53 protein-coding genes (1 of these 53 running past the window's edge) are annotated in these 56,573 nt (G+C 62.9%); 18 read left to right on the plus strand and 35 right to left on the minus strand.

Annotated elements, in window-relative coordinates; all coding sequences use genetic code 11:
* Positions 1 to 162: 162 nt before the first annotated feature.
* Positions 163 to 507, minus strand: a complete 345-nt coding sequence (locus NKI15_RS26060) for a RidA family protein (protein ID WP_023672906.1) — start codon at positions 505 to 507, stop codon at positions 163 to 165.
* A gap of 207 nt (positions 508 to 714) precedes the next feature.
* Here NKI15_RS26060 and NKI15_RS26065 point away from each other — a divergent pair, with 207 nt between their 5' ends.
* The gene (locus NKI15_RS26065; RefSeq protein ID WP_352515429.1) at positions 715 to 1,053 is read left to right on the plus strand and encodes a protein tyrosine phosphatase family protein; all 339 of its coding nucleotides are present in this window, start codon (positions 715 to 717) and stop codon (positions 1,051 to 1,053) included.
* Positions 1,054 to 1,277: 224 nt separating this feature from the next.
* Here the strand turns inward: NKI15_RS26065 and NKI15_RS26070 are convergent, their stop codons facing one another.
* The gene (locus NKI15_RS26070) at positions 1,278 to 1,745 is read right to left on the minus strand and encodes an Lrp/AsnC family transcriptional regulator (RefSeq protein WP_023689628.1); all 468 of its coding nucleotides are present in this window, start codon (positions 1,743 to 1,745) and stop codon (positions 1,278 to 1,280) included.
* 139 nt (positions 1,746 to 1,884) lie between these two features.
* On the opposite strand from NKI15_RS26070, the gene hppD reads away from it, so the two are divergent.
* Together hppD and NKI15_RS26080 are read left to right on the plus strand one after the other, a co-directional pair.
* Entirely contained in the window at positions 1,885 to 3,000 is a 1,116-nt protein-coding gene (gene hppD / locus NKI15_RS26075) for a 4-hydroxyphenylpyruvate dioxygenase (protein ID WP_352887363.1), read from the plus strand.
* A gap of 3 nt (positions 3,001 to 3,003) precedes the next feature.
* Positions 3,004 to 3,228 (plus strand): type II toxin-antitoxin system Phd/YefM family antitoxin, encoded by a 225-nt coding sequence (locus NKI15_RS26080; protein WP_023702307.1) that lies wholly within the window; start codon positions 3,004 to 3,006, stop codon positions 3,226 to 3,228.
* Positions 3,229 to 3,231: 3 nt separating this feature from the next.
* Here NKI15_RS26080 and NKI15_RS26085 read toward each other — a convergent pair whose 3' ends face one another.
* Genes NKI15_RS26085 through hmgA form a run of 5 tightly spaced genes read right to left on the minus strand, consistent with a single transcriptional unit; the run spans position 3,232 to position 7,295 of the window.
* On the minus strand, positions 3,232 to 3,768 hold the full coding sequence (locus NKI15_RS26085) for a DinB family protein (RefSeq protein WP_023821156.1): 537 nt from the start codon (positions 3,766 to 3,768) through the stop codon (positions 3,232 to 3,234).
* Positions 3,765 to 4,061, minus strand: a complete 297-nt coding sequence (locus NKI15_RS26090) for a hypothetical protein (RefSeq protein ID WP_023821157.1) — start codon at positions 4,059 to 4,061, stop codon at positions 3,765 to 3,767. The genes NKI15_RS26085 and NKI15_RS26090 overlap by 4 nt, the downstream gene beginning before the upstream one ends.
* A gap of 12 nt (positions 4,062 to 4,073) precedes the next feature.
* Complete coding sequence (locus tag NKI15_RS26095) at positions 4,074 to 5,087, minus strand: fumarylacetoacetate hydrolase family protein (RefSeq protein ID WP_023694416.1); 1,014 nt, start codon at positions 5,085 to 5,087, stop codon at positions 4,074 to 4,076.
* Positions 5,084 to 5,971, minus strand: a complete 888-nt coding sequence (locus NKI15_RS26100; protein WP_352515428.1) for an MBL fold metallo-hydrolase — start codon at positions 5,969 to 5,971, stop codon at positions 5,084 to 5,086. Before NKI15_RS26100 ends, NKI15_RS26095 begins: the two co-directional genes overlap by 4 nt.
* A gap of 10 nt (positions 5,972 to 5,981) precedes the next feature.
* Positions 5,982 to 7,295 carry a homogentisate 1,2-dioxygenase gene (gene hmgA / locus NKI15_RS26105; RefSeq protein WP_023689622.1) on the minus strand — a complete coding sequence of 438 codons (1,314 nt, stop codon included), beginning with the start codon at positions 7,293 to 7,295 and terminating at the stop codon, positions 5,982 to 5,984.
* A 118-nt stretch (positions 7,296 to 7,413) separates the two neighbouring features.
* On the opposite strand from hmgA, the gene NKI15_RS26110 reads away from it, so the two are divergent.
* Entirely contained in the window at positions 7,414 to 7,848 is a 435-nt protein-coding gene (locus tag NKI15_RS26110; protein ID WP_031203942.1) for a MarR family winged helix-turn-helix transcriptional regulator, read from the plus strand.
* A 224-nt stretch (positions 7,849 to 8,072) separates the two neighbouring features.
* Here the strand turns inward: NKI15_RS26110 and tdh are convergent, their stop codons facing one another.
* Together tdh and NKI15_RS26120 are read right to left on the minus strand one after the other, a co-directional pair.
* Entirely contained in the window at positions 8,073 to 9,107 is a 1,035-nt protein-coding gene (tdh, locus tag NKI15_RS26115; RefSeq protein WP_023689619.1) for an L-threonine 3-dehydrogenase, read from the minus strand.
* Between the two features lie 44 nt (positions 9,108 to 9,151).
* A complete protein-coding gene (locus NKI15_RS26120; RefSeq protein WP_352887369.1) occupies positions 9,152 to 10,339 on the minus strand; it encodes a glycine C-acetyltransferase in 1,188 nt (395 codons plus the stop codon).
* A gap of 309 nt (positions 10,340 to 10,648) precedes the next feature.
* On the opposite strand from NKI15_RS26120, the gene NKI15_RS26125 reads away from it, so the two are divergent.
* Complete coding sequence (locus NKI15_RS26125; protein WP_023672920.1) at positions 10,649 to 12,715, plus strand: putative bifunctional diguanylate cyclase/phosphodiesterase; 2,067 nt, start codon at positions 10,649 to 10,651, stop codon at positions 12,713 to 12,715.
* Between the two features lie 21 nt (positions 12,716 to 12,736).
* On the opposite strand, the gene NKI15_RS26130 is transcribed toward NKI15_RS26125, so the two are convergent.
* Positions 12,737 to 13,141: a MarR family winged helix-turn-helix transcriptional regulator gene (locus NKI15_RS26130; RefSeq protein ID WP_023672921.1), complete on the minus strand. Its 405-nt coding sequence runs from the start codon at positions 13,139 to 13,141 to the stop codon at positions 12,737 to 12,739.
* A 192-nt stretch (positions 13,142 to 13,333) separates the two neighbouring features.
* On the opposite strand from NKI15_RS26130, the gene NKI15_RS26135 reads away from it, so the two are divergent.
* Positions 13,334 to 13,741 (plus strand): hypothetical protein, encoded by a 408-nt coding sequence (locus tag NKI15_RS26135; RefSeq protein WP_023682929.1) that lies wholly within the window; start codon positions 13,334 to 13,336, stop codon positions 13,739 to 13,741.
* 220 nt (positions 13,742 to 13,961) lie between these two features.
* On the opposite strand, the gene NKI15_RS26140 is transcribed toward NKI15_RS26135, so the two are convergent.
* Positions 13,962 to 16,007, minus strand: coding sequence for an oxidoreductase (locus NKI15_RS26140; protein WP_023739254.1), 2,046 nt, complete (start codon positions 16,005 to 16,007; stop codon positions 13,962 to 13,964).
* A 140-nt stretch (positions 16,008 to 16,147) separates the two neighbouring features.
* Here NKI15_RS26140 and queF point away from each other — a divergent pair, with 140 nt between their 5' ends.
* On the plus strand, positions 16,148 to 16,609 hold the full coding sequence (queF, locus tag NKI15_RS26145) for a preQ(1) synthase (protein WP_023713074.1): 462 nt from the start codon (positions 16,148 to 16,150) through the stop codon (positions 16,607 to 16,609).
* A gap of 219 nt (positions 16,610 to 16,828) precedes the next feature.
* Here the strand turns inward: queF and NKI15_RS26150 are convergent, their stop codons facing one another.
* The 4 genes from NKI15_RS26150 to NKI15_RS26165 form a co-directional block, all read right to left on the minus strand.
* Positions 16,829 to 17,440: a hypothetical protein gene (locus NKI15_RS26150; protein ID WP_352515426.1), complete on the minus strand. Its 612-nt coding sequence runs from the start codon at positions 17,438 to 17,440 to the stop codon at positions 16,829 to 16,831.
* Between the two features lie 4 nt (positions 17,441 to 17,444).
* A complete protein-coding gene (locus tag NKI15_RS26155) occupies positions 17,445 to 17,924 on the minus strand; it encodes a DUF3828 domain-containing protein (protein WP_352515425.1) in 480 nt (159 codons plus the stop codon).
* 92 nt (positions 17,925 to 18,016) lie between these two features.
* On the minus strand, positions 18,017 to 19,666 hold the full coding sequence (locus NKI15_RS26160) for an ABC transporter substrate-binding protein (protein ID WP_023682934.1): 1,650 nt from the start codon (positions 19,664 to 19,666) through the stop codon (positions 18,017 to 18,019).
* Between the two features lie 61 nt (positions 19,667 to 19,727).
* Positions 19,728 to 21,278 carry a trimethylamine methyltransferase family protein gene (locus tag NKI15_RS26165; protein ID WP_023816270.1) on the minus strand — a complete coding sequence of 517 codons (1,551 nt, stop codon included), beginning with the start codon at positions 21,276 to 21,278 and terminating at the stop codon, positions 19,728 to 19,730.
* 89 nt (positions 21,279 to 21,367) lie between these two features.
* Between NKI15_RS26165 and NKI15_RS26170 the strand changes: the two genes are divergently transcribed.
* Positions 21,368 to 22,270, plus strand: coding sequence for a LysR substrate-binding domain-containing protein (locus NKI15_RS26170; protein WP_023671586.1), 903 nt, complete (start codon positions 21,368 to 21,370; stop codon positions 22,268 to 22,270).
* 275 nt (positions 22,271 to 22,545) lie between these two features.
* Complete coding sequence (gene mutL / locus NKI15_RS26175) at positions 22,546 to 24,399, plus strand: DNA mismatch repair endonuclease MutL (protein ID WP_352514943.1); 1,854 nt, start codon at positions 22,546 to 22,548, stop codon at positions 24,397 to 24,399.
* Between the two features lie 25 nt (positions 24,400 to 24,424).
* Here the strand turns inward: mutL and NKI15_RS26180 are convergent, their stop codons facing one another.
* Both NKI15_RS26180 and NKI15_RS26185 read right to left on the minus strand, forming a co-directional pair.
* Positions 24,425 to 25,216, minus strand: a complete 792-nt coding sequence (locus tag NKI15_RS26180) for a hypothetical protein (RefSeq protein WP_156933766.1) — start codon at positions 25,214 to 25,216, stop codon at positions 24,425 to 24,427.
* An 80-nt stretch (positions 25,217 to 25,296) separates the two neighbouring features.
* Positions 25,297 to 26,190 carry a DMT family transporter gene (locus tag NKI15_RS26185; protein ID WP_352514942.1) on the minus strand — a complete coding sequence of 298 codons (894 nt, stop codon included), beginning with the start codon at positions 26,188 to 26,190 and terminating at the stop codon, positions 25,297 to 25,299.
* Between the two features lie 113 nt (positions 26,191 to 26,303).
* Here NKI15_RS26185 and NKI15_RS26190 point away from each other — a divergent pair, with 113 nt between their 5' ends.
* Positions 26,304 to 27,209, plus strand: coding sequence for a LysR substrate-binding domain-containing protein (locus tag NKI15_RS26190; RefSeq protein ID WP_352514946.1), 906 nt, complete (start codon positions 26,304 to 26,306; stop codon positions 27,207 to 27,209).
* A 17-nt stretch (positions 27,210 to 27,226) separates the two neighbouring features.
* On the opposite strand, the gene NKI15_RS26195 is transcribed toward NKI15_RS26190, so the two are convergent.
* Entirely contained in the window at positions 27,227 to 27,832 is a 606-nt protein-coding gene (locus NKI15_RS26195) for a hypothetical protein (protein ID WP_352514941.1), read from the minus strand.
* Positions 27,833 to 27,944: 112 nt separating this feature from the next.
* On the opposite strand from NKI15_RS26195, the gene NKI15_RS26200 reads away from it, so the two are divergent.
* A complete protein-coding gene (locus tag NKI15_RS26200) occupies positions 27,945 to 28,178 on the plus strand; it encodes a DUF2093 domain-containing protein (protein WP_023694434.1) in 234 nt (77 codons plus the stop codon).
* A 60-nt stretch (positions 28,179 to 28,238) separates the two neighbouring features.
* Here NKI15_RS26200 and NKI15_RS32005 read toward each other — a convergent pair whose 3' ends face one another.
* From NKI15_RS32005 to epmA, 8 genes are all read right to left on the minus strand, one after another.
* Complete coding sequence (locus tag NKI15_RS32005) at positions 28,239 to 28,736, minus strand: PM0630 family protein (RefSeq protein WP_502898715.1); 498 nt, start codon at positions 28,734 to 28,736, stop codon at positions 28,239 to 28,241.
* Between the two features lie 75 nt (positions 28,737 to 28,811).
* Complete coding sequence (lpxK, locus tag NKI15_RS26205) at positions 28,812 to 29,840, minus strand: tetraacyldisaccharide 4'-kinase (protein WP_023734236.1); 1,029 nt, start codon at positions 29,838 to 29,840, stop codon at positions 28,812 to 28,814.
* Entirely contained in the window at positions 29,841 to 31,157 is a 1,317-nt protein-coding gene (gene waaA / locus NKI15_RS26210; RefSeq protein WP_023671577.1) for a lipid IV(A) 3-deoxy-D-manno-octulosonic acid transferase, read from the minus strand.
* Positions 31,154 to 31,942, minus strand: a complete 789-nt coding sequence (locus tag NKI15_RS26215; RefSeq protein WP_023682942.1) for a lysophospholipid acyltransferase family protein — start codon at positions 31,940 to 31,942, stop codon at positions 31,154 to 31,156. The genes waaA and NKI15_RS26215 overlap by 4 nt, the downstream gene beginning before the upstream one ends.
* Before the next feature lie 5 nt (positions 31,943 to 31,947).
* Positions 31,948 to 32,193: a DUF4170 domain-containing protein gene (locus NKI15_RS26220; protein ID WP_023682943.1), complete on the minus strand. Its 246-nt coding sequence runs from the start codon at positions 32,191 to 32,193 to the stop codon at positions 31,948 to 31,950.
* A 68-nt stretch (positions 32,194 to 32,261) separates the two neighbouring features.
* Positions 32,262 to 33,068 carry a 3'(2'),5'-bisphosphate nucleotidase CysQ gene (locus NKI15_RS26225; protein ID WP_352514940.1) on the minus strand — a complete coding sequence of 269 codons (807 nt, stop codon included), beginning with the start codon at positions 33,066 to 33,068 and terminating at the stop codon, positions 32,262 to 32,264.
* Positions 33,055 to 34,398 (minus strand): TldD/PmbA family protein, encoded by a 1,344-nt coding sequence (locus NKI15_RS26230; RefSeq protein ID WP_023709712.1) that lies wholly within the window; start codon positions 34,396 to 34,398, stop codon positions 33,055 to 33,057. Before NKI15_RS26230 ends, NKI15_RS26225 begins: the two co-directional genes overlap by 14 nt.
* Positions 34,399 to 34,595: 197 nt before the next feature.
* Positions 34,596 to 35,642, minus strand: coding sequence for an EF-P lysine aminoacylase EpmA (epmA, locus tag NKI15_RS26235; protein WP_023700603.1), 1,047 nt, complete (start codon positions 35,640 to 35,642; stop codon positions 34,596 to 34,598).
* A gap of 129 nt (positions 35,643 to 35,771) precedes the next feature.
* On the opposite strand from epmA, the gene efp reads away from it, so the two are divergent.
* The 3 genes from efp (at position 35,772) to NKI15_RS26250 (ending at position 38,700) form a co-directional block, all read left to right on the plus strand.
* Positions 35,772 to 36,341 (plus strand): elongation factor P, encoded by a 570-nt coding sequence (efp, locus tag NKI15_RS26240; RefSeq protein WP_023682947.1) that lies wholly within the window; start codon positions 35,772 to 35,774, stop codon positions 36,339 to 36,341.
* Between the two features lie 71 nt (positions 36,342 to 36,412).
* On the plus strand, positions 36,413 to 37,873 hold the full coding sequence (locus NKI15_RS26245) for a phospholipase D-like domain-containing protein (protein ID WP_023705755.1): 1,461 nt from the start codon (positions 36,413 to 36,415) through the stop codon (positions 37,871 to 37,873).
* A gap of 26 nt (positions 37,874 to 37,899) precedes the next feature.
* Positions 37,900 to 38,700, plus strand: coding sequence for an endonuclease/exonuclease/phosphatase family protein (locus tag NKI15_RS26250; protein WP_023671569.1), 801 nt, complete (start codon positions 37,900 to 37,902; stop codon positions 38,698 to 38,700).
* 1 nt (position 38,701) lies between these two features.
* Here the strand turns inward: NKI15_RS26250 and NKI15_RS26255 are convergent, their stop codons facing one another.
* From NKI15_RS26255 to NKI15_RS26295, 9 genes are all read right to left on the minus strand, one after another.
* Entirely contained in the window at positions 38,702 to 40,669 is a 1,968-nt protein-coding gene (locus NKI15_RS26255; protein WP_023705754.1) for a glycoside hydrolase family 127 protein, read from the minus strand.
* 38 nt (positions 40,670 to 40,707) lie between these two features.
* Positions 40,708 to 41,565, minus strand: a complete 858-nt coding sequence (locus NKI15_RS26260) for a carbohydrate ABC transporter permease (protein WP_352514939.1) — start codon at positions 41,563 to 41,565, stop codon at positions 40,708 to 40,710.
* Positions 41,565 to 42,485 carry a carbohydrate ABC transporter permease gene (locus tag NKI15_RS26265; RefSeq protein ID WP_352514938.1) on the minus strand — a complete coding sequence of 307 codons (921 nt, stop codon included), beginning with the start codon at positions 42,483 to 42,485 and terminating at the stop codon, positions 41,565 to 41,567. Before NKI15_RS26265 ends, NKI15_RS26260 begins: the two co-directional genes overlap by 1 nt.
* Positions 42,486 to 42,815: 330 nt before the next feature.
* Positions 42,816 to 44,048 carry an ABC transporter substrate-binding protein gene (locus NKI15_RS26270; protein WP_502898717.1) on the minus strand — a complete coding sequence of 411 codons (1,233 nt, stop codon included), beginning with the start codon at positions 44,046 to 44,048 and terminating at the stop codon, positions 42,816 to 42,818.
* Between the two features lie 127 nt (positions 44,049 to 44,175).
* Positions 44,176 to 45,231 carry a LacI family DNA-binding transcriptional regulator gene (locus NKI15_RS26275; protein WP_352514936.1) on the minus strand — a complete coding sequence of 352 codons (1,056 nt, stop codon included), beginning with the start codon at positions 45,229 to 45,231 and terminating at the stop codon, positions 44,176 to 44,178.
* 235 nt (positions 45,232 to 45,466) lie between these two features.
* Complete coding sequence (locus NKI15_RS26280) at positions 45,467 to 47,383, minus strand: hypothetical protein (RefSeq protein WP_352514935.1); 1,917 nt, start codon at positions 47,381 to 47,383, stop codon at positions 45,467 to 45,469.
* A complete protein-coding gene (locus NKI15_RS26285; RefSeq protein WP_352514934.1) occupies positions 47,373 to 51,947 on the minus strand; it encodes an HTH domain-containing protein in 4,575 nt (1,524 codons plus the stop codon). Before NKI15_RS26285 ends, NKI15_RS26280 begins: the two co-directional genes overlap by 11 nt.
* 198 nt (positions 51,948 to 52,145) lie before the next feature.
* On the minus strand, positions 52,146 to 52,493 hold the full coding sequence (locus tag NKI15_RS26290; protein WP_352514933.1) for a hypothetical protein: 348 nt from the start codon (positions 52,491 to 52,493) through the stop codon (positions 52,146 to 52,148).
* 11 nt (positions 52,494 to 52,504) lie between these two features.
* Positions 52,505 to 53,398 (minus strand): LysR family transcriptional regulator, encoded by an 894-nt coding sequence (locus NKI15_RS26295; RefSeq protein ID WP_352497285.1) that lies wholly within the window; start codon positions 53,396 to 53,398, stop codon positions 52,505 to 52,507.
* 141 nt (positions 53,399 to 53,539) lie between these two features.
* On the opposite strand from NKI15_RS26295, the gene NKI15_RS26300 reads away from it, so the two are divergent.
* The 4 genes in view from NKI15_RS26300 to NKI15_RS26315 are tightly spaced (at most 25 nt apart) and all read left to right on the plus strand, a layout consistent with a single transcriptional unit that may run on beyond the window.
* The gene (locus NKI15_RS26300; RefSeq protein WP_352514932.1) at positions 53,540 to 54,730 is read left to right on the plus strand and encodes an MFS transporter; all 1,191 of its coding nucleotides are present in this window, start codon (positions 53,540 to 53,542) and stop codon (positions 54,728 to 54,730) included.
* Entirely contained in the window at positions 54,727 to 55,197 is a 471-nt protein-coding gene (locus tag NKI15_RS26305) for a cyclophilin-like fold protein (protein ID WP_502898716.1), read from the plus strand. The genes NKI15_RS26300 and NKI15_RS26305 overlap by 4 nt, the downstream gene beginning before the upstream one ends.
* A 13-nt stretch (positions 55,198 to 55,210) precedes the next feature.
* Positions 55,211 to 55,612, plus strand: a complete 402-nt coding sequence (locus NKI15_RS26310) for a (R)-mandelonitrile lyase (RefSeq protein ID WP_352514944.1) — start codon at positions 55,211 to 55,213, stop codon at positions 55,610 to 55,612.
* 25 nt (positions 55,613 to 55,637) lie between these two features.
* A protein-coding gene (locus NKI15_RS26315) for a zinc-dependent alcohol dehydrogenase family protein (protein WP_023724824.1) crosses the window boundary here: on the plus strand, positions 55,638 to 56,573 show its 5' portion. 81 nt of this gene lie beyond the right edge of the window; the window shows 936 of its 1,017 coding nt (coding positions 1-936); it begins with the start codon at positions 55,638 to 55,640; its stop codon lies beyond the right edge, outside the window.

Raw genomic sequence — 56,573 nt, forward strand, 5'->3', positions numbered from 1 at the left:
CCCACCCCCCACACCAACCCCCTGCTCTCGGCCCCACCCGTCCTTTGGTAAACCCCCCCCGGGGGCGGGGGGGGGCGTGGGGGGGGGGGGGGGGTCGGCGCCAGCCCCCCACCCGGACCTTCGGTCCGACCTCCCCACAAGGGGGAGGTAGAAGGCTGCACTTTAAATCGCCGCCGTAACGATAATCTCGACAGTGTATTCCGGCCCTGCAAGCTTGGCCTCACCCGTGGCGCGGGCGGGCGTGTTGCCTTGCGGGACCCACTTGTCCCATTCCTTGTTCATCTCGGCGAAGGTGCCCATATCGGCCAGCCAGATGATCGCCTGCAGGATCTTGGTCTTGTCGGTGCCGGCCTTGGCCAGCAGTTCGTCGATAGATGCGAGGATCGACCTCGTCTGTTCGCCAACGCTGGCGCCGGGCGTTCCGACCTGGCCGGCGAGATAGACGGTGTTGCCGTGGATGACGATCTGGCTCATGCGCGGGCCAACATCGATGCGACGAATGCTCATGGGATGGTTCCTTCGTTTGTCGGTGCGCCTGTTTAGAGTCGCTGCCGCCTCCGGGCAAGGCCAACAGCGCGAAACCTCTTGAGCCTGGGTTGGATCTTGGGCCGCAAATGTCTATCTGCGCCGAGGGATTTCTTTCCGGCGCGGATTGCCGGCCTCGTGTGAGAGTGGCAAGACTTCGCGCCAAACCAGGTTGAGAGGATGAGAGCCATGGAATATCGAGAAATCAGCGAGGACTATTCGGTCTCGGGCCAGATCCAGCCCGAAGATGCCGCCGCCATCAAGGAAGCCGGTTTCAAGAGCGTGATCTGCAACCGACCGGATGACGAGCAGCCCGACCAGCCTTCGGCCGACAGCGTCAAGGCGGCGGTCGAAGCCGCGGGGCTGGCCTTCCGCTACATCCCGGTAATCAGCGGCCAGATCACAGCCGAGAATGTCGAAGATCAGGCCGAAGCGCTCGAAGCGCTCGAAGTCCCGGTGTTTGCCTATTGCCGCTCCGGCGCGCGCTGCACCAATCTCTACGGGCTGATTAAGCAGTCCAAGGGGTGAGCATCTGAGGCGCTGGCGATCCCTCACACCCCCCTCTGTCCTGCCGGACATCATCTCCCCCGCAAGGGGGGAGATCGGATGTCGCCTTCGCTTTTCGCCAATCGCCGACGTTGCAGGATGAGCGCTATCGACAAAGCTGCTGATCTCCCTCCTTGCGGGAGAGATGGCCGGCAGGCCAGAAGGGGGTGCTGTCCCGCCGACGTATCAACTGAAACTCTCTCAAACTAGATCGGCAGCGCCCCGGTCTCCTTCAGCGTCTCCAGCACGATCGCGGTCTTTACATGCTGCACGGAGTCGTGCGGCAACAGCACGCCGTTGACGAATTCCGACAGCGATTTCAGATCGGGGGTCACCACTTTCAAGATGTAGTCCATCTCACCGGTCAGCGCGTGCGCCTCCTGCACTTCCGGCAGCCGCGCCAGCAATTCGCCGAAGCGCCGCGCATTGTCGCGGTTGTGGGTGGCCAATGTCACCGAGATGACATTGACCAGCGAGAAGCCGAGCTTGTCGCGGTCGAGCACCGCCCGGTAGCCCTTGATATAGCCGTCCTCTTCCAACCGCTGGCGGCGGCGCGAGCATTGGGAGGCGGAGAGGTTCACCCGCTCCGACAGGTCGTTGTTGGTCAGCCGCGCATCGCCCTGCAGAAGTGCCATTATCTTGCGATCGAACTGATCGATGCGCGTCTCATTCATGATCTTTGGCCCGTTTGTGCACAATTCACGCACGATCTGATCATTTCAAGCGTTTGAATGCAAGCACCGTGCGGCCGCTCCGCGCTATCATGCGTCATCTCGTGGTCCGATGCGGCCACCATCCGTTTGGAGGAATGCCATGGGTCCCTTCCCGCACCACGCCCCGCCCGCAAAGATCAGCAAGGAAAACCCCGCCGGCACCGACGGTTTCGAGTTCGTCGAGTTCGCGCATGCGGAGCCGCAGAAGCTAGCCGAACTGTTCACCCGCATGGGCTATGTCGCGGTGGCCAAGCACCGCACGAAGGACATCACCGTCTGGCGCCAGGGCGACATCAACTATGTCGTCAATGCCGAGCCGGGTTCGCATGCGATGAAATTCGTCGACAATCACGGCCCCTGCGCCGCCTCGATGGCCTGGCGCGTGGTCGATGCAAAGCATGCGTTCGAGCATGCGGTATCGAAAGGCGCCACGCCCTACGACGGCAACGACAAGGCGCTCGACGTGCCGGCCATTGTCGGCATTGGCGGCTCACTGCTCTATTTCATCGAAGCCTATGGCAAGAAGGGCTCGGCCTATGATGCCGAGTTCGAGTGGCTGGGCGAACGCGACCCGCGGCCCCAAGGCGTCGGCTTCTATTTCCTCGACCACCTCACCCACAATGTCTATCGCGGCCAGATGGACAAATGGTGGGACTTTTATCGCGAATTGTTCGGCTTCAAGCAGATCCATTTCTTCGACATCGACGGCAAGATCACCGGCCTCGTCAGCCGCGCCATCACCTCGCCCTGCGGCAAGATCCGTATCCCGCTGAACGAGTCCAAGGACGACACCAGCCAGATCGCCGAGTATCTGAAGAAGTACAATGGCGAAGGCATCCAGCATATCGCTGTCGGCACCGACGACATCTACGCCGCCACCGACAAGCTTGCCGACAACGGGCTGAAGTTCATGCCCGGTCCGCCGGAGACCTACTACGACATGTCGTACAACAGGGTGAACGGGCATGACGAGCCGATCGAGCGGATGAAGAAGCACGGCATCCTGATCGACGGCGAAGGCGTGGTCGACGGCGGCATGACCAAGATCCTGCTGCAGATATTCTCCAAAACCGTGATCGGCCCGATCTTCTTCGAATTCATCCAGAGGAAGGGCGACGAAGGTTTTGGCGAAGGCAATTTCCGCGCGCTGTTCGAGTCGATCGAGCAGGACCAGATCAAGCGCGGCGTGATCAAGGTCGATGGCAAGGCGGCGTGAACCGTGAACGTCTCCATAACCGAAGCAAAGGCCAAACTATCGGAACTCGTCGGCCGCGCGGAAGCCGGCGAGGAGATAGTCATCACTCGTCACGGCAAGATCGCGGCGCGGCTCGTGGCACCAGTTCGAGAAGACTTGTTGTCGCGCATAGGTGCCCTGAAGGGCAAGATTTGGATTTCTGACGATTTCGACAAACTCGGCCCTGAATGGAACGAGTACACCAGATAAAGGTCAGAGGCCCAGCCGCTCGACCTCTTCCTTCCTCACCTTCAAATCATAATCGAGCAAAAACTCGTCCAGCTGCGGCGGCGCGACCGAGCTGCCCGAGAGCATCGCGTGAACCTGGCCGCGATGGTGGATGTCGTGGAGGAAGACATGGGCGAGAATGTCGCCGATCTTTTCGGGGATCATGCCGTCCTCGCGCCGGTCCGTGATGACCTGACGGTCGAGATCCGCCTCCGACAGCTTCTCGCAAAAGGCGATTAGGCGTCGATCTGCTGCGACCTGGGCGGCAAACAGCGCCTGCGGCACATCGAACGGCACGTAGTCGTCATAAGCGGCCGCACCGACGCCGCCTTCTTCGAGAAAATCGAGATAGAGTTGATCGACCGCGAGGATGTGGTTGAGCGTCGCCTTGATCGACGGGAAGAAGCTTGTGCGCTCGGCTTCGAATTCGCCGGGCTTTAGCTGCAGCACGGCGCGATAGAGCCGGTCGTTCGACCAGAGATTGTTGCCGGCCATGCGGCTGAAATGCTCGAGCAGGGTCACGCGTTCATTCGTCTGATCAGGCCAATGCCAGCCGCCATCACCGCGAAGCCGGCGACAACGATCAGCAGCAGCCGGTTCATGCGCCGCCGCATCGCCTGCGTCTCCTCGTCCCGCGCCACATTGGTGTTGGTGATGGTGCGGAACATCATCGCCTTGCGCGGGTAGCCACTGCGGTTGGTCAGATCGGGCGAGCGCGCCTCGATGCGGTAGCTCAGCCGGATCGCCTGGATGAAGACCACCAGAATGGCCAGCGCCCAGACGCCGGCCAGCAGGTAGAACGCCTCTCCCGTCACTATTGCCCCCTCTTATGCCTGGGACTTCTCGACCTTCTGCTCGATGGCGCCGAAGATCGAGTTTCCGCTTTTATTCTTCATCTCGATACGCACTGTATCGCCAAAGCGCAGGAACGGCGTCTTGGGCTCGCCAGACTCAATGGTCTCGATCATGCGCAGTTCAGCGATGCAGGAATAGCCGGCGCCGCCGGCCGCCACCGGTTTGCCCGGCCCGCCATCCAGCTTGTTGGAGACGGTGCCGGAGCCGATGATGGTGCCGGCAACCAGCGGCCGTGTCTTTGCGGCATGGGCAATCAGCGCCGGGAAGTCGAAGGTCATGTCGACGCCGGCATTGGCACGGCCGAACGGCTTGCCGTTGACGTCGGCGAGCAGAGGCAGGTTGACCTTGCCGCCATCCCAGGCGTCGCCGAGTTCGTCCGGCGTCACCGCCACCGGCGAAAAAGCCGAGGACGGCTTCGACTGGAAGAAGCCAAACCCCTTGGCGAGCTCGGGTCCGGTGAGCGCGCGCAGCGTCACATCATTGACCAGCATGACCAGCCGGATCGCAGCGCGCGCCTGGTCGAGGCTGGCGCCCATCGGCACATCGTCGACGACGACGGCGACCTCCGCCTCCATGTCGATGCCGAAGGCTTCGTCCGCCGCGCGGATCGGCTCGCGCGGCGCGATAAAGGAATCCGAGCCACCCTGGTAGATCAGCGGATCGGTCCAGAAGCTTGCCGGCATCTCGGCGCCGCGGGCTTTGCGCACCAGCTCGACATGGTTCACATAGGCAGAGCCATCGGCCCATTGATAGGCGCGCGGCAGCGGCGAATGGGCGTCATGCTCATGGAAGCGTGCCGACGGCACCGCATTGTTCTCCAGCGATTCGGCGATCGTCGCCAGGTGCGGCGAAATCCGCTGCCAGTCGTCGAGTGCCGCCTGCAGCGTGCGCGCCAGGAACGAGGCGTCGGTGAAGCGCGTCAGGTCGCGCGAGACGACGACAAGCTTTCCGTCGCGCGTCCCGTCCCTCAATGTGGCAAGCTTCATGCGGTTTCCTCTCCTGATGCGGCTTTGGCGCCGTCTAAGTTCACAACAAGGCGGTCGTGGGCAATCGTCAAGTCACCCACCCACGATTTCCTGACAGCAGCCTCCCAGTCGGCCTCGCCGATCTCGGGATCGTCGGCCGGAATGAGGTGGTTGAGCACCAGCCTCTTCACCCCGGCATCGCTGGCGATGCGGCCTGCCTGCTCGGCAAATGAGTGGCTGGCAAGCAGATGCTCTTTCAGCCGCGCGCCATTGCCGGTCCTGGCGACCAGCCGCTCGATGCCCTCGTCCAGCATGGCTTCATGGACGAGGATGTCGGCATTTTTGGCGAAGCCGGCGAGCGGCGGGAAGAAGGCGGTGTCGGATGAGAAGACGACGCTTTTACCGCCTTGCTCGAACCGCAGCGCGAAACAGTCGGTTACCGGTGGATGGTCGACGCGCAGTGCCGAGACCTTCAGGCCGCGTTGTGCGAAAACCTGGCCTTCGCCGAATTCAACGATCGAAACCAGTTCGCGGATGTCCGGCCTGCCTTCGTCGACGATTCGGATCTCGATGTCGAACTCCATCGCCTGGCAGAAGCGCCGCCAGTAATGGCCGGTGCCGGGCGGTCCGAACAACGTCACCGGACTGGCCAGACCGGCGGTCCAGGCGGTGTGGAGCAGCGCCCCCAGTTCCAGCACATGATCGGAATGCAGATGGGTGACGAAGATCAGGTCGAGCGCCTTCAGGCTGACGCCGGCATCGACCAGGCCACGCGTGACACCCAGCCCGCAATCGACGACGATGGTCCGCCCGCCAAGCTCCAGCAGCGACGAACTCGGCCACGGCCCGCCCGACCGCAATGCCGGGCCGCCTTTCGAGCCGAGAAGCACCAGCCGGTCGCTCATCGAGCTGATCTCAAGACCAGTCGCCCTCCGGCGTGCCGTTGAAGCGCTTCTTCAGGTCGGTCCAGCAGTCAATGTAATTGTCCTGCCTTGTTTCAAGCTCGGCGCCGTAGCGGGTCAGCATTTGCGGGAATCGGGTCTCGAACATGAAGGCCATCGTGTTGTCGAGCTTGACCGGTTTCAGCTCGGAGCGCGAGGCCTTTTCGAAGCCAGGTGCGTCGGGGCCGTGGGCCAGCATCAGATTGTGCAGGCTGATGCCGCCGGGCACGAAGCCTTCTTCCTTGGCGTCGTACTGGCCATGGATCAGGCCCATGAACTCGCTCATGATGTTGCGGTGGTACCAGGGCGGCCGGAACGTGTCTTCCGCCACCAGCCAGCGCGGCGGGAAGATGACGAAGTCGATATTGGCGGTGCCCTCCTCGCCGCTCGGCGCCGTCAGCACGGTGAAGATCGACGGATCGGGATGGTCGAACAGGATGGCGCCGACCGGCGAAAACGTCGCCAGATCATATTTGTAGGGCGCATAGTTGCCGTGCCAGGCGACGACGTCGAGCGGCGAATGGCCGATCTCGGTGACGTTGAAATTGCCGCACCATTTCACCGTCAGCCGGCACGGCGTCTCCTTCTCCTCGAACCAGGCGCTGGGCGTCTTGAAGTCGCGTGGGTTGGCCAGGCAGTTGGCGCCGATCGGGCCGCGGTCGGGCAGCGTCAGCTTGGCGCCGTAATTCTCGCAGACATAGCCGCGCACTTCCTTGTCGGCGAGCTCGACCTTGAACACCAGACCGCGCGGCAGCACGGCGATCTCGCCGGGCCGAAGCTCGATGACGCCCATCTCGGTGACAAAGCGCAAGGCGCCGACCTGGGGGACAATCAGCAACTCGCCGTCGGCGTTGAAGAAATGGTCGTCGACCATCGAGCGGTTGGCGACATAGACATGCGCCGCCATGCCGCTTTGGCCCAGCACGTCGCCGGCGGTGGTGATGGTGCGCATCCCTTGAATGAAATCGGTCGGCTCCTTCGGCATCGGCACCGGGTTCCAGCGATACTGCCCGAGCGCCAGTTCGTGGTCGCCGACATTGGGTGCTGTCTTCCACAAGGGATAGCTCGCTGCCTTGAAGCGGCCGGTGTGTTTTACGCTCGGCCGGATGCGGTAGAGCCAGGAACGCTCATTGGTGCCGCGCGGCGCGGTGAAGGGCGAGCCCGATAGCTGTTCGGCATAGAGCCCGTAAGCCGGCCGTTGCGGCGAGTTCCGCCCCTGCGGCAGCGAGCCGGGTAGCGTCTCGGTTTCGAAGTCGTTGCCGAAGCCCGGCATGTAGGAAAAGGTCATCCGATCCTCCCTGACCCCGGCCCCGCGATGCGCTGCTTGCCGGCGATGTTGACCAAACTGGTTTCATTTGTAACCATCGAAAATGTAACTATCAACCGCGAACGCATCCACGGTGCAGATGGAAATCCTCGAACTCGAAAGCTTCCTGCCCTATCGGCTCTACCGGCTGGCCGACGCCGTCAGCCGCGAATTTTCAAAAATCTACCGCGACCGCCACGGCCTGACGCGGCCGGAATGGCGCACTCTTTCGGGGTTGGGCCAGCGCGGCACGATGACGGCGACAGCGCTTGGCGAGCAGTCGGCCATGCACAAGACCAAGGTGTCGCGCGCGGTGGCCGAGCTTGAGCGGCGGCGCTGGCTGGTACGCACAACCGACGAGAATGATCGACGTGTAGAGCATCTGGCGCTGACGAAGGCGGGGCTGGCGGCCTATGGCGAAATGGTGCCGCTGGCGAAGGCGTTTGAACGGGAGTTGCTGGAGAGGCTGAGCACAGAGGAGCGGACAGCGATTGTGAGCGGCGTGGCGGCGCTGGAGGGAGCGTTGGGTGAATAAAGAATCTGCTCCGCCGTGATCCTTCACACCCCCCTCTGTCCTGCCGGACATCTCCCCCGCAAGGGGGGAGATCAGATGTCGCGAAGGCTTTCGCCAATCTCCAATGTTGCAGAGGTTGGCGAGCCGTCAAAGCTGCCAATCTCCCTCCTTGCGGGGGAGATGGCCGGCAGGACAGAGGGGGGTGCTGTCCCGCCGGCTTCTCCAGCTAGAACGTGCCTCTGCGCCTACCAATCCATCACCACCTTACCCGAACTGCCGCTCCTCATCGCATCAAACCCCACCTGAAAATCATCAATCCCGATGCGGTGCGTGATCAGACCCGATACATCCAGCGGCCCCTGCACCAAGGCGATCATCTTGTACCAAGTCTCGAACATCTCGCGGCCGTAGATGCCCTTCAAGTGCAGCATCTTGAAGATGACCTTGTTCCAGTCGATCTCGAAGCCGGTCGGCGCGATGCCGAGAATGGCGATCTTGCCGCCATTGTTCATGGTGTCGATCATGTCGCGGAAGGCGGGCGCGGCGCCCGACATTTCCAGGCCGACATCAAAACCTTCGGTCATGCCGAGCGCCGGCATGACATCCCTAAGCTTTTCCTTCGAGGCGTCGACGACATGCTGGACGCCGAGCTTTTTGGCCAGCGCCAGCCGCACCGGGTTGATGTCGGTGATGACCACTTTTCGCGCGCCCACACATTGCGCCACCAGCGCGCCCATGATGCCGATCGGTCCGGCTCCGGTGACCAGCACGTCTTCGCCGACGAGATCGAAGGACAGGGCGGTGTGGACGGCATTGCCGAGCGGATCGAAGATCGCGGCGATTTCGTCGGGCACATCGTCGGGGATCGGCACGACATTGTGCTGCGGGATCGCCAGATATTCGCCGAAGGCGCCGGGACGGTTGACGCCGACGCCGAGCGTGTTGCGGCAGAGGTGCCCTCGCCCGGCGCGGCAATTGCGGCAATGGCCGCAGACGATATGGCCTTCGCCCGAAACACGCTGGCCGACCTTGTATTCGGTGACCGCAGCGCCGAAATCAGCCACCGTGCCGACGAATTCATGGCCGGTCACCATCGGCACCGGCACGGTCTTCTGCGCCCACTGGTCCCAATTGTAGATGTGGACGTCGGTGCCGCAGATCGCCGTCTTCTTGACCTTGATCAGCACGTCGTTGGGGCCGATCTCCGGCACCGGTACCTCTTCCATCCAGATGCCCGGTTCGGCCTTGGCCTTCACCAGCGCCTTCATCATGTTCGACATGCTTTTGTCCCTTGAATCCCTTGATCCGGAATCGCTTTTGGCGATCAGGAAATGACGCCCAGTTCCTTGCCGACTGCGGCGAATGCCGCCACGGCGCGGTCGATGTCGGCGGCGTAATGCGCCGCCGACATCTGCGTGCGGATGCGCGCCTGGCCTTTCGGCACCACCGGGAACGAAAAACCGATGACATAGATGCCGCGCTTCAGCATACGCGCCGCCATTTCCTGCGCCAGGCTGGCATCGCCCAGCATCACCGGGATGATCGGGTGATCGGCGCCGGCCAACGTGAAGCCGAGCTTGCCCATCTCGGACCGGAAGCGCGCCGCATTGGCATAGAGGCGCTGGCGCAGGGCGTCGCCATTTCGGATCAGCTCGAACACCTTGATCGAGGCGCCGGCGATCGCCGGCATCAGCGTGTTGGAGAAGAGATAGGGCCGCGAGCGCTGGCGCAGCCAGTCGACCACCTGGCTTTTGCCCGAGGTGTAGCCGCCCGAGGCGCCGCCCAGCGCCTTGCCGAGCGTGCCGGTGATGATGTCCACCCTGCCCTCGACGCCGCAATGCTCGGCCGAGCCGCGGCCGTTTTTGCCGACGAAGCCGACGGCATGGCTGTCGTCGACCATCACCATGGCGTCGTATTTGTCGGCGAGGTCGCAGACGCCTTTCAGATTGGCGATGATGCCGTCCATAGAAAACACGCCGTCGGTGGCGATCAGCCGGAAGCGGCAGTCTTTCGCCTCCTTCAGCCGGGCTTCGAGATCGGCCATCTCGTTGTTGGCGTAGCGGAAACGCTTGGCCTTCGACAGTCGCACGCCGTCGATGATCGAGGCATGGTTCAGCGCATCGGAAATGATCGCATCCTCCTCGCCGAGCAGTGTCTCGAACAGGCCGCCATTGGCGTCGAAGCAGGAGCCGTAAAGGATGGTGTCGTCCATGCCGAGGAATGATGAAATCGTTGCTTCAAGCTGCTTGTGCTCTTCCTGCGTGCCGCAGATGAAACGCACCGAAGCCATGCCGTAGCCGTAGCGGTCCAGCGCGCCTTTGGCTGCATCGCGCAATTCTGAGCTGTCGGCGAGGCCGAGATAGTTGTTGGCGCAGAAGTTCAGCACCTTGTCGCCGCCGACTTCGATCTCAGCCGACTGGGTCGAGGTGATCACCCGCTCGGATTTGTAGAGCCCGGCGGATTTCAGCCCTTGCAGTTCGTTGTCGATATGGGAGAGGAATGCCGCGCTCATGATCAGGTCCTGTTGAGATTGGCGCGACTGTCGCGCTACGCGCACTAAAAATCCACCGCAAAAGCGACCGCTTCGGTGGCGCGGCTGCCTCAACCCTGGCGCGATCCGATCGCATGGCCAGCATGCTAGAGTAGCAGGCACGCGAATACGGCCATGCCGCGAAAGAACATGATAACCATCTCGGCAGCTTTCGTTTACTGCGGAAGCAGCAGTTCCGCCGGCTTCCAAACCTGTTAACCCTTTCAAGGCAATGGTGTTCTTGCCACGAATCGGTGGCAGAAATCCGTCGACCGAGGGGTCACCTAGAATATGTCGCAGCAGCCGGCGCAAACCGTCTCGGGCAAACTCATCCTGCTGATCAAGAGCGGCTACTGGCTGGCGCTGCTGATCATCGCCGCCATGGTGATGGCCTCCTTCATCCTGCTGCAGCAGATGATGGCGGCGCAACAGCACAACCATACTCTGCTCGACATCGTCAGCACCCAGAAGGCGCTGTCGCAGCGCATTGTCTTTTTGACCAGCGCAACCGGCTCCGCCGCGCGTGACAAGCAGCCGGCCCTGGTTGCCGCGCTGAAACAGGCGACCGCCGAGTTCGAGACGAACTACGACCTGCTGCTCAAACAGACGGGAGCCGACCCACTGTCGCCAGCATTGTCCGATCCAAAGTCGATCGAGAGCGTCCTTTACGGCAAGCCGTTCCACCTCGACTATTTCTCGGTCGGGCTGGTCGCCAATGGCGAAAGGCTGATCTCGTCCTTCGAATCCCAGCTCTCCGGCAATGCCGCCTACAAGGGCGGCGGCGAGCGCGTCAATCTCGATGCTTCCGTCGCCAATGCGACGCTGTCGGGTTATGCCGCGCTCGGCCAACGCATCGCCGCATTCGCAGACGAGCGGTCGGAAAAGCTCCTCGATCTCCATCGCACCTTGTTCTACGCCACCATCGGCGTCATCGTCCTGGTGGCGCTTTTCATCTTCCGGCCGATGTCGAAGGCGATCCTGCGCAAGACGCACGAGCTTGTCGATGCCCGCAACTCGATGGCCTTCATCGCCGTACATGACGGGCTGACCGGCCTGCACAACCGCACCTTCCTGACCGACCACTTCGAAACGCTGATCAAGGGCGCGCATCGCCGGCGCGAGAGGCTGGCGGTCATCCAGCTCGACCTCGACCGGTTCAAGCAGATCAACGACACACTCGGCCACGCCGCCGGCGACTATGTGCTGGTCGTCACCGCGCAGCGCATGCGCGATTCCTGCCGTGCGTCGGATCTCTGCGCGCGCCTTGGCGGCGACGAATTCGTGATGATCCTCAATGGCGCCGGCGGCCCCGAGGACATCAACATGCTGGCCCGGCGCATCCTGGAGGAGATCAACGAGCCGATTACCTTCCAGGGCACGACCATCCTTCCAGGGGCCAGCGCCGGCATTGCCGTCTATCCCATCGACGCCGACAATGCCGAGGATCTGCTCGTCCACGCCGACCTCGCGCTCTATTCCGCCAAAAAGCTCGGCGGCGGCAGCTTCTCGTTCTTCTCCGAGGAACTCAGGCGCGAGCTAGACTACCGCAAGCAGCTCGAGCACGACATCAAGGTCGCGATTTCGGAGAACGCCTTCCAAGTCTATTTCCAGCCGCAGGTGTCGCTGAGCAACGGCGCCATCAGCGGCATCGAGGCGCTGGTGCGCTGGAAGCATGCCGAGCGCGGCATGATTGCGCCGGGCGAGTTCATTCCGGTCGCCGAAAAATGCGGCTTCATGCCCGAGATCGGCCGCATCGTCTTTACCAAGGCGATCGAGCAAGCAGCCGAATGGGATCGCGCCGGCATCGCTTTCGGCCGGCTTGCCGTCAACGTGTCCGGCACCGAGCTGCGCGAACCCGACTTCGACCGCTTCCTGTTCGCGACGCTGGAAAAGGCCGGCCTTGCTCCGCAGAAACTGTCGCTGGAAATCGTCGAATCCGTCATTCTCGACGACGAGAAGACGGGCATCGCGGCGAAGCTGCGCCACATCCGCGCTGCCGGCGTCCATCTTGAGCTCGACGATTTCGGCACCGGCTATGCCTCGCTCAGCCACGTCAATCCCAACGAGATCGACCGGCTGAAGATCGACCGCCGCTTCGTCCAGAACATCAACGAGAATGGCGACAACACCAAGATCGTGCGCGCCATCACCGAGCTGGCGCGCGGTCTCGGCATTTCGATCGTCGCCGAGGGCGCGGAAACCGAAGCCGAGCTCGATTCGCTGATGGCAATCGGCTGCGATCAGGTGCAGGGCTATTCCATCGCCTTCCCGATGCCGCAGGACAAAGCGCGCGAATGGCTGCTGGCGCGCAGCCCGAAGAAAGCCAAGCTGAAGGTGCTTCAGGGCAATTTAGCCTAGACTATTGCCCACCGGTGCCGGTCATTTGGCCGGCGCGACATTCGCCCGCAATGCCGCCAGCACCTCGGCGAACTCCGCCAGCCTGTCGTCCGGCAATCCCGCGCGCAGCCGCTTGTCGAAGATGAGAGCCGCCGCCCGCAGCTTCAGGAACATCGTTTCGCCCGCCTGCGTCAGCTCGACCAGATGAACCCGGCGGTTGTCCGGATCGCGGCGGCGCGTCAGCAAGCCTTGCGCCTCCATGGCGTTGAGATGGTGGGTGAGCGTGGCGCCCTGGATGCCGATCATGCCGGCAAGTTCGCGTTGGTTGGCAAGCTCGCTCGACTTGACCGAAAGCAAGGTCAGCCACACCGGCAGCGTGCCCCCGGCCTCGACCAAAGCGGCGTCAAATGCCTGCGCCACCAGCTTGGAGGTGCGCGCGAGATTCATGCCGATTGGCGGACGGTCAAAGGGAGTCATGCGCCGACAGTAGAACAAGGCGCCGAGCGATGGAACGCGGCATTATACATTGACATCGAACCATTTGATACCTAACTATCATGGGTGTCGATCTACCGAGTTCGTATCATCCTGCATTCGACAGGGATCCGAGGACGGGCGGCGGGCAAGGAGGAAGCGGTCATGCAATATGTCTACATCGTCGTTATCGGCCTTCACGTCATGGCCGGTGTGTTCTGGGCCGGCACCACCATCACGCTTGCCCGCGACCCCGAGATCAGGGCGGAGCGCTTTATCGGACCGCAAATGGGCTCGGCCGGCATGGTGTTCGTGACCGGCGCCCTGCTCTGGTATTTCTTCCACGGCGCCTATTTCGGCTCGATGGAAATGGTGCTGGCGCTAGGCATCCTGGCCGCCTTCGCCGCTGCCGGCGTTCTCAGCGTCGTCGTCCGCAAGACCAGCCGGCAGCTTGCCGGCGCGGACGTCGCAACGGAAGCGGCGCTGCGCACCAAAATGGCCCGCGGCGAGCGCATCGCCGCCTGGCTGCTGGTGCTCACCGTGCTTTGCATGGCGACCGCCAGGATGATTTGAGCCCTGCCGCGCGTCGCCTCCCGGTTGAAGACCATTCCGCATCGTGCGTCGCCTGGCTCTCGGCTGGTGGCGTACGCGGCGCGCAGTTCGGACGGATGTGCAAGGTGGCTCTCCGCACAGAGGTTTGGCTGCGCGCCACCCATCACTTTGATCGATCGAGATGCGCCCGCCGGAAGGGTGAGATCGAGCTTTGGAACAAGCCGTAGGCCGGCTTGTAGGCTCAAACCCGCAAGCCGAACCTGATGCCGTCATAGATGGCGGCATGGATGTTGCGCGAGGCGACTGCATCGCCGATGCGCAACAGCACGAAGCCGCCTTCGGGATTGCGTGAAGGAAAAATATCGCCGCCGCCGACCAGCCGCTCATAGTCGACCGCGCCACCATTCTTCGACAGCGGTTTCAGCTGGAGATAGAGATCGTCGAGCGGCGCCGTGCCGTGCTCGACCACCACCTGGTCGACCCGCCTCTCGCCGCGCCAGCCGTCGGCAAAGTCGGAGGCGAGTTCGGCGACCAGCTGGTTGCCCTCGCGCCGTACCGAGCGCAGCCTGGTGTTGATGGTGATGGTGACGCCCTTCTCCTGGAAGGCGCGCATATAGGGCACGTGGTTCATGCCGCCCATTTCGGGGGCGAAGAAGCGCTCCGGCGAAACCAGCTCCAGTTTTGACCCTGCATTGGCGATCAGCTCCGCCGCGCCCATGCCCTGGTGGCCACCATTGTCGTCGAAGAGCAGCACGTTCTCCGCCGCCTTGATGCTGCCGGCCATGATGTCCCAACTCGACGTGACGAGATTGTCGCCTGATGTCAGCGGCGGGTTCTGTGGCAGGCCGCCGGTGGCGATCACCACCACGTCGGGCGACAGCGCCAGCACTTCGTCCTGCTCGGCCCAGGTGTCGTAGCGGATCCCGACGCCGAGCCGGTCGAGTTCGGCCAGCCGCCAGTCGATGATGCCGATCAACTCCTTGCGGCGCGGGTTCTGCGTTGCCAGCCGAACCTGGCCGCCGGCCTGACCGGAGGCTTCAAGCACCGTGACATGATGGCCGCGTTCGGCCATCACGCGAGCTGCCTCGAGCCCGCCAGCGCCAGCGCCAACGACAACGACGTTCCGCCTGGGCCCTTCGGTCTTCAGGATGATATGCGGAATCTCGGCCTCGCGGCCGGTCGCCGCATTGTGGACACAGAGCGCCTCGCCGCCTTCATAGATACGATCGAGGCAATAGGTGGCGCCGACGCAAGGCCGGATCTCGTGCTCGCGGCCTTCCATGACCTTCTTGATGATGTGCGGATCGGCGATATGGGCGCGGGTCATGCCGACCATGTCGAGCTTGCCGGTGGCGATGGCATGGCGCGCCGTGGCGACATCGGAAATCCGCGCCGCATGGAAGGTCGGGAACTTCGTCGCCGCCCTCACCTCGCCGGCAAAATCGAGATGCGGCGAAGAGCGCATGCCGGCGACCGGGATGACCTTGGTTAGTGCCGCATCGCTCTCGATCGAGCCGCGAATAATGTTGAGGAAATCGACCTTGCCGGAACCGGCCAACCGCCGGGCGATCTCAACGCCCTCCTCCTTCGACAGGCCTTTGTCAAAATCCTCATCGGCGACCATACGGATGCCGACGACGAATTTTTCGCCGACCGCCGCCCGCACGGCATCCAGCACCATGTCGGTGAAGCGCAGCCGGTTGTCGAGCGAACCGCCGAACTCGTCGTCGCGATGGTTGGTGGCCGGCGACCAGAAGCCGTCCATCAGATGGCCGTAGGATTCGAACTCGATGCCGTCGAGGCCGGCGGCCTGGCAGCGCTGCGCAGCGGACGCATAGTCGGCGACGATACGCTCGATGTCCCAGTCCTCGATGGTTTTGGGGAACGCGCGGTGCGCCGGCTCACGCACCGGCGAAGCCGATAGCACCGGCAGCCAGTCGGCCTTGTTCCAGCCGGTGCGGCGACCAAGATGGGTGATCTGGATCATCACCTTGCAGTCATGCTCGTGGCAGGCGTCCGCCAGTTCGGCCAGCCACGGCACGATGCGGTCGTCATAGACATGCAGATTGCCAAAGGCGGCCGGGCTGTCGCGCGAGACGATGGCCGAGCCCGCCGTCATGGTCAGCGCCATGCCGCCCTTGGCCTTTTCGGCATGGTAGAGCCGGTAGCGCTGTTTCGGCATGCCGTCCTCTGAATAGGCCGGCTCGTGGCTGGTCGACATCACCCTGTTCTTCAGCGTCAGGTGTTTGAGCTGGTAAGGCTGGAGAAGCGGGTCGTTGCTGGTCATCATCTTCCTGCCATTCCAGTTTGTGTCGGAGCAGCGCGCGCTGCTCCAGTTCTTGTCTTGAGCATCGAATTTATCCGAAAATCGCTGCACACTTTTTGATCCGATGCTAATGAGCGCGGAAAATCCCCAGGAAAACCACGATGATCGATACCAAAACCCTCACCCAGCTCGGCGCCCACGTCGAGACGCCACAGAGCCCGGAGACCGCGGTCCTGGAGACCGTGCCGTTCCAGCGCGGCGACGGACCGCCGGCGATCGTGCGCTTCACCTGCCCGGAATTCACCTCGCTCTGCCCGGTAACCGGACAGCCGGATTTCGCTCATATCGTCATCGACTACGCACCCGATGCCACCCTTGTGGAATCGAAGTCGCTCAAACTGTTTTTGACTTCGTTTCGCAACCATGGCGCTTTCCATGAAGACTGCACGGTGATGATCGGCCGCCGCATTGTGGCGGCAACGAAGCCGCTGTGGTTGCGCATAGGCGGCTATTGGTATCCGCGCGGCGGCATTCCGATCGATGTCTTCTGGCAGACCGGCGCTCCGCCCGAAGGCGCCTGGTTGCCCGACACCGGCGTTGCCCCCTATCGCGGAAGGGGCTGAAGCTATTTTGCGGAACTTTAGCGGGACAGCGCCCCCCTCTGTCCTGCCGGACATCTCCCGCACACGGGGGGAGATTGGCCGCCACATAGGCTTTAGCTAATCTCAAATGATGCGGAGCGGGCGAGACGCTGGAACTGCTGATCTCCCCCCGTGTGGGGGAGATGTCCGGCAGGACAGAGGGGGGCGCGAAGGATCGCAGGCGCTGACCCTCAATCAACATTATTCGCACTGATACTGGCTGAGCGCCCATTCACCGGTCACCGAAAGCAGATCGGATATCTTCCAGTCGCCGTCGACTTTCCTGAATTTCCATTCAAGGCGATGCGGGTTGCCGGCGACGACGAAGGCGACAATGACCTTGGCCTGGTCGCCATTGATCGCTTCGAGTGTCTTCAGGCTCTTATCGATCTCGGTCTTGTCATAGTCGGCATTGTCGAGCGCCATGTTGGGGTCGAGACATTCTCCCTGCCCGGATGTGCGCAACGCGTCGCTCTTGTCGAGAACGGTTTTTGCCGGGTCGATGAAGTGGCTGCGCTGCGCCGGATCGATCTCCAGTCCCACCTGATCGTAAAATGGCCGCACCACCGCCGTCGGGGATCCCGGCAGAATGGGTGCGGCCGGTGGGGCGTCGGCCGGCGGCCACCCAACCGGCGGTGTCGCCGGTTCCACCGCTGTCCCGGGTGGATTTGCGGGCGGTGCTGCGCCGGCCGGTGCCGTCACGGCCGGCGCATTGGCTGGCGGCGGGCCCAACAGGCCTTGTGCTGCGGCTGCGCTCATACCCACCGACAGCACGCACATGGGCGACAGCGCCAAGGCAACACGGCGGAGCACGGGATCACTCCGGCGCTTTGTCGGGCATGCATTCCAGCGCGCTCAGCGTCCAGCTGCTGGTCTTGGAGGTGATGTCGGCGACCTTCCATTTGCCGTCGATTTTCTTCAGCGACCACACCATTTCGCGTTTGGAATCATCGCCTTCCGCAAAAAGGCTGAAGGTGGCGGTGACTTCGGCCGTATCGCCATTGACGGTCTCGGCCAGCTTCAATGTCTTGGCAATCGACTTCTGGTCGAAATCCTGGGCGTCGAGGCCGGGATCGAAGTCGAGGCAGGCGACTTCGTCGGGCTTGTTCTTCGTTGCCTGGTCGTTGAGATCGAACAGCTTGGTCACCGGCTCGGTGAAGCGGTCGCGGTACTTTGCGTCTCCCTCGAATTTCACTTCAGGCACATAAAAGAACTTCACCGCGTTGGAAGCCGGCCCGGCCAGCACTGTCGCTGGCAAGGCAATCGAAAAGACAGCGGCAAGCACTATCGGTTTCATGCAGGATCTCCGGACGTTTGGCGGCAAGGTGCAATACCAGACATCCTGCATATCGGTTTTTTTGCGGCTCATGAAGCCCCGGCTGCACCGTCTCAGCCATCAAGCCAGACGTTCTGCAGGTCCATCTCGAAGGTCTGGTGGACGCCGTAGTTCTTCACCTTCTTGTTCATGTGGCTGTAGAGCTTCTGCCAGAAGGGTTGAATGATGACGCCGGAATCCTGCAGGATCTGCTCGACATCCTTCATCACCTCACGCCGCTTCTCCACATCGATCAGCGACAGCGCCTGCTTCAGCTTGGCGTCGAAGTCCGGGTTGGAATAGGCCGATTCATTCCAGGCCTCGCCGGTGCGATAACCAAGCGCCAGGACCTGGACGCCAAGCGGGCGCATGTACCAGATGGTCATCGAATAGGGATATTTCGTCCAGTCGTTCCAGAAGGTCGAGCCCGGCAGCACCGTGCGCTTGACCTTGATGCCGGCGTCGCGCAGTTGGCCGGCAATCGCGTCGCCGGTGTTCTTCTGCCAATCGTCCTCGACGGTGATCAGCTCGTGCTCGAAATCGGCCTGCCCAGCGTCGGCCATCAGTTTCTTGGCGCCGGCCGCGTCGCGCGTCTTCTTGGGCAGTGCGAAATATTCAGGATGGATAGGGCTGACATGGTGGTTTTCACCGACCGTCCCTCGCCCGGCATAGCCGAGTTCCAGCACCGCATTGTTGTCGACCGCCATCTGCAGCGCGTTGCGCACCCGCTGGTCGTCATAGGGCTTGTGGGTAACGTTCGTGCGGGCAACCAGCGTGGTTGCCGTCGCAACCTCGGACTTCTCCAGCCCCATCTTATCCAGGATGTCGATGAAGTCGGCCGGCGTCTCGAAATTGAGGTCTATCTCGCCGGATTCGAAGGCGTTGATCGAAGCGTTGAAGTCGGTGCCGTAGTCGATGAACTCGACGCTGTCGAGCGGCGCTTCACCACCCCACCACTTGCCGTTTTCACGACGCTTGACCACCGCCTTCTGGCCGACATCGTAGGAGACCAGTTCGAACGGGCCCGTGCCGATCGGCTTCTTGACCGGATCGGCGCCTTCGGCGTCGAAATTGCGGTGGACGACGAGCGCGGGATAATCGGTGAGGTTCGGGATCAGCGAAATGTCGGGCGCGCTGAGCGTCAGCTTGACCGTATTGTCGTCGACCTTGGCGATCGCGCCTTCCCTGGCCTTGCCCGACTTTTCGTCGATCAGCCCGCCGACGCGAGCGGCCATGGAGTTGCCGGCGACCTTCTTCTCGCACCAGCGGGTAACATTGAAGACCACGTCATCGGCGTTGAAAGCATCGCCATTGTTCCAGGTGATGCCCTTGCGCACATGCAACGTGTATTCCGTGGCGTCGTCATTGATGTCCCAGCTTTCGAGCAGCACTGGCTCGAAGGTGAATTCCCTGGTGTAGCGGACCAGCGGCTCCAGCCAGCAGCGCGAGATGTTGGCGAGTTCCACCCAGTCATAGGTGCGCGGATCTTTTTGGGCCTTGACCGACATCGATATGTGCAGCGTGCCGCCCTTCTTCGGCTCCTCGGCAAAAGCCTGTCCCGGCGCGGCAAGGCCGATCATGCCGTAGGCCAGCGCCGTCGATGCGCCGAACGCACTTGCCAATGCAAGAAACTCGCGCCGGTCCATACGGCCAGCACGCGTCTCTTGCGCCATCGCCTCGATGGCCGTTGGCACGCGATCGCCATTGCTTTTGAAAAGTGTCATGTCTTTCTCCCTTGTGGTTCCCATCGGGTCTTCGCCCGTTATCAACTCATTCGTCGTTCTCTTAGCTAACGCTGTCGGGCAGCCTCTCTTCGCGCTGCGCGATAAAGTCCCTGAGGCCCTCGGCAATACCCTCATCGAGTTTCGGCTCTTCATAGTCGGCCAGCATGTTGCGGGCTTTCTCGCGGCCGCGCGTGTCGTGGTCCTTCGCCCCTCCAGCCTTCCATTGTTCGTAGGAGTTGAAATCCATGATGGTGGGCATGAAGAATGCCGACTCGTAATGATCGAGCGTGTGCTGGGTGCCGAGGAAATGGCCCTGCGGCCCGACCTCGCGGATCGCCGCCATGGCCTCCTTGAAGTCGTCGAACGGCAGGCCGCCGGCATATTTGTACCAGCCGACAAGCTGCTCGCAGTCGGTGGCGAATTTCGAATAGCCGCATGTCAGCCCGGCCTCCAACCAGCCGGCGGAGTGCCAGATATAATTGGCGCCGGCGAGGATGGCGGCATGCATCAGCATGTTGGATTCATAGCCGGCCTGGGCGTCGTTGAGCTTGGAGCCGACATGGAAGCCGGAGGTTCGCCAGGGCAGTTTGTATTTCCGCGCCAGCGCGCCCATCAGATACATCATCTGGGCGGCTTCCGGCGTGCCGCCCATCGGCGCGCCGGTCTTCATGTCGACCGTCACCATGAACTGGCCGTAGATTTGCGGCGAACCCGGGCGCAGCAGTTGGGTGAAAGCGACGCCGGCCAGTGCTTCGGCATTGACCTGCGCCACCGCGCCGACGGCCGAGGCCGAAGTCGATGCGCCGCACAGCGCAAAGGGAGCCAGGATCAGCGGCTGATTGCTGCGCGCATAGACCTTCATCGCGTCCAGCATGGTGGCGTCCCACACCAGCGGCGAGTTGCAGTTGGTAATCGACACCAGCACCGGGTTGTCGCGAACGAAATCTTCGCCAAAGACGATGCCCGCCATCGCCATCGTGTCTTCGGCGCGGTCTTTGGAAGTAACGATGCCCATGAACGGCTTGTCGGAATGCTTCAGCGCCGAATGGATGATGTGGAGATGCCGTTTCGGCACCGCGATCTCCATCGGCTCGCAGATGATCGAACTCGACGAATGCAGCGCCGGGGCCATGTAGGCGAGCTTGTGGAAATTGTTGAGGTCTTCAAGCGTGCCATAACGCCGGTTGTTGTCGAGGTCGCGCACGTAAGGCGCGCCATACATCGGCGCGAAGATGGAGTTCTTGCCGCCGACGCGCACGGTGCGCTCGGGATTACGCGCATTGAGGGTGAATTCGGACGGAACCTTCGCGACCAGTTCCATCAGCAGGCCGCGGTCGATGCGGACGCGTGTCTCGGACACGTCGGCGCCCGCCACCTTCCACATGGCGATCGCCTCGTCGTCGCGGAACTCGCAACCGACCTCTTCGAGGATGGCGAGTGACTCCTGGTGGATCAGTTCCACCGCCTCGTCCGGGACCATCTGGTAGGTGGGGATCTCGCGGACCAGCGTCGGGAACGAGGTGACGGGGGCGCTCCTCAGCGCCTTGCGTCCGAGGCGACCGCCGCCGCGGCGGTGGGTTTGCTCGGTCAGTTCAGCGGCCGGTGCGTTCATGGAGCCTCCTCATTCCGTCCAACCAAGTTAGCGAGAGGAAATATGGATGTGATGCTGGAAAATCCTGATCTCTTGTATAAGCTCAGCTTATGCGAAGCCTGCGCCACCTCCTGCCCTCGGCCGGCAGCCTGATCGTCTTCGAGGCGGCGGGCCGGCTGTCGAGCTTCACCGCTGCCGGGCGCGAGCTCGGCATGACGCAGGCCGCCGTCTCCTATGCGGTGCGCGGGTTGGAGGAACAGCTTAGCGCGCAGCTGTTCCAGCGCCGCCACCGCCAGGTCGTCCTGACAGAAGCGGGCGAACGCTTCCATGCCGACGTCTCGCTCGGTCTGTCGCATATCCGCAAATCGGCCGAGGATCTGCGCCTGCAGGCGAGCGGCGGCCATGTCACGCTGGCGGCGTCGACCGCCTTCGGCTCGTTCTGGATGATGCCGCGCCTGCAGCAGTTCCGCGACGAACTGCCGGGCATCGACTTGCGCATCCAGACCGCCGACCGTGATCTCGACATCATCGCCGAGGGCATCCCGCTCGCCGTTCGCGGCGGCGAACCGCGCGACTGGGCCGATTATCATTCGCTGCCGCTGGCCGACGAGGAGATTTTTCCGGTGGTTGGCGCCAGCTATCTCGCGAAATTCGGCATGCCAAGGAGCGTCGCGGAGCTGGCGACGCATCGCCTGATCCACCTCGAGGAGCCCTACCGCGAGGCGGCTAGCTGGGACGAATGGTTCCAGTCTGCGGGCGGCAGGCTCGACAACACCGCGCGCGGCCTGCGCATCAACGATTACGGCCTCGTGATCCAGGGCGTCATGGAGGGCCAGGGCATCGCGCTCGGCTGGCGGCATCTGGCCGAACGGCTCCTGGCGTCGGGGCTGCTGGTGCCGGTGACCGACCATGTGCTGAGAACCGGCAAGGCGTTCTATGTGGTTTGGCCGAAGAACCGGGAGTTGAGCGAGAATGCGCGGAAAGTCAGGGACTGGCTGGCGGCGCAGGCTTGAAATCGGTTGCAGCGTAGTCACTATCGCGGAGTTCCTTCACACCCCCCTCTGTCCTGCCGGACATCTCCCCCGCAAGGGGGGAGATTGGCAGTTCATATGTCGCGTCACCCTTCAAGCATTGGAGATTGGCGAAAGCCGTCGTGACATCTGATCTCCCTCCTTGCGGGGGAGATGGCCGGCAGGCCAGAGGGGGGGTGCTGTCCCGCTGGCGTCTCCAATGTCCGGCATTCATTGAAGCCTTCCGCACACCCTTCGAATCCGCCTATAATACCCCCATGCCCATTCGCCAGCTTTCCGAAACGATGATCAACCAGATCGCCGCCGGCGAAGTCATCGAGCGTCCGGCGAGCGTGGTGAAGGAACTGGTCGAAAACGCGCTCGACGCCGGCGCCTCCCGCGTCGAGGTCGTCACTGCCGGCGGCGGGCTGAACCTGATCCGCGTCACCGATGACGGCTCCGGTATCCCCGAACAGGAACTGGCGCTGGCCATTGCGCGCCACTGCACCTCGAAACTTGCCGACAACATTCATGATATCCGCTCGCTCGGCTTCCGTGGCGAGGCGCTGCCGTCGATCGGTTCGGTGGCGCGGCTGTCGATCCGTTCGCGCACGACCGCAGGCGTCGCTGCCGCCGAGATCGCCATCGAAGGCGGCCGCGTTTCGGCGGTCAAACCGGCGGCGGCCAATCGCGGCACAACGGTCGAGGTGCGCGACCTGTTCTTTGCCACGCCGGCGCGGCTCAAATTCATGAAGGGCGAGCGGGCCGAAAGCTCGGCCACCAGCGACGTGGTCAAGCGCATCGCCATCGCCTTCCCCGCCGTGCGCTTCACGCTGGCCGGCTCGGACCGCTCGACGCTGGAATTGCCGGCGACCGATGACAGTACCGAGGGCAGCCTGCGCCGCGTCGCCCAGGTGATGGGCGCCGAGTTTCCCGACAATTCCATCGCTATCGACGCCAGCCGGGACGGCGTGCACCTGACCGGCCACGTCTCGATCCCGTCCTTCACCCGCGCCAACGCGCTGCAGCAATATGCCTATGTCAACGGCCGTCCGGTGCGCGACAAGCTGATTGCCGGCGCCATTCGCGGCGCTTTCGCCGATGTGCTGCCGCGCGACCGGCACGCGGTGACCGTGCTGTTCCTGACGCTCGATCCGGCGACCGTCGACGTCAACGTCCACCCGGCCAAGGCCGATGTGCGCTTTCGCGACCCCGGCCTGGTGCGCGGGCTGATCGTCGGCGCCATCCGCGAGGCTCTGGCCAATGCCGGCATCCGCGCCGCCACCAGCGGTGCCGCCGGAATGATGGCGGCGTTCCGGCCGGGAGCCGCCTCATACGCCCATGCGGGTCCTGCCAACGGTCATCGCAGTTATGACGCGGCCTACCGGGCCTCGGGCTTTTCGGGCTTTGACCGCTCGCCACAGCGGCCGCTGGATATGGGATTTGACGGCGCCGGCTTCCGCGAAAACGACCAGGCTGCATTCGACGCCGGTCCGCTCGCCAGCGCCGATACGCGTGCCGGCTCAGCCGAGCCGGCCGAGACGCTGCTCGGCACCGCGCTGGGCGCCGCCCGCGCGCAGGTCCACGAGAACTACATCGTCGCCCAGACGAGGGATTCGCTTGTCATCGTCGACCAGCACGCGGCGCATGAGCGGCTGGTCTACGAGGCGTTGAAGAATGCCCTGCACTCGCGCGCGGTGCCCTCGCAGATGCTGCTCTTGCCGGAGATCGTCGACCTGCCGGAGGAGGACGCCGAGCGGCTGGCCGTGCATTCCGAAACGCTGGCCCGGTTCGGCCTCGGCATTGAGCGTTTCGGTCCCGGCGCGGTGGCGGTGCGCGAGACGCCGTCCATGCTCGGCGAAACCAATGTCCAGCAATTGGTGCGCGACCTTGCCGATGAGATCGCCGACAACGATACCGTCGAGACGCTGAAAGAGCGGCTGGACAAGATCGCCGCCACCATGGCCTGCCATGGCTCGGTGCGCTCCGGCCGGCTGCTCAAGGCCGAGGAGATGAACGCACTGCTGCGACAGATGGAGGCGACTCCCGGCTCCGGCACCTGCAACCACGGCCGCCCGACCTATATCGAACTCAAGCTCGCCGACATAGAGCGGCTGTTTGGGCGGCGGTGAGCACAAGCCAGGTCAGGCCACACGCTCAATTCACCAACAGGCGATAATCCTTGAACCTATGAGAGAAAACGTAATCCCTTGAGTAACCGGCGCTACCGCCGCGAAAATTCACGGAGATTATCTCGAAGCTTCTCCCAACCTGTTTTTGAACATTCATGTAGATGGGAGTCATCAGCATGCCGGCATCGCAATCGTCGTCATCGAAAGCGATTGCCTGAACGACCTTCTTTTTCTTCTTATCGATGACCCGCAGCTTATTCATGCAGACGAGAAAGCCCGCTTTCTCGTAGACCCCGGCAAATCTGTGGGTTGCTGTCTGCGCCCAGAAGGGAATCTCGACGGTGCCGTCAACCTTCGCCTCACCGGTATCGTCGAGGTTTGCGACCTTCTTCAGCGTGATCGGGAACTTGTCCGAGCCCTTGCTCCAAGTCCCTGTTGCGCCGCTTTCGCCAAGGTCGAGAGAAAACGGACATCCGGTGGTGCCAACGGGCGTTTTCGATCCCATGACCAGCACCCGGTCGAACTCCCTGTCGTCCGCAATCTCGCAAAGGAAGACGCTGGTGCCACTGATCTTGCCGTACACCGCTATCGGGCTTTGCTTCGCGTCGTGGAAATAGCTCCCCTCGACCGTAATCCCGCTGCCGAAACTGTCATATCTCTGCAGCGATAGGTGGACGGGGTTAGGTCCGATGGAGCCTTCGTAGTTTTCGACCTGATACCAGCCCGCGGCGGCTTTCCCGGTCAGCAGCAAAACGCAAAAAAATTGCCGATATGAACAGTCTTCCCATTCCGTCCCCCAGTGAAGGCAGCGTACCATAGCTGTCCTTCCTCTGGGTGTCTGCATTCTGATGGAAGCGGTTCTCGGTTTGAGTCCGAAAACAGCTCAAATCATTTGTTTTAACGCTTTAAATTCACCACGATCACGCCGCCCAGCGCCAGGGCGCCGCCGAGGATACCAAGTAGCGTCGGCACTTCGCCCAGCCAGAAGAAGCCGATCAGGGCCGACATGGGCGAGACCAGATAGAGGAAGTTCGACGCGCGCGCTGCCGGGAGGCGCGACAGTGCGGTTGCCCATGCGGCATAGGCGATCAGGCTGGGCACGATGCCAAGAAAGATCACGGCGCCGATACCGGCCGTGTTGGCGGCCGCGGCCTGCGCAAAGCCGCTTGGCAGAAAGGGTGCCAGGCAAAGCGCGCCAAGGATCATGTTGGAGGCCGAAATGGTCAGCGGGTGATGGCGGGCAAAGAGCGGCTTCTGGACGATCGTGTTGATGGCCGAGCACAGCGCGGAGCCAAGAACCAGCAGCGCGCCGGTGTCGAAACTCAAGCCATTGCCGTCGGCCACGGCGATGATGCCGATGCCGGCGAAAGAAATCGCCGTGCCAAACCAGGCCCAGCTTGAGAAGCGCTCGCCCAGCAATGCCATTGCCATGATGGCGGTGAAGATCGGGCTGACATTGATGATGAAACCGGCGGCACCCGCCGACACGGTCAGTTCGCCGAAATTGAGCATGACAGTGTAGAGCGCGACGAAGATGGCGCCGCCAAAGACCAGGCGCCACACTTCGTCGAGCCTCGGCAGCGCCGGGCGCTTGACGGCAAGAAAGATCGCCGCCGGCACCGCGGCAATGGCAAAGCGCAGCGCACCGAGTTCCAGCGGCCCGAAAGCGGCGAGGCCGGCACGGATCGCCGGAAAGGCCGAGGCCCAGCCGACCACCGTCAACGCCACGGCGATGGCCGCCGTGGTGTCCATCCGCTGTGTCGGATTCGACGTGCTGGTCGTTGCGCTCATCTGCCTGTCCTCGGGTTCCCAGAGTGTTGAAAGGCAGAAAGCGCCTTTTCGGCGCAGTTGACAAACGATCAAATCGAGGATCACCTGTGACTGTGGATCACAGCTCAGACACAATGGTGCCGCTCGAGACCCTGCGCGCCTTCGATGCGGCGGCGCGAACGGGGAGCTTTTCGGCCGCGGCCGAGAAGCTCAACATCACCCACGGCGCCGTCAGCCGGCAGATCGCCAAGCTGGAAGACTGGCTGGGCCTGAAAGTGTTCGACCGCGGCGCGCGCGGCGTCTCGCTGACCATCGAGGGCAACCGCCTGCATCTGCGCACGGCGGAAGCCTTTGCGCTGATCTCCAGCCATTCCGACCGCTGGGTCGAGCCGCGCGGAACCGCCGTGGTGCGGCTGACCTCGATACCCTCCGTCAGCGGGCTGTGGCTGATGCCACGCATGGCGGCGCTGGAGAACAATCCCACCAAGCTGCGCATCGTCCTCGACGTCGACATCCGCCAGGCCGACCTTGCCGATGAAGGCATCGACCTGTCGGTCCGCTGCGGCCGCGGCGGCATTCCGGGCCGCATCTCGGTGAAGCTGTTCGAGGAACATGTCTTTCCCGTCGCCGCGCCCGGCCTTGCCCACGAGATCGGTCGCGGCGACCCGGCCCGGCTGCTCAAATTTCCGCTGATCAACGATTCCGACGCTTCGGGGTGGCGTGCCTGGTTTGCCGCGCAAGGGATGGACTACCGCCCGCGCCCGCAGGATCGCCGCTTCGAGGACTACAATCTGGTGCTCGACGCCGCAGCTTACGGGCTCGGCATCGCGCTGGCGCGGCCACCGCTGACCGGACACCAGTTGGAGGCAGGCCGCATCGTCGCCGTTGACGAGCGCACGGCGCTGAACCCGGTGTCGTACTGGCTCGACCGGCCGCTGGGGCGGCCACGCACGGCTGCCGCCGAACTTTCACGCCGTATCGCTGTCGAGGCGGGGCTGGCGATGGACAAGATGGAAGCATTCCTCGAAGCCGAGCGATAGCGGCGATCGTTCGGTGCTCAGCGAAGCACCAGCAGGGCTAGCCCGACAATGGCGACGGCCAGAAACCCGGTTGCCAGCGCCATCAGACCGACACGCGTCTGCTGTCGGCCTTGCGGCTGGGCCGCATCATTCGGCCCAGACGTCGCCTGCTCCCGCTTCATTGGCATATCGGTGGTGGCAGCGCGGCGCTGCGGCGAAACCACGGGTGCGAGAAGCGCAAACCAGGGCAGTCCTGCGGGCTTTGCGGCAGCGCCATCTTCGGCCTTGGCCGACGGCAGCGGCAGACCGCGCTGTGCATCGTCGTTGGCTGGCGTCGCCTTGCCTATCGCAGCCGCTATTGGCCCGGAAACGTCGGGCGCCTCGACGCCAGGTTCAGCAAGGGCCAGATAGGCTTGCAGGACCTCGGCAGAACCCGTCTGCTGCCCCTTTGCGGTGGCTGCGGACAACAGCGCCTGCAGCGCCGGCGCCGCTGCCGGCTGCAAAGGCGCGCCGGACGGCGTCGGCGGCTGCACCAGCGCCTTTATAAGTGCTGCTTTCGCCGGATCGGCCTTCGCCGACGGCAACGCTGCCAACATCATGGCCTCACGCAGCAGCGCGGTCAGGCGGGCGGATGAAATGTCCATGCCGGTCCCATAAGAATGGTTTGGAGCGACAATAGCGCCTCAGCATTGCGTCAAGCTTGACCTTGCCGGCAATTTATGGCGATGAAATCAGCATGAACCTTGGCACCACTCCATGATGAACCGCTTCGAAGGCCCCGGCGGCAAGGAAGCCCGTATCCGCTATCTCGACGGCGACTTCCAGGTCACCAGCCCCGGCGCCTTCGTGCGCTGCGCGGTGACCGGCGAGAGCATTCCGCTGGACGAGCTCAAATATTGGAGCGTCGCCAGGCAGGAGCCCTATGTCAGCGCCGCCGCCTCGCTGCGCCGCGAGATCGAGATGCATCCGGACCTGCGCAGCCGGGGTTAGATCGGCACACCGGAAAGCAAGGCTCACCGTCGATCTGATTTTCCTGGAACGCCTGCAGGACTATGGCTTTGAGGATGCCGGCGCGTTTTCGACCGAAAAGTCGAATTTATGAACAAGCCGATCTCCGACAAGCACTTTGATGGAATACGGCCCGATCGGATCACCCTCGGCCATGCACCAGCCATGCGAGATCCATCCGTCCTGCGGTTTGTAGAACATGGTGGTCTCGGAGACCCTTCGATCGCCCGATAGCTTGCTCAAGCTGTATTCGTTTCCGTCGATACCACCCCACTGCCTGGGCTCCGCGGGAAGCGCGAACACCTCGGTGACCGATACCAGTCTGTCGCCTTGCGCCAGAAGTACGCGCCATTTCAAAGCAGGCGCTATCGGGGATAAGCGGTACAATGTTTGAGGGCCGAACGTGGGTAGCACCGTCCGCTTCGGTGACCGAGACCAGAAATTCGCTGTCGGTCGCGGTGGGTGCCTGCGCCGAAGATGGGTTCGCCATCGCCACAAGAACAAAGCCCACAAAGAGTGCCCGCAACCTAACCATTCCACCCCCCGCGCTGAAGCCGGTCTGACTTATAATAGTGATAAGCGGCGAGAAATATCCTGTGTCAACGCGGGAGCGCCCTACCCTCGCAGCCGGCGCTGTCTCCAGGCATCCAGCGTCTCGTCGATGATGCGCTCCGGCACAGTGTCGAGTTCGAACGTGGCGTCGATCTCCAGCACGGCGAGTTCAGCGAGGAAATCGGCCGGGGCAGCGCCGTGGCGCAGCCGGGCGGCGTCCTTGGCGGTGGTGACGAGGCCCAGTCCATCGCGGCGCGCGGTTGCCGCCAGTTCCGCGAGTTCATCAGGGGCATAGAAGTGATGGTCCGGAAACGATCGGCTCAGCGCCACTTCCGCACCAGTGCCGCGCAGCGTGTCGAAGAATTTTTCGGGGTGGCCGATGCCGGCAAAGGCGAGGAACCGCCGGCCGGCGAACCGCTCCTTGGCCGCGGGCTCGGCATGCGCCTCGAAGATCGGCCGGCCGGCGCGCGCCGCTTGGCGCACGACCTGGTCGGCGGCAGCGCCCTCGCCCATCTTCAACAGCCCGTCGGTGAACACCAGTTGGTCGACGATGTTGGCTCTCAGCGGACCGCCCGGAATGACCCGGCCGTTGCCGATGCCGTAACGGGCGTCGACGACGACCAGCGCATAATCGATATGGATGCGCGCGCTCTGAAAACCGTCATCCATGATCAGGAAATCGCAACCATGGGCTTCCAGGAGCAGCTTGGCGCCGGCAGCGCGGTTGGGGCTCACCGCAACCGGCGCGTGCTCGGCCAAAAGCAGCGGCTCGTCGCCGACATGCTTGGCAGCGTCGTGACCGGCATCGACGACATGCGGCTGCGCGAACGAGCCGCCATGGCCGCGCGACAGGAATCCGGGATTGAGTTGCATGCGCCTGGCCTGCTTTGCCAGCGCGATGGCGACCGGCGTCTTGCCGCTGCCGCCGACGGTGAAGTTGCCGACGCAAAGCACTGGCGCGTCGATCTTTTCACGTACCGCCCGATGCATGCGGCGGCCGGCGACGATGCCATAGACGGCTGATAGCGGCGACAGCGCAAAGACCCGCCAGTCCGGCGCTTCCCACCAGAAAGGTGGTGCTTCCGACGCCACCTATCGCCCGTCGGCGCCCTTCAGGCGCGACTTGACGATCAATGGCTGGATATAAGGCTCGAGCGACTTCAGCGTGTGCGCCAGCGCACCGCGCATCTGGTCGACTGTGGCGGCACCGGCCGCCATCATCTCATGGCGCGCAACTTCATTGCTCAGCAGGAAATTGACGGCGCCGGCCAGCATGTCGCGGTCGCGCACCAGCTTGGCGCCGCCGCTGTCGAGCAGGCGCTGATAGGCCTCGCGAAAATTCTGGACGTTGCGGCCGGCCAGCACAGCGGTGTCGAGCATGGCCGGCTCCAGCGGATTCTGGCCGCCTTCCGAGGTCAGCGAGCGGCCGACAAAGGCGATTTCCGTCAGCCGGAGATAAAGCCCCATCTCGCCGATCGTATCGCCAAGGAGGATATCGGTGTCGGCGGTGATCCGGTCGCCCTTGCTGCGCCGCGCCAGCTTCAGGCCCATGCCGGAAATCTGTGCGGCCAGCGCTTCGGCGCGGTCGGGATGGCGCGGGACGATAATCGTCAGCAGGCCATGGTGGCGCTTGTAGAGCGTGGCGTGGACTTCCGCCGCGACCACCTCCTCGCCGTCATGGGTCGAAATTGCCGCCCAGGTCGGGCGGCCGGCGATCTGGCGCTTCAGCGTCGCCAGCGCCCGTTCGTCGACGGGGGGCGGCAAGGTGTCGACCTTGAGGTTGCCGGACACGGTGACCGGCCGGGCGCCAAGCGCGCGAAACCGTTCGCCGTCGACATCCGACTGGGCAACGACGTGTGCGAGGTTCTCGAACAGCGCCTCGGCGATGTTGGCGCGCTTCTTCCAGGATTTGAACGAACGGTCGGACAGCCGGCCGTTGACCAGCACCTGCGGCACGTGTCGGGCGCCGAGCTCGAGGATGGTCATCGGCCATATCTCGGATTCGGCGATGATAGCCAGGTCCGGCCGCCAGTGATCGAGAAAGCGGCTGACGGCCGGCTTCAGGTCGAGCGGAACATATTGGTGGATGATGCGGTCGCCCAGCCGTTCGTCGGCAACCTGCGCCGAGGTCACTGTTCCCGTCGTCAGCACGATGTTGACACCGTAGTCGAGGATGCTTTGCACCAGCGGCACGACCGCAAGGGTCTCGCCGACGCTTGCCGCATGGATCCAGATCACCGGCCCTTCGGGGCGCGGCCGCCCGGCAACGCCGTAGCGCTCACGGCTGCGGCTGCGGTCTTCCTTGCCCTGCGATGTGCGCCAGGCGACATAGGGACCCATCAGCGGATAGGCGGCTGCACCGGCAAGGCGGTAGGCCGCCAGGAAGGCGCGCGCCCAGCCGACGCTCATGGCCTGCCGTCCACGAGCCGATAGGCCTCGGCGGTTGCGGCATTGAGCGCGGCCGTGACTTCCTGGCGCTTGCGCTCCATTTCGGCCTCGTCGGCATTGGCCGGCACGAAAACCGGCGTTCCGATGACGATCGAGGAGCGGCCGAACGGCAGGTTGATGGTGGTCTTGTCCCAGCTCCTTTCCAGCACCTTGCGGCGGCTGGTGGCGATGGCGGCAGGCATGATCGGCCGGCCGGAAAGGCGTGCCAGCAGAACGATACCAAGCCCCGCGTCGCGCGGCGTGCCGTGGGGAATGTCGGCGATCATGGCGACGTTCTTGCCGGCCACGAGTGACTTTTTCAGGGCGATGAGCGCCTTGGCGCCGCCCTTGTCGAGATGCTTCGTGCTTTCACGCCCGCCGGAGCCGCGCACCGCCTCGATGCCGAATTTTTCGATCATCAGCGCGTTGAGTTCGGCGTCGGCGCTGCGCGAGACCATGGCGACCAGCGGCCGTCCCTTGGGATAATAGGCTGGGGTCAGCAGATGCTGGCCATGCCAGAGCGCGATGATGCCGGGTTCGAATTCGGCGTAGTCGCCGCCTGAAAATTTAGCCGAGCCTTCGACCACGCGGTTGGTCAGGCGCACCAGGCGGACGAACTGGGCGAGCAGGCTGACGATCATGCTCTTGACGATTCGCGACTGCGCCAACGGCTCGCGGATCTTGCGCCAGAATGTCTTCGAACTGCCGCCGCGTCTTCTTCGGACCGCGGCGCCGGTGGGCTGCCCTTTCACCGCTTCATGCTCCATCGCTGTCAACCGGCGGCCTTGCTTTCAGGGTCGAGCAGCCGGTGCAGATGGACGACGAAATAGCGCATATGGGCATTGTCCACGCTGGCTTGCGCCTTTGCCTTCCACGCGGTGTGCGCGGTTTGATAGTCCGGATAAACGCCAACGATGTCGAGCGCGTCGAGATCGCGGAACTCGGTGCCTCCCAGCTTCTTCAGCTCGCCGCCGAACACCAGGTGCAAAAGCTGTTTCTTTCCGTCTTCCGCGGCCATTTCGGTCCTTCACATATTGTGAGTTTGCGACAGGTCTAGCCCAAAGCTGCCGACTTTGGAACCTTCGATCACGCTTCCGTATCGGCAATGACGCCGGCAAGCACGGTCAGCAACTGCCCGCTGCCGGCGACCAGCGCGCCGTGACGGATGATCTCCCCGGCATAAAGCGGCGCGCGGCCATGGCCGTCGAGCACGGCGCCGCCAGCCTCGCGCAAGATGAGATCGGCGGCGGCGATATCCCAGTCATGCGCGTTGGGCTTGACGAAGGTGGCGTCGAGCGTGCCGTTGGCGACCATCGCCAGCCGGTAGGCGAGCGAGGGAATGTGCGCCGCCCGCCGCACCCGGCTTTGCCATTGCGGCGGCATCAGGTCGATCAACTGCTTCAGCCCGCCGATCTCGACCGTCTCGCCCAACTGGCGCACGGCAATCGGCTTGCCGTTGCAGAAAGCTCCATGGCCAGGCAACGCCCAATAGGTTTCGCCCTTGGCCGGACATTCGAGCACACCGGTGAGCGTGCGGCCGTTCTCGACCACGGCGACGCTGACGCACCAGGAGCGCAGACCTTCGAGGAAGCCGCGGGTGCCGTCTATGGGGTCGACGACAAAGGTGCGCCGCGCCAGAAGCCGCGCCGGATCGTCAGTCGTTTCCTCTGATAGCCAGCCATAGTCCGGCCGCGCCGCAAGCAGGGTCTCGCGCAAATAGGCGTCCGCCGCGTGGTCGGCTTCGCTGACCGGCGAGGTGCCGCCCTTCATCCACACTTGCGGGTTCTTGCCGAAATAGCGCATGGCGATCGCGCCCGCCTCGCGGGCGGCGTCGCGCAGCAGATCGAGGTCGTCCGAGGCCCCGGCCGATATGACCGGGTCACGCTCCGGCAAGGGTCATTCCTTCGATCAGCAGCGTCGGTGCGGCGGTGCCGAAATCGCGGTCAAGATCGCTCGCCGGCACCATGTTGAGGAACATCGTCTTCAAATTGGAGGCGATGGTCACCTCGGCCACCGGATAGGCAAGCTCACCATTGTCGATCCAGAAGCCGGATGCGCCACGGCTGTATTCGCCGGTCACCATGTCGACGCCCTGGCCGAACACTTCGGTGACATAAAAGCCGGATTTCAGCGACCTGATCAGGTCTTCCGGCGTCCTGTCGCCCGGCTCGATGGCGAGATTGGTCGAAGACGGCGATACCGACGAGCCGCTGCGCGCGCCGCGTCCGTTGGTGGTCAGCCCCAATTCCCGCGCGGCGGACGTCGACAGGAACCAGTGCTTCAGCACGCCGTTCTCGACCATCAACAGCTTTTCGCCCTCGACGCCTTCGCCGTCGAACGGGCGCGAGGCCTGGCCGCGACGCCGTAGCGGCTCGTCGGTGACGGTGATGGCAGCCGACGCAACCTGCTTGCCCATCATCTCGCGCAAGAAACTGGTCTTGCGCGCCACCGAAGCGCCGTTGATGGCGCCGGCGAGATGGCCGGCAATGCCGCGCGCGACGCGCGGATCGAACACAACGTTGACCGGACCGGTCGCCGCCTTGCGGGCGCCGAGGCGGCGCACGGCGCGCTCGCCGGCCTTGCGGCCGATCAGCTCCGGCGCGTCGAGATCGGAAAAATGCTGGTTCGAGGAGTATTCGTAGTCGCGCTCCATGCCGGTGCCTTCGCCCGCAATAACGCTGGCCGAACGCGAAAAGCGCGATGCGACATAGTGGCCGACGAAGCCGTTCGACGTGGCCAGCACCAGCCCGCCAAGACCGGCGCTGGCGCCGCTGCCGGCCGAATTGGTGACACCCTTGACTGCAAGGGCCGCTTCCTCGGCGGCAAGGGCCGCTTCCTTCAACTGATCGGCCGAAACCTCGGTGGCGTCGAACAGATCGAGGTCGCGCACCTTGCCAACCAGCAAAGCCGGATCGGCGAGACCCTGATAGGGGTCCTCGGGCGAGACTTTGGCCATGGCCACGGCGCGCTCAGCCAGCGCCTTGGGGTCCGATGCCGCCGTCGCCGAGACGCTCGCCACCCGGTTGCCGACGAAGACGCGCAGCGAGACATCGTCGCCCTCGGACGCTTCGGTGTTCTCGACCTTTCCCAGCCGCACCGACACGCCGATCGAACGGCCGCGCACGGCAACCGCGTCGGCGGCGTCGGCGCCGGCCCGCTTGGCAGCCTCGACCAGTGCCGCGACGCGGTCGGTCAATTTCGCTGCCTCTGATGTATCGGTCATGCGCGTGGTCCTGGCTGAAGCCGCGCCGGGCGGTAGCGGCTGCTGCACCATCTATTGTCCCAATGCGGCTTGTGCAATGGCGCACGGGCAATTGTCCCGCTGCGGCATAGCGCCCAAGCGGCCCGCAAAGCCATCCGCGGCGGCGCCACAGACGCGCGGCTTGACCGGTTTGTGAGTTTAACCGAGGCCGATTTCCGTCAAGGAGTGGCGACCGGCGTCCAGATCACGTCATCGATCCTCGTCGCGCCCGTTGCCAGCATCACCAGCCGGTCGAAGCCAAGCGCCGAGCCGCTGGCTTGCGGCATGATGGCGAGGGCGGCGAGAAAATCCTCATCCAGCGGATAGCGCTCGCCATAGACGCGCTCCTTCTCGTCCATCTCGGCGGCAAAGCGCCGGCGCTGCTCGGCCGGATCGGTCAGTTCGCCAAAAGCATTGGCGAGCTCGACGCCGCAGCAATAGAGCTCGAAGCGCTCGGCCACGCGCTGGTCCTCCGCGCTCGGCCGGGCCAAGGCGGCCTCGGAGATCGGATAGCCATAGAGGATTGTGGCCCGCCCCTGCCCCAGCATCGGTTCGACCTTTTCCACCATCACGCGGCTGAACAAATCGGCCCAGTTGTCATCGTCGGCCGTGCGCAGGCCGGCCTTGACCAGAGCATCATGAAGTGCGGCGCGGTCTGTGCCGCCATCGGCAGAAACGGTGGCAAGAAGATCGATGCCGGCGTAACGCGCAAAAGCTTCCGCCACGCTCACGCGTTCCGGTTCGGCGAACGGATCGGCCTCGCGGCCGCGAAAGCGGAAGGTTTTGGCGCCGGCCCGCTCGGCTGCCAGCTTCAGCAGTTCGGCGCAATCGGCCATCAGGCTGTCATAGGTTTCGCCGACCCGATACCATTCCAGCATGGTGAATTCGGGATGGTGCAAGGGGCCGCGCTCGCGGTTGCGCCAGACGGCGCCCAGGCTGAAGATCCGCCGCTCGCCGGCGGCAAGCAGCTTCTTGCAGGCGAACTCCGGCGAGGTGTGGAGATAAAGCGGCCGGCGCGCGCCGTCGGCGCCGATCGCCTCGGTGGCGAAGGCTGAGAGATGCGCCTCGTTGCCGGGCGAAATCTGCAATGCCGCCGTCTCGACCTCGATGAAGTCGCGCTCGCCAAACCAGCCGCGCATTGCGGCAGCTATGGCGTTGCGGGCCATCAGCCGCGGCCGGCGGTCGGCGTGAACATCCGGCGTCCACCAGGGCGAAGCGCCAGTCATGGGTTTGCCGGGCAACGGAATTGCTGACAGGGCTGGCGGTTCGGGCCAAGATGCGCTACGGCGACGGCTCTCGCAGCCGATTTGCGCCGAACGATCGTTTCAGGCCAACGAAGTCTAGGATTGAAAACCGTGGTGAAGGTCATCGCCAGTTCGCTCCGTAAAGGCAATGTCGTCGACAAGGACGGCAAGCTTTACGTGATCCTCTTTGCCGAAAACATCCACCCTGGCAAGGGTACGCCGGTCACCCAGCTCGACATGCGCCGCATCTCCGACGGGGTGAAGGTTTCGGAGCGCTACCGCACCACCGAGCAGGTCGAGCGCGCCTATGTCGAGGAGCGCGAGCACACCTTCCTCTACGCCGACGCCGAGGGGTATCACTTCATGAACCCGGAAAGCTACGACCAGGTCGCGGTGCCGGAAAGCGTGGTCGGCGACATGGCGCCCTACCTGCTCGAAGGCATGGCGGTGCAGATCTCGCAGTTCAACGGCATCGCCATAGCCCTGGTGCTGCCGCAGCGCGCTACTTTCGAAGTGGTCGAGACGGAGCCGACGACCAAAGGCCAGACGGCGTCCTCGTCATACAAGCCGGCCGTGCTTTCCAACGGCGTGCGCACGCTGGTGCCGCCGCACATCGCGCCGGGCACCCGCGTGGTGGTGATGACGGCTGACGGTGCTTATGTGGAGCGGGCGAAGGACTGACGCGCGAGCGCTTCCGTCCTGGTTGATCCGTTGCATTGCCTTCTGCGGCCGCTGGCTCGATAGTCCTGCCGATGTGGCAGACCTTTGTGACCTACTGGCCTCTGATCCTTGTGATCATTCCGATGCTGATGGCCGCCATCGGCATCGTCCACGCAATCATGACCAAGGAAGACGTGCGCGCCGCCACCGGCTGGGTCGGCGTGATGATCTTGTCGCCGTTCCTTGGCGCGATCATCTATGCCATTGCCGGCATCAACCGCATCCGCCGCGCCACGATCAGCGCCATGCGGCCCGTCGCCGGTGAAGCCGAGACAGCCAAACACGACCACGACATTGCGCTCGAAGCACTCATTTCAGCCGAATTCGGCCAGCGCTTTGCCGGCCTGAAGACGCTAGGCGACAGGGTGGCGCGGCGCGCACTGACGTCGGCAAACGCGATCACGATCCTCAGGACCGGCGACGAAGCTTACGCAGCAATGTGCCGGGCGATAGACAGTGCACAGCGCAGCATTCTGCTCGAGACCTACATCTTCGACAATGACGAGATCGGACGACGTTTTGTCGGATCGCTGGCCGGAGCGGTCCGGCGCGGTGTGACGGTTCGCGTGCTGATCGATGCGGTGGGCGTGCGCTATTCCGTGCCCAGCATTCTTGGGACACTCCGGGAAGCCGGCGTCACCGTCGATCTGTTCAACGGCAACATCGTCATGGGCCTGAGACTTCCCTATGCGAATTTGAGGACGCACAGGAAAATCCTGATCGTCGACGGCGCGGTGGCATTCACCGGAGGCATGAACATCCGCAAGGGGTTCTCGGCTGAATTCGCTGGCACTGCCAGCTCGGCGGATACGCATTTCCAGGTCACGGGGCCGGTCGTGGCCGACCTGTTCGCGGTTGCCGCCGAGGACTGGCGTTTTGCCGGCAACGAGGCGCTCAAGGACGAGGTCTGGCACGTGGCAAAGCCCTCGCCGCCTCCCGGTCAGCCGATCCTGGTGCGGGCGGTGGCGTCGGGGCCGGATGCCAGCATCGAAACCAACCACAAGCTGCTGATGGGCGCATTTTCCGTCGCCCGCAAATCGATCCGCATCATGTCGCCCTATTTCCTGCCGGACCGGGAATTTGTCAGCGCGCTGGTCACGGCTGCCCGGCGCGGCGTCGAGATCGACATCGTCGTGCCCGCGGTCAACAATCTCTTCCTGGTCGGCCGCGCCATGACGGCGCAATACGACCAGGTGCTGAAGCACTATTGCCGCGTCTGGCGCCATGAAGGGTCGTTCGACCATTCGAAGCTGTTGTCGGTCGATGGCGTGTGGGCCTATGTCGGCTCCTCCAACCTCGACGCCCGGTCGCTGCGGCTGAATTTCGAAATCGACCTGGAGGTGCTGGATACCGGCTTTGCCGCCGAGATCGAGGGGCGCATCGGAGCGGCAATCGCTTCCGCCAAACCCGTCACACTCGCAACCCTAAGAGCGCGGCCATTTGTCATCCGGGTTTTTGACCGGTTGTTATGGCTGGGATCGCCCTATCTTTAGAATCAGGACAGATTGAACGCAGGCCTATGGATATAAACGGACGCAGCCTTCCTGAAACCGTGCTCCTGTCGATCCGCGGCAGGAAAGCGCGCAAGGCGAACGCGACGCCGCGCAAGCACATTGAAGGGGCCCAGATGGTGGTCGCCTCCTACAACGTCCACAAATGCATCGGCACCGACCGCAGGTTCGACCCCGAACGGACCGCCCGCGTCATCCGCGAGATCGGCCCCGACGTCATCGCGCTGCAGGAAGCCGACAACCGATTCGGCGACCGCGCCGGGCTGCTCGATCTTGCCCGGATCGAACACGAAACCGGGCTGGTGCCGGTGCCGGTTTCCGGAAGCGGCAAGGGCCATGGCTGGCGTGGCAACGTGCTTTTGTTCAAGCGCGGCACGGTGCGCGACGTCCATCAGATCAAGCTTCCGGGACTGGAGCCCCGCGGCGCGCTGGTTGCCGAGATCGACCTCGACGAAACGCGCACTCTGCGCGTCATCGCCGCGCATCTCGGCCTGTTGCGCCGCTCGCGCTCGGAGCAGGCCCGCGTCGTGCTCGACATCATGAGCAACCAGGATGAAAGGCCGACCTTGCTGCTCGGCGACCTCAACGAATGGCGGCTGGGCAACCGCTCGGCGCTCAAGACGCTGCACGCCACCTTTGGTTTCACGCCGGCGGCGGTGCCGACTTTCCCCTCAGGCCTGCCGGTACTGGCGCTCGACCGGATCATGGCCAACCGGCACGGCATGGTCTCGTCGGTGGAAGCTCATGATACGCCGCTGTCGCGGGTTGCGTCGGATCATTTGCCGCTGACGGCGTTTGTCAGCCTGTAACTCATCCGTCCCGCAGCCAGACCAGCATCTCACCGGGTTCACGGTTGTCCCAGGCAAAGTACGGGACGGCGGTGATTTTCGTTTCGCTCACCGCCGGCGGATCGGTGCGATAGAGCCCGGTTTCCCAGTTTTCCTGAGCTTCCTTGCTGGCAAGTGCCGAAAGCGTGACGATGCCGCCGAGCAGGTTCGGCTCGGCATGCGCCTCGATTTTTGCCGTTCGCGGCAGAGCGATCCGATGCAACTGGCCGGCATTGTCGGTCTCCTCGACGCAATAGATCAGCGGACCGCGCGCAAGTGCGACGCGGCCGATGTCCTGACGCACCTCCGGATTGGCGAACAGACGGGCGATCGACATTTCGAGATCGAGTTCGACCCGGTCGCCCTGGCGCCACTCGCGCCGGATCGCGGCATAGCCGTCGCTGGTGATGCCGTCCAGATCGACCGCGGCGCCGTTGATCTTGAGCGCCGCCTTGCCGCACCAGGACGGGACGCGCAGGTGCAAGGTGAATTCCGCCGGAGCGTCGGCTTCGATCCGGATCGAGACCGCGCCATCCCAGGGATAATTGCTGGTCTGAATCAGACTGACCGCCCGGTTCGATATGTCGAAGCGCGCGGTGCTGTCGCCGTAGAGATGAACGGCCAGCGCGTCGTCCGACAGGCTGTAGAAATAGCTGCCGATGGAGGCGACCATGCGGCCGATATTCGGCGGGCAACAGGGGCAGCGATGCCATTTCCAGCGATTGTGCCTGCCCCGGCTCTCCAGCGGGTTCTCGTAGAAGAACAGCGAGCCGTCGAGCGACAGGCCGGAGATCGAGCCGTTGTAGAGCGCCCGCTCCATCATGTCGGCGTAGCGGGCGTTGGGGCCCATGCCGAGCATGCGGCTGGCCCAAAACACCAGGCCGACCGAGGCACAGGTCTCGGCATAGGCGGTTTCGTTGGGCAGGTCGTAGTCGCTGGTAAAGCCCTCATTGTGCGCCGATGGCCCGAGGCCGCCGGTGATATAGAGGTTTTTGGTGGTGAGATCGTTCCAGAGCCGGTCGAGCGCCACCCTGAGCGTATCGTCGCCATATTCGGTGGCGATGTCGGCCATGCCGGAATAGAGGTACATCGCCCTGACCGCATGGCCGACGACCTTGTCCTGCTCGCGCACCGGCTTGTGCGACTGGTTGTACTCATAGGTCTTGAAATGATAGGCCTTCGGGTCGGCGCCGCGCGCACGCGCCTCCTCGTCGAAATAATGCGGCTGCTGCCCACGCTGGTCGATGAAATACCTGGCCAGGTCCATGTATTTCTGCTCGCCGGTCGCCCGCGCCAGCTTGACCAGCGCCAGCTCGATCTCCTCATGGCCGCAATAGCCCTTCTTCTTGCCCGGCTCCGGACCGAAGGTGTCGGCGATATGGTCGACATAGCGGCACATGATATCCAGCAGCTTGCGCTTGCCGGTGGCCTGGTAGTAGGCGACCGCGCCTTCGATCAGATGGCCGGCGCAATAGAGCTCGTGGCAATCGCGCAGATTGGTCCAGCGCTTGCCGGGCTGGATGCGCTGGTACCAGCTGGAGAGATAACCGTCTTCCTGCTGCAGTCTGCCGTACAGGTCGATGACGGCATCGATCTTCGTCTCGAGTGCCGCGTTCTTGCGCCGGTAGAGCGAATAGGCCGCGGTCTCGATGGTCTTGCCCCAATCGGAGTCCCAGAACATCTGCGTCGTCACCGTCGAGCCGGTGAAGCCGGGGCTGGCCGCCTCGTCGGGCGACGGCGAATGGAACGGAATGACGACGCCCGGCGAGGGCCGGTCCGGGTCGATCTGCTCCAGCATGCGCGCCTCGACGCAGCGCTCGTACAGGATGTCGGCGGTGCGCGACGCCACGGCATCGACACGGTCGCCCCAGAAGCCGCGGACATCGACCTGCGGCACCGGCAGTGGGCGGAAGGCGAGTTTGCCGGGCTTGGCGGATGGTTGAACGGTCATCGTGTCACTCCGTTGGATATTGGTCATTTCACGGCGGGTCATTTCACCGCGCCGGCCATCAGGCCGCGGATGTAGAAGCGCTGCAGCAACAGGAAGAGCACCAGGCACGGCACCATCATCACGGTGACGCCGGCCTGCACGGCGCCCCAGTCGATGGCGCCGAAGCGGCCCGACTGCAGCGCCGTCATCATGATCGGCAGCGTGAATTTGGACTGGTCGGTCATCAGCACGAGTGCGGCCAGGAATTCGTTCCAGGCGCCGAGGAAGGCGAACAGCGCGATGGTGACGATGCCCGGCCAGACCAGCGGCAGCATCACCTTCAGCAGCATGGTGACGTTGTTGGCTCCATCCATGCGCGCGGCTTCCTCGATCTCGCGCGGCACCGCGTCGAAGGCGTTCCGCATCATGAAGATCGAGAACGGCAATTGCAGCGTGGTGTAGACCAGGACCAGCCCGGTCAGCGTGTTGTGCAGGCCGACCTTGGTCAGCACCAGGAAGATCGGCGTCAGGATCGACTGGAAGGGGATCATGATCGTCGACAGGATGACGATGAAGAGCACATCCTTCATGGGAAACCGGAAGCGCGAAAAGCCGTAGCCGGCCAGCACGCTGACGACGACCGACAGGATCACCGTCATCGACGCGACATAGAGGCTGTTTTGCGCCGGCAGCCAGAGGCCGTCGCCAAAGGTGTCGAGCGTGCGGTAGTTCTCGACCGAAAAGCCTGTCGTCGGCCATGGCGGCAGCGGCGGCTGGCGCGCCTCCTGCGCCGGCTTGAAGGTCGACAGCACGGCCCAGACGATCGGCGCGATGAACAGCGCGGACGCGATCATGCCGGTCGAATGCTCGGCGATCCTGAGCCAGAGGCGGCTGCTGCGGCTTCTTGCCTGCGCCATCAGTCGATGCCCTCCGGCTTGCGCAGCAGCCAGAGCTGAACCAGGCTGAGCGCCACCAGTATGGCCAGCAGGATCATCGACAGCGCCGCACCATAGCCGAGCTTGAACGAGACGAAGGACTGGTTGAAAATCCAGTAGACGGCGGTCAGCGTCTGATTGCGCGGGCCGCCGCGCAGGATGATGTAGAACTGGTCGAAGGCGAGGATCGAGCCGGCGATCGACAGGATCAGCGCCAGCGCCAGCGTGCGGCGCATCAGCGGCAGGGTGATGGCGCGAAAGCGCGCGAACGGCCCTGCCCCGTCGATCATCGCGGCTTCCTGCAGGTCGGTCGGGATCGACTGCAGGCCGGTCATCAGGATGATCATGGTGAAGCCCGCCACCTTCCAGACGACCATGGCGATGATCGACCAGAAGGCCGGCTGGAACGTCGCCAGAAGGTTGAACTTTTTCGCCGTCAGGCCGAAATCGTAGGCGGCCGGGCTGAACAGGCCGGAATCGACATTGAGCAGCCACGACCACAGCAGGCTGGCCGAGGCGAAACCGACGACCGCCGGCATGAAGAAGGATGTCCGGTAAAAGCCGGTCAGCCGCCTGGGCTTTTCGATGAACAGCGCCAGCGGAAAGGCGACGGCGAAGATCACGATGGTGACGATCACGGTGTAGTAGGCGGTGAAGCTCAGCGCGTTCCAGAAACGGTTGTCGCGCAGGATCGCCCGGTAATTGTCGAAACCGATGTAAAAATGCTCGCCCATCAGCGGCCATTTGTGCAGCGACATCCAGGCCGTCATGCCGAGCGGGATGATGAAGAATACGACGACCAGCGCCACGGCCGGCGCGACATAGAGCAGGCCGATCCACTGCCGGCGGCCGGCACCGACCAGTTTTCTGGCGCGTGGCGAGGTGGTGGTGGTGATGGTCATTTACCCTCCCCCTTGTGGGGAGGGTCGCTGCGCAGCAGCGGGGTGGGGGTACGGCGCCGGCCTCCCACCCGGACCTGCGGTCCGACCTCCCCGCAAGGGAGAGGTAGGGCGTCGGTGCGATGATTGAGAATGCCAGAGGTCATGCTGCTCTTCCGTTGGATCTCGTAGGGCGGTGGGACACACCTCCCCCACCCCGCTGCTTCGCAGCGACCCTCCCCACAAGGGGGAGGGTAAGGAGCGCCGGCCGCCCGTCCAGGGAGACGGACCGGGCGGCCGGATCAGGACCCGCGACGGCAAGGGCGTTGCACCGCCCTCGCCGCCGGCCAGTCCTTATTTCTGCGCCTGGTCGATGATCGACTGCATGGTCTCTTGTGCATTGGCGATGGCGCCATCGACGTCGTCGCCGAAGACGACCTCGTTGATCATCTGCGTCCACGGACCGTTGGCCGAGTTGATCAGGTCGTTGAACACCACGGAATAGGGCGTGCGGCCCTTGGCCATGGCTTCGGCGGCGATCTGGTAGCGCGGATCGAGATCCTTCAGCGCCTCCTTGGCGATGTCGCCGCGCACCGGCAGGCTGCCGTATTTGGCCAGGATGGTCTGGCCTTCGAGCGAATAGGCGAAGTCGAGAAACTCCTTCACCACGGCGAGCTTCTTGGTGCCCTTGGTGACGACGAAATTGTCGCCGCCGGCAAACGAAGACCAGCCGCTGTCCTTGCCCGGCAGGAAGGTGACGCCATAGTCGATATCCGGATACTGCGTGTTGAGTGCGCCGATGGCGAAGGCGCCGGACGGCGAAATGCCGATATTGCCGGTGGCGAAGGCGGCAAAGAAGTTGGCGCCGGTGTCGGTCTGCGCGCCGGCCGGCACCAGATCCTTCTTGACCATCGAGCGGTAGAGGTCGATGGCGCCACGCAGTTGCGGGCTGTCCAGCGTCGCCTTCGAGCCGTCCTCGGAGAGGATGTCGCCGCCCGAGGCCCAGATCAGCGGCGTGAAGGTGAAGATGTTGCAGCCGCCGCAATTGCCGGAGAAGTAGAAGCCCTTGATGTCGCCACCGAGCGCGTTGACCTTTTCGGCATCGGCCTCGATCTCGGCCCAGTTGGCCGGCCCCTTGTCGGGATCGAGACCCGCCTGCTTGAACAGTTTCTTGTTCCAGATCAGCACCGAGGCGTCGGCCGAGAACGGCAGCCCATAGATGTGGTCCTTGTAGGTGCCGGTCTTGACATGCGCCGGCGACAGGCTGGCGAAATAGGGCAGCGATTTCGCCCAGTCGGTGATGTCCTCGAGCTGGCCGGCGGCGGCAAAGGACGGCGTGTAGATCAGGTCGAGCGACAGCGCGTCGGGCGCCGTGCCGCCGGCGGCGGCGGCGCCATATTTCGGGATGATCTCGGCATTGGGAATGATGTCCAGCTTGACCTGGTTCTCATGGCCCTTGTTGAAAGCATCGACGATGCGCGGCATGAAGTTCGAGCCGTCGGCGCGAACCCAGATATTGGCGGTGTCGGCGGCAGAAGCTGTTGCCAGCGTGCCCAGAATGCTCGCAAAGGCGAGCCCGGCGATCATGGTCTTCATGGTTCTCCTCCTCATGGTTCAGTTCTCCTCCCTGTAACCGCGCTCCCCGCGCGGCCTTTGCTTGATGCATGTCGTTGTCCCAAAACCGCTGCGCACTTTTGGGCGACAGGCATTGGTCTCAGCCGCCCGGCGGACGGCCGCATGACTGACGCACCACCAGCCGGCACGGCAGTTTTCGAATGCCCGGCGCGGCGGGTTGGCCGCCGACGAGCGATAGCAGTGTGAGGCCGGCCTCGCGGCCGAGCGCCGCCAGGTTCATGTCGACCGAGGTCAGCGGCGGGCGGGTTGCCTCCGCCACGATCTCCCAATTGTCGAAGCCGATGACGCCGACATCGCCGGGCACGCCTAAGCCGCGCTCGCGCAGCGCATCGATGACGCCGCGCGCGATCTGGTCGTTGCCGCAAAACACGGCGTCGGGTTTCTCTCCCTTGTTGTTGAAGAGCGTTGGGCTGTCGAACAGCTTTCCGACGGCTTCATGCCCCCAGGCTTCCGACCACGAGCCGAGCAAGGGCTGGGTCGCCGGCAGGCCGTGCGCGGCCAGCACATCCCGAAAAGCCTGCGCCCGCTCATTCACCACGGCAAAACTGGAGGGACCGCTGACATGGGCGATGCGCCGCCGCCCGAGCCGGCAAAGATGCTCGACCGCCAGCCGCGCGCCGCCGGCATCGTCGGAGACGAAGGCGATGGCGCCGGGATCGGGCTGGCTGAAGGCGTAGATCACGGGCACGCCGAGATTGGCGAGGTCGACCGGCAAATGGCGGTCGATGCGCTTGCCGCTGGCGATGATGCCGTCGATGCGCTTGTCCAGCATCGCCTCGACATGCAGCTGCGCCAGCCGCGGATCGTCCTCGACATTGCACATGAACACCGACACGCCGGCATCGACCAGCGCATCGGAAATGCCCGACATGACCGGCAGCGAAAAGCGGCCATATGTATCGTTGGTCAACAGGCCGACGGTAAAGGAGCGCCGCCGCAGCAGGCTCTGCGCCAGGCTGTTGGGGCGAAAGCCGAGCCGCTGCGCCGTCTCGCGAATGCGCTGCCGCGTCTCGGCCGTCATCCGCCCCTGCCCGTTCAGCGCCTTCGACGCCGTGGCCACACTGACGCCAGCCATCGCCGCCACCTGACGCAGGGTGACGGGTTGTTTGGCGGGTGGTGGCGTGTCGGAGGCCATGTTTAGGGTGTCGGTCCTCGGTTTGGGAAAAGGTTTTCTCTTAGTGGCCTGTGGATGCTGATTGGTGAGGTCAGGGTGTGCGGGCCATTTGGGAAAAGGTTTTCTCAAAGAAGACTAGGTGAAGGATGCGAGATGTGCAAGGGGATTGAGAAAGAGCCGATAGCCGATTTGACACGCGACCCATTGATCACTGGAGCAATAGGACGCCGACATTTTTTCGCCTGGCACGCTGGCGTCAGGAAATCGAGCTCAAGGCTGCCTCGCCGCGCGCGCATGTTTCCCAAAGCCTTGGCTCAATTCGCAATAGCACATGTAGATGCAAAAAAAGGGTAGACGCGTCCTCGGCCGAAAGATCTCCGAACGCGAGTTCGGTTATCCACTCGCCAGAGAACTTCGACCAAGCCTCAAAGTCAGGGAATGCCGCGGCTGCAACCATGCCAATTCTAAAATAACTGTCGGCCGAAATGGTCTCCCATGATCGTCTGCGAGCCGCTCTGGCCAAGATTCGTACCTCGCTTGCCAACTCGCTGCTTCGTGTGACGGCTGCCAAGGTCGCCAGCCCACTGAGTAGCACGAATGTTTGATTACCTTTTTCATCTGATCGAAGCAGATACTTCGCCTTTCGAATGGCATCGGCCGCAAGCGCAACCAACTCAGGCGGAATTTTGAACACAAGGCAGGAATTGACGAGTCCCGCGAAGGCCGAGGCATCGCTCGCTGCCCCTTCTAGCTGTCCTTTCATGGACTCCGCCAATTCGATTGGCAATTCACGCAGAGCCTCGGCAGCGCCTTCGAGCGGTCCGGGAAAATACGATACCGGAAAGTCCAAGCGTGTTCTCAAGCTGTCTTCGGTGTGGCCCAGAACCAGCTGGCGCAACTCACCAGGTGGAATCATCCCCTCATGCTTCTCTGCCGCGCCGAATAACCTGCCAACAAGTTCATGCTTCAATTGATCGGGTGATACGAAATCGGGAAACCATCGCGGCTCCAGTCTCATGTCGACCAGCGTCTGTATGTAGTAGTGCGGCCCCACGCCGTGGCGTATCCATTCCGATGTGGCGCCGAAGTCTACTCCACTGTCGACAAGGACTCGTTCAATCAATGACGCCTGAGCGATCGTGGCCATTCGTCGCCAAAACGGCCGCTCGCTCTTGAGTACCCCAGCCTTCGCGACCCGACCCTCGACAACGACGATTAGATTTGAGAGCAACTTTAAACGGCCATCGGATTGATCAGGATTATCATCTCTGATCTGTCGAGCAATATCCAGTAGACTTGTCTCAATCTCGGGATATGTCGTCAGAAGTGAAACTCCGAACTCGAAACCACCTACCTGGGAAATCCGGTCGCCGCGGTCGGCAAGCCACCGGAATAGCTTCACCAACGATTCTCTATTGAGTTCGCTCCCATCAAGGCATCGTACGAAGTGAGGGTGTGTCGAAAGTAGGAGCGCCTGCTGGAGACCACGAAATGCATCCCATTTCAGTAGTCGCTCGACATGTTCCTGTGCCCCTTTCTGCAAGTACCCCTGTAGCGCAGTTTCGGAACTAATCCGTCCGACCAAACGCTCATAGTAGCGCAGGTGCGGGGGTACCAAAGTGTCGGCGGAAGCCTCCTGGCGATTCACCGCCGAAGCGATAAGTGACGCGATCTCCAGCGGCCGCAGCTTCAACTCATTCTGAAACAGCTCGATATCGTCATTTTCCAGTGGCCCATCACCCAGCACGGCTTCCCATCGCTCGAATTCCGGTCCATCTGCAATTGAGTCCCGCATGACGCGGTGGAATTCGGCCATCCGCCGATCAGACGAAGGTATCAAGTACCAGTGGTCGGGAAGATGAAGACGCACCGAACCGCGACCAATTGAAATCCACCGACCTTCCGGGTTGTCCTCATGACGCGCGGTCCACTCTGATCCGTCTTTTGATTTCAGCAATACGTGATCACGCCCATCACGATAGAGTTGGCGGATCGCGTCAAAAACGTCATTCCTTGCGAATTCAACAGACCCGTCAAAAGTTAGGGTGGCCTTTGTGGATAGGCCGAACTTCAAACGGAAAGCTCGATCTTCCAGCAAGGCCACCCGGAGCGAAGCTGGAAGTAGCCGGTACACCTCAACGGCGAGCGTTGTTTCCCTGCTGCTAGCGGTCATCGTCGCCTCGATTTGCAACGTCCTGCCGAATGACGTTGTCGACTAATTCCCGCACTTCAGAAAGAATCCACTGGTAGGTCTCGGGATCCGTGTCGCTGATGGTCGAAAAAACATTGTCGTCCAGCCAGCTCAGATACCGCTGGCGAACCCTTGGAGTTTGATCCTGCTGCCCTGCAAGCAGACTCCAAACCTGAGATCTGAAACGCACCAAGGTCAGACTACCCCCCACCGTCGAGGTTAGTCGATGACTCCAACCTCGGGAATCGTAGAGCTCGAATAGCCAGTCGCTTCGGGCTCGAGCCGTGGCGTCATCGATAGTGTCATCCCACTGGGCTCGCAACACCTCCATTGCTGAGCTGAATAAGCCCTCGAGCCAGGGGAGTTCTTTGGGTATCTGCAGCAGCGACCCCATCCGAACCTGAAGGACATTTTCGCGAATCGCGCGCAGCTCGGCGGTCTCGACCACCTCGCCGTCGATAACAGCCGCCTGTGTTACTGCCTCATGTAACTCTTGCGGCTCAACGGGGACAAGGCAATAGCCTGCCCGGCGCATAGACGTCCGGACCTCCAGCCGTTCCTGCGCCGATAAAAGACCTTGGGATGCAAGGCAATCTAAGAGGTCAAGCGTTGTAATAATCGGCGTTCGTCTGCCGGCCTCAGCCAGAATTTGATGCTGGTTCATAAACCGATCATCTACGAGGACGGCGTCAGCAATTCTTCCGAGCCGAAGCAAAGAGGCCGTTGGGTGATCCCGAAAATTGATTTCCTGGTCGTCGCGTCTGCTTGCCTCGCCTAGAATAACAGTGCCCGAGGCGAGTCCATCTGCCAACCGCCGCCGTATCCTTGAAAGCACTAAACGTGCGTCGGACGTAAATGCGCTGTGCCGTATAAGTGCATCCATTTCGCTAAGCTCCGGCGCCGCAACATATGCGGTGAACCCAGCACCCTTTAGCCGGTCTAAAAAACCCAGATGCTGCAAATAGGTAACCGCCAGTTCATCGAGATAGAGCACGGCGTTCGGCTCAATTGGTGTTGAATGAGGCCATGGCCGCTCTTGCACAGATAAATAAGAGCGCGCCCTCTCTTCCTCGTTCGCGGTTAGCTGCCCTCCCTGCCGCAGCGCCGCAATCAGGTCAGCACATCCACAAATGTGTGAAGCGTGATCGGTGAGATCCACAGTCTCTCGCATGAGAGACCCAATGCGATGCACAGGATACGGTCTAACAACAATCCGTTGACGTTTGTTGCCGTGATCACTTTCCGCGACTGCAATCAGTGACGCTAGGTCATCGCCGACGTCTTTTACCAAATCAACGTATGGCTGTGTGCTGGCTTCGAACCTCAGCAGGTGGCCACTGTCTAGCAATTGCCTCAGCCGGCGTGCTGCGGTCACTCGACTAGGTTGATGAAAATCCACCCGTTGCGTTTCGTCAAAAAGCCAGCCCAGCGTGGAGTGCGGGATGTATACCTTTTCAAAGTGGTCCAACGTCCGGTCAAGCAGCCCATGGCGCGCCAGCGAAATGAGAGCGTTGGGTTCAACCGCGAGTGTCGCTGGGGCAATTGTCTGCGTGGCCCTGCTCCCACTATACGCCGGAATAAGAACGCGGCGTCTCGCGTCTCCTTCCATCACATTCCCCAGCATTGGGAGGAGGAAGAGATCCACCAGCGATCGGTTGAGAATCTGTGCTGCAGCGAACAAAGGGGCGTTTCCCGACCAGAGCCTTTCTGCGGTATTGTTCTCGCGGCGCTCCCAGTCCGGTTGGCGCTGCGCAATTTCCTCGAATGAGATTTGTTGGATTGGTCCGTCGGGTCCTGACAGCTGCGCCGCTTTCTCCATCCAGCCGTAAACAACCGGGTCGTCTTCCCAATCCCCCTGTACCGCTGCACCGTAACAGCCTAGCAAAATCTTTGGATCACCATCCCCTCGTTGAGCAGCCTCAAGCACGAGGTCTTTTGCTCGGGGTGATCCCAATTGGGTAGCCAGTTGCCCTGCACGGAGAAGCTCGTCTGGTGACCGGTCGTCTCGACGTTCCCATTGCACCTCGACGAACGGGACCAATGTTTCCCAAGCCCCGGAAACGATTGCCAGGTTTGTCAGCAATGTCCGATCATTTTCATCATCCCGCTTAAGTCTAATATCCGCGAGAATGGCGGATGACCTCGCGCAATCGCCAAGGCGAAAGAGCGCCCACGCCAATGTCGTAGGAAAGAAATCGGACTGAGCTAAAAGTTCGGGGAACCGGTCAATAAACCCCACAAATGACATATCCCGTTGAGTCTCCACCAACGCCCGTGAATACACATGGGCGGCAGCGAGATCGTGAGTGCGTTCAAACAGCTCCCCTGCACGGTCAACTAGGCGGGGCCAGTCTCTCTTGGTCTGCAGGATGGCGACAAGGTTATTCAGATTGTCTACCGTAGGATTCTGTTGATATTCTTGCTCGCGTGAACCGATCGTGTCGATACCCTTTGCTTCGTCGATCGACCGCTGTAGGTGCTCTGACTGCTCCTTATCCAGCCCTCTAGCATTCAGTTCAACAAGCAGAGCTTCTGCTTCGGAAATTTGATCAGATGCTGCGAGTGCGGCGACGTGCATTCTATCAAGCCAAGTGCCCTCGACGACCTCGACCAATTTCGAGTGGTTCTGCCTGATGTAAGTCGCGATTTCTCGGGGGTCATTGCCGTCGAGCGTGAGAGCAAAACCTGCCAGTATCGCATCCCGCGATTTACCGCCTGCCAACGCGGACTGACGCTCTATCTCCTGTCGGATTCTTGGCCGGTCCAAATCAAAACCAAACTGGAGGGCCGCCGGCACGTAGTGCAGAGACTCCCCAGGCGTACTTAGTTTCGAGGCCAACTTCGCTCGGGCATCACCTGCGCTGTCGGGGTCGCGCAATCCTAGCCAGATGGCCATATCCTCCAACACCTGGCGGCTGTCATGGCATCCCAACCTACCGGCCTCTTCGGCCACGCGTTCAAACAAGTCTCGGGCGATTCGCCGCTGAGCAAGGGCAATCGTGTCGGTCGCTAAGGGAAAGCTTCCAGAGTGGAAGGGCGGCAGCCAGAGCACTGCGGCCTTAAGTTCATCGGGAACCGCTTGGACGAGATGCGTGGTTGCCTTCGCCCTCAGCAGCGCCGGCGTCTCTTTGTAATCTGCTTCAGTCAGTTGGCTAGCGGCTGAAATAGCATTCGGCCAATCGGCGGCTTCGAGGTACTTCTGAATGGCCACCAGCTTGCCGTCGCCATCCATGTCTGAAAGGGACATGCCCGTGGCATGCAGCCAATCGAGCGCCACAGACGGGGGTAAGTCGCGTGCGGCGATGATGAAAGAGGCAGAGCGCCCCATCGGAGACGTGATAGCCTGTAACTGCGACAGCGCCGCTTCCTTGTCGCCGCCCAACACAGTTGCAAACGCGGTTGCGATGACGACTTCCGGACCTTCTCCGAGAGGTCTGGTTTTCTCGATCAGACCCTCAACTTCCGCCACCGGTGCCGATGTCGAGAGCACGCGTGCGCACCATGCTAGCCCCCGTGTCCGTTCCTGCTTGGACGCCTGGCTCAGCTCGCCTTGCAGAAGATCGTGCGCGAGCCGCCGAGCTGTTCCAACGAGATCAAAGTCGCCGAAGTACCGGCCCCGCCGAAGGTTGAGCACCCTCAGTCGGACAGCGTCGTCAAGGACTAAGTTTCCTGAAACCGACGGTGCAAGGCTGGCGATACCGGTCAGGACCTTGTCCAAAGCATCACCCGTACTTGTGCCTACAACTCTTACTGTTTCCTCGAGATCATCCAGCCGTTCGGCAACAAGGGTATCGGCGTGTGCACCAATTGGAGGCTGGGAGACAAAATGGCTTAGATGTCTGTAGACGTCTGAATTTCGACTAGCAGGCTTCACGATGGAAACGTGATCCTCATCGAGCGGAATAACCGATGTTGATGGGGATAAACCCGGGTCGGCACTATCGGGCTTGACGATGGTACCTAGCCATCCAAACGCTCGCCGCTCCTGAAGCACGATGACTTCAATGCCGTGCTGTGCGCTGAAGTTGCGAAACCACGCGTTGAGACCCAAAAGATTTGGGTCGTTCCGCCCAAGACCCACAAGCGTTTCGCGTGGGCGCAACAGGGATCGAAAGCGATTGGCCAACGATGCCTGGTCGGAGCCACGGTGAGGAGTTCCGACAAATGCGACCTTCCTCACCCTCCTAAGAAAACTGGCAACGCCGCTTTTATGCGGCGCTTCGGATTCAGCCTGACGGAGGATCTGCTCAATAACTAGCCCGCCCAAACTGTGTCCTACGAAAACAATATTGCCAGTGGCAAGCATCCGTTCGTTGACGAGCAGCGGAAGAAGATTCGCGGCCCGGTCGGGGAGAGCCATTGCTCCACCTGACTGCCATCGACTCGCTGCTGCCGGATAACCAATGCTCCAAACAGCAATATTGGAATGATCGGCCGCTAGCCAGTCCGGCCAAAATTCAGGAACGGAGGATCTCGATTGCCATGTAGTCTCAAAATGGCCAGTAAGCCCATGAACAAACACCGCGTGCGTATTCACGTGTTCCATCGCGGTCGTAGGAAATCTAATGTCTACCAGTTGCCCCCCCTCGGCACGATTCTTTCAACAGATACCAGCTTTTTGGCATCGAAGCCGTCACTAAAATAGAAATTGTCCATGACGGGCCGCAACACAGGGTTGTCATCAGCACCGCTGCAAATGGCTCCTCCACTCTCGCGCCGGCCACCCGCGCCTCCATCACCCGCTTCAGCGAGCCCTTGATTGCCCCGGCCAAAGGCGTCGATCCTTTATGAAATCGAGCAGTGCGGTGTTGCCATTGGCGGACTTTCTGATGCTGCCCAGCATTCCCCCCGCAAGCTCCAACAAGGAGAGGCGCGCCCAGACACTCCAGAAACAAAATTCAACAGTTCGGAAAAACCGGCGAAAAGATCGGGTGGCACAGGCTTCCAAGTCAGGATTCCGGGTTCTTCCTTTTTGGAAGCCCTCCACCAACAAAATCGCAGCGGCGCCCCTCGCCTGCTCCAGCGGCGGCATGAACAGCCGGGCGGTGCCCAGGTAGAACCTGCCATTACCGAGCTCAGCTTCATGATCCAAATAGTCTCGGGTCAGATGCGATGGCGGAGCGCGTCGATGATCACCGCCATCGCAGGGGAGAGCTGTCGCCTGCTCGGATAGTAGAGGTGATAGCCGGCAAAAGGCGGGCTCCAGTCGTCAAGCACGAGCCTGAGGCGTCCCTCGGCGATGTGGTGGCTGACGAGGTTTTCCGGGACATAGGCGATCCCGAAACCGCTTGTCGCAGCCTCGATCATGGGAATGGACGAATTGAAGGTGAGTTGGCCTTCCACCCGCACACGAAGGTCGCGGCCATCCCTGGCGAATTCCCAGGCATACAGTCCGCCGAACGTCGCCTGCCGCATATTGATGCAGTCGTGATCGACCAGGTCCTGGGGCGCGGCCGGAACCGGATGGCGGGAAAAGTAGTCCGGCGAAGCCACGGCAACGAGCCTCCAATCCGGCCCGATGCGCACTGCGATCATATCCCGGTCGATGCTCTCCCCAAGCCGCACGCCTGCGTCGAAGCGCTCCTCCACAATGTTCTTCATGCCGTTGTCGCTGTAGAGCTCGACGCGCACGTCGGGATTGTCGTTGAGCAAGGGCTGGAGCTTCGGCCAGACGGTCGTCTGGAGCGCATGGTCGGACAGGGTGATGCGGACCGTTCCGGAGGGCTTGTCGCGAAACGCCACCAGGCTTGCGAGGTCGGATTCGATTTCCTCGAAGCGGGGAACGAGAGATTGGAAAAGTCGCTCGCCGGCCTCGGTCGGAGAGACGCTCCGCGTGGTACGCGTCAGCAGGCGGACGCCAAGACGGGCTTCAAGCTCCTTGATTGTCGAACTCAGGGTCGACTGCGAGGTTCCGAGCTTTGCCGCCGCCCTGGTGAAACTGCGCTCCCTGGCGACCGCCACGAACCAGAGCAAATCCTTCATGCCATCGCGCTGCATAGGGCACCTCCCGTCGGACATTCATATCATGAGCAGATAAGTCCATGCGGATTGCTTAGTCTACTTAAATGGGTTCCCCTGCAATATCTTCTGGCAGCGACGGCGGCTGATCCGTCCGGCCGCCTTGCCAGGATGCGAATCATGGAAACCACGTACGACACAAGGCTTGTTGAAAACCGCGCCGCATGGGGCGCGGTGTTGTCGATGGCGCTGTGTGTTTTCGTGCTCATCGCATCGGAATTCATGCCGGTCAGCCTGCTGTCGCCGCTAGCGGCCGATCTCGGCATCACCGAGGGCCGGGCGGGACAGGCGATCTCGATTTCGGGCGCTTTCGCCGTCGTGACCAGCCTGCTGGTCGCCGGCCTCACGCGCCACATCGACCGCCGACTGGTCGTGACCGGCTTCACCCTCCTCCTCATCGTGTCCGGTTTGGCTGTCACCTTCGCGCCGAACTACGCGTTGCTCATGGTCGGCCGGGCGCTGCTCGGCATCGCGATCGGCGGGTTCTGGTCGATGTCGACCGCGATCGTCATGCGCCTCGTGCCGCAAGACATGGTTCCGAAGGGTCTCGCCATGCTGAACGCCGGCAATGCCATTGCGGCCACCATCGCCGCGCCGCTGGGCAGTTTTCTTGGCGCCTATGTCGGCTGGCGCGGCGCTTTCTTCCTCGTCGTGCCGTTTGGCCTCCTGGCGCTGGCCTGGCAGTGGACAAGCCTGCCGGCGCTGCCGCCGCGCCGCAGGAATCGTGCCGGCAATCCGCTGGCGCTGCTCGGCCGTCTTCCCGTCGCCACCGGCATGGCGTCGATCATGATGCTGTTCATGGGCCAGTTCGCGCTCTTCACCTATCTGCGGCCCTTCCTCGAGAACGTCACCCGGCTCGACATCGCCGCCCTCTCGGCGGTCCTGCTGGCGATAGGGCTGGCCGGGGTGCTCGGCACATGGTGCGTCGGCCGGCTTTTGCGCACGCGTCTGTTCAGCATCCTCACCGTCATCCCGCTGGTCATGGCTGCGCTGGCCGCAGCGCTCATCGCCTTCGGTGCACTCCCGGGTCCCACAGCGCTGCTGCTCGTTGCCTGGGGCTTCTTCGGCATGGCCGCGCCGGTTGGTTGGGGCACGTGGCTCAGCCGAACGTTGCCGAACGACGCGGAGGCCGGCGGCGGGTTGCAGGTAGCCGTCATCCAGCTCGCCATCACCGGCGGCGCCGCGATCGGCGGCACGCTCTTCGATACGGTCGGCTGGTGGGGGCCGTTCACCCTGGGCGCGGTGCTGCTCTGTGGATCGGCGCTCGCCGCCCTCGCCGCAGCGCATATGGCCCGGAGGTCTTTGCCGTGACGATCGAACGTGCGCCGCTCAGCCGCCGGACATTGCTCGGCGTCGCGCTCGCGGTGGCGGCCCTGCCTCGCACAGCCGCCGGCCAGGAAAGCCAATCTCCCGTCAGCCAGGAGCCCACCGACATGAAGATCAGGATGGTTTTCAACGGCCGCACCATGGCCGCCACGCTCTACGACAATCCCTCGGCGCGCGACTTCTTCTCCATGCTGCCGCTCGACCTCGAGGTCGAGGACTACGCCCATAACGAGAAGATCGCCTATCTGCCACGCAAGCTGACGCAGGAGGGAAGCGGTCCGTTCGCCGACGAGCAGCCCTACGACCTGTGCTATTTCATGCCCTGGGGCAACCTGGCCATGTTCTACGCCGACTACCGCCATCCCGGGCTGATCAGGCTTGGCCGCTTCGACGAGGGCGAGCAGGCCCTGCACATTCGCGGCAAATTCCCGCTTCGCGTCGAACCCATTTGAGATCGCAAAGGAGATCACCACGGACATTCTTCGCGCCGGCACCAGGCCTTCCGGCAAGGGACCACCTGACTGGTTCACCGGAACGGTGCGGATCGATCCGCTCTTCAATCCCTTCGACGCCGAGCGGGTTCAAGGCGCACAGGTGACCTTCGAGCCTGGCGCCCGCACCGCCTGGCACACGCATCCGCTCGGCCAGACGCTGATCGTCGTCTCGGGCCTGGGCCGCGTGCAGCGCGAAGGTGGCCCGGTCGAGGAAATCCATCCGGGCGACGTCGTCTGGTTCGCGCCCGGCGAAAAGCACTGGCACGGCGCGTCGCCTCAGACCGCCATGACCCACATCGCCCTCCAGGAGGTCAAGGACGGCAAGGTCGTGGACTGGCTGGAACATGTCAGCGACGCCGACTACGGCACCTGATCTTCTCCCCTCGAAAGGAACCAACATGCTTGCAACCGTTCTTCACAAACCGGGCGACATCCGCTGCGAGGAAATCGCCGATCCGAAAATCATGCGGCCGACGGACGCCATCATCAAGCTGTCGGCAAGCTGCATCTGCGGCTCGGACCTGTGGCCCTATCGCGGGCTGCAGCCGGTCGCCGGGCCGATGCATATGGGCCACGAATATTGCGGCATCGTCGTCGAGGTCGGCGCAGAGGTGCGCACGGTCCGCCCCGGCCAGTTCGTCGTCGGGTCGTTCTGCCTCTCGGACAACACCTGCCCGCATTGCCGCTTCGGCTTCCAGTCGTCTTGTGTGCAGCGCGAGTTCATGTCGGGCGCGCAGGCGCCTTACGCCCGCGTACCGCTGGCCGATGGCACACTGGTCGCCACCGCCGAGGTGCCGCCGGCCGACCTCATCCCTGACCTGCTGGCTGTGTCCGATGTGCTCGGCACCGGCTGGTATGCGGCCGACGCAGCCGAGGTCCGCGAAGGATCGACGGTGGTCGTGGTCGGCGATGGTGCGGTCGGCCTGATGGGCGTGCTTGCGGCCAAGGAGATGGGCGCCGAGCGCATCATCGCCATGAGCCGGCACGCCAGCCGCCAAAAGCTCGCCCGTGAGTTCGGCGCCACCGAAATCGTCGCTGAGCGCGGCGAGGAAGGCGTGGCCCTCATCAAGGAACTCACCAAGGGCGTCGGCGCGGACTCCGTGCTGGAATGCGTCGGCACGGGAGAATCCTTCGACCAGGCGCTGGCCTGCTCCCGCCCCGGCGGCACCATCGGCTATGTCGGCGTGCCGCATGGCGTGAACTTCGACGGCCAAAAACTATTCTTCGGCCAGAAACGAATGCTGGGCGGCCCGGCGCCGGTGCGCCGTTTCCTGCCCGACCTGATGGACCGTGTGCTGCAAGGTCGGATCAAGCCCGGCAAGGTCTTCGACCTC

It is taken from the genome of Mesorhizobium sp. M0862 (assembly GCF_040319795.1).
Lineage (GTDB): Bacteria > Pseudomonadota > Alphaproteobacteria > Rhizobiales > Rhizobiaceae > Mesorhizobium.

Bases quoted from the DNA above. Each gene is read 5' to 3' on its own strand.
- NKI15_RS26255 (WP_023705754.1), bottom strand. From the start codon at position 40,669: ATGACCGTTCAACCATCCGCCAAGCCCGGCAAACTCGCCTTCCGCCCA.
- NKI15_RS26260 (WP_352514939.1), bottom strand. From the start codon at position 41,565: ATGGCGCAGGCAAGAAGCCGCAGCAGCCGCCTCTGGCTCAGGATCGCC.
- NKI15_RS26215 (WP_023682942.1), bottom strand. From the start codon at position 31,942: ATGGAGCATGAAGCGGTGAAAGGGCAGCCCACCGGCGCCGCGGTCCGA.
- NKI15_RS26070 (WP_023689628.1), bottom strand. From the start codon at position 1,745: ATGAATGAGACGCGCATCGATCAGTTCGATCGCAAGATAATGGCACTT.
- NKI15_RS26180 (WP_156933766.1), bottom strand. From the start codon at position 25,216: ATGGTACGCTGCCTTCACTGGGGGACGGAATGGGAAGACTGTTCATAT.
- NKI15_RS26200 (WP_023694434.1), top strand. From the start codon at position 27,945: ATGATGAACCGCTTCGAAGGCCCCGGCGGCAAGGAAGCCCGTATCCGC.
- NKI15_RS26265 (WP_352514938.1), bottom strand. From the start codon at position 42,485: ATGACCATCACCACCACCACCTCGCCACGCGCCAGAAAACTGGTCGGT.
- waaA (WP_023671577.1), bottom strand. From the start codon at position 31,157: ATGAGCGTCGGCTGGGCGCGCGCCTTCCTGGCGGCCTACCGCCTTGCC.
- NKI15_RS26125 (WP_023672920.1), top strand. From the start codon at position 10,649: ATGTCGCAGCAGCCGGCGCAAACCGTCTCGGGCAAACTCATCCTGCTG.
- NKI15_RS26155 (WP_352515425.1), bottom strand. From the start codon at position 17,924: ATGAAACCGATAGTGCTTGCCGCTGTCTTTTCGATTGCCTTGCCAGCG.
- hppD (WP_352887363.1), top strand. From the start codon at position 1,885: ATGGGTCCCTTCCCGCACCACGCCCCGCCCGCAAAGATCAGCAAGGAA.
- NKI15_RS26295 (WP_352497285.1), bottom strand. From the start codon at position 53,398: ATGCAGCGCGATGGCATGAAGGATTTGCTCTGGTTCGTGGCGGTCGCC.
- epmA (WP_023700603.1), bottom strand. From the start codon at position 35,642: ATGACTGGCGCTTCGCCCTGGTGGACGCCGGATGTTCACGCCGACCGC.
- NKI15_RS26095 (WP_023694416.1), bottom strand. From the start codon at position 5,087: ATGAAGCTTGCCACATTGAGGGACGGGACGCGCGACGGAAAGCTTGTC.
- NKI15_RS26060 (WP_023672906.1), bottom strand. From the start codon at position 507: ATGAGCATTCGTCGCATCGATGTTGGCCCGCGCATGAGCCAGATCGTC.
- NKI15_RS26140 (WP_023739254.1), bottom strand. From the start codon at position 16,007: ATGACCAGCAACGACCCGCTTCTCCAGCCTTACCAGCTCAAACACCTG.
- NKI15_RS26110 (WP_031203942.1), top strand. From the start codon at position 7,414: ATGGAAATCCTCGAACTCGAAAGCTTCCTGCCCTATCGGCTCTACCGG.
- NKI15_RS26285 (WP_352514934.1), bottom strand. From the start codon at position 51,947: ATGGAACACGTGAATACGCACGCGGTGTTTGTTCATGGGCTTACTGGC.
- NKI15_RS26220 (WP_023682943.1), bottom strand. From the start codon at position 32,193: ATGGCCGCGGAAGACGGAAAGAAACAGCTTTTGCACCTGGTGTTCGGC.
- NKI15_RS26245 (WP_023705755.1), top strand. From the start codon at position 36,413: ATGTGGCAGACCTTTGTGACCTACTGGCCTCTGATCCTTGTGATCATT.
- NKI15_RS26275 (WP_352514936.1), bottom strand. From the start codon at position 45,231: ATGGCCTCCGACACGCCACCACCCGCCAAACAACCCGTCACCCTGCGT.
- NKI15_RS26190 (WP_352514946.1), top strand. From the start codon at position 26,304: ATGGTGCCGCTCGAGACCCTGCGCGCCTTCGATGCGGCGGCGCGAACG.
- NKI15_RS26065 (WP_352515429.1), top strand. From the start codon at position 715: ATGGAATATCGAGAAATCAGCGAGGACTATTCGGTCTCGGGCCAGATC.
- NKI15_RS26270 (WP_502898717.1), bottom strand. From the start codon at position 44,048: ATGATCGCCGGGCTCGCCTTTGCGAGCATTCTGGGCACGCTGGCAACA.
- NKI15_RS26300 (WP_352514932.1), top strand. From the start codon at position 53,540: ATGGAAACCACGTACGACACAAGGCTTGTTGAAAACCGCGCCGCATGG.
- tdh (WP_023689619.1), bottom strand. From the start codon at position 9,107: ATGTCGAACATGATGAAGGCGCTGGTGAAGGCCAAGGCCGAACCGGGC.
- hmgA (WP_023689622.1), bottom strand. From the start codon at position 7,295: ATGACCTTTTCCTACATGCCGGGCTTCGGCAACGACTTCGAAACCGAG.
- NKI15_RS26160 (WP_023682934.1), bottom strand. From the start codon at position 19,666: ATGACACTTTTCAAAAGCAATGGCGATCGCGTGCCAACGGCCATCGAG.
- NKI15_RS26170 (WP_023671586.1), top strand. From the start codon at position 21,368: ATGCGAAGCCTGCGCCACCTCCTGCCCTCGGCCGGCAGCCTGATCGTC.
- queF (WP_023713074.1), top strand. From the start codon at position 16,148: ATGATCGATACCAAAACCCTCACCCAGCTCGGCGCCCACGTCGAGACG.
- NKI15_RS26250 (WP_023671569.1), top strand. From the start codon at position 37,900: ATGGATATAAACGGACGCAGCCTTCCTGAAACCGTGCTCCTGTCGATC.
- NKI15_RS26195 (WP_352514941.1), bottom strand. From the start codon at position 27,832: ATGGACATTTCATCCGCCCGCCTGACCGCGCTGCTGCGTGAGGCCATG.
- mutL (WP_352514943.1), top strand. From the start codon at position 22,546: ATGCCCATTCGCCAGCTTTCCGAAACGATGATCAACCAGATCGCCGCC.
- NKI15_RS26130 (WP_023672921.1), bottom strand. From the start codon at position 13,141: ATGAATCTCGCGCGCACCTCCAAGCTGGTGGCGCAGGCATTTGACGCC.
- NKI15_RS26165 (WP_023816270.1), bottom strand. From the start codon at position 21,278: ATGAACGCACCGGCCGCTGAACTGACCGAGCAAACCCACCGCCGCGGC.
- NKI15_RS26230 (WP_023709712.1), bottom strand. From the start codon at position 34,398: ATGACCGATACATCAGAGGCAGCGAAATTGACCGACCGCGTCGCGGCA.
- NKI15_RS26100 (WP_352515428.1), bottom strand. From the start codon at position 5,971: ATGAGCGACCGGCTGGTGCTTCTCGGCTCGAAAGGCGGCCCGGCATTG.
- NKI15_RS26185 (WP_352514942.1), bottom strand. From the start codon at position 26,190: ATGAGCGCAACGACCAGCACGTCGAATCCGACACAGCGGATGGACACC.
- NKI15_RS26280 (WP_352514935.1), bottom strand. From the start codon at position 47,383: ATGACCGCTAGCAGCAGGGAAACAACGCTCGCCGTTGAGGTGTACCGG.
- NKI15_RS26120 (WP_352887369.1), bottom strand. From the start codon at position 10,339: ATGAGCGCGGCATTCCTCTCCCATATCGACAACGAACTGCAAGGGCTG.
- NKI15_RS26135 (WP_023682929.1), top strand. From the start codon at position 13,334: ATGCAATATGTCTACATCGTCGTTATCGGCCTTCACGTCATGGCCGGT.